A 57671-nucleotide genomic window follows, 5' to 3' on the forward strand; every position below is an offset into this window, starting at 1 on the left:
ATAAAGCAAAAGTAGCCTTCCTGCTGCCGGATCAGCAGGATGTACCTGACCCCTGGTTTGACGATGCCCTGTTTGCTCCTGTTTATAAAATGATCTATCAGGCCTGTGAAAACATCGCAGACCAGCAACCATAAAACTTTTAATATTTTTCAGAGATGATAAAGCCCGGTATTCCTAAAGGCACCCGTGATTTTGGCCCGGTGGTAGTGAGAAAACGTAATTATATTTTCCAGACCATCCGCGAAACCTTTGAGGTATTTGGTTTCCAGCCGTTGGAAACACCCGCGATGGAGAATTTATCCACCCTCACCGGCAAGTACGGAGAGGAAGGAGATAAACTGATTTTTAAAATTCTGGATAATGGGGAGATCTTTGAGCGCGCACAGCAAGCGAAAGACAGCCGTGAGCTGGCATCTCTAATAAGCGAAAAGGCACTTCGCTATGACTTGACCATTCCTTTTGCAAGATACGTTGTCATGAACCAACATGAACTTGCCTTGCCCTTTAAAAGATATCAAATGCAACCAGTATGGAGAGGCGATCGTCCTGCAAAAGGCCGCTATCGTGAATTCTATCAGTGTGATGCAGATGTGGTAGGTAGCAATTCCTTACTTAATGAAGTAGAATTATTACTGATCTACGACACTGTCTTTACTAAATTAGGTATGCAAGGATATGAACTTCGCATCAACAACCGGAAAATATTGGCAGCTTTAGCGGAGCTGGTAGGCAAACCTGCCTTGCTTACTGATATCACCATTTCCATCGATAAACTTGATAAAATTGGAATGGATGGTGTAAAAGGTGAACTGAGTGATCGGGGATTGTCTGAGGCGGATATTACAATCATTGAAAACTTTCTCGGTATCCAGGGAGATAATAAATCAGTTCTGGAACAGCTTCGAAGTCTTTTTGCCAATTCAGATACCGGTAAAAAAGGCATTGAAGAATTGGACTTTGTGCTACATTCCGGATACACGACATTTAATACCACACCCATATTAGATCTTACACTCGCACGTGGTTTAAATTACTACACCGGACTAATCGTGGAAGTAAAAGCCCCGGCTACCGTGAAAATGGGCAGCATTGGCGGTGGTGGCAGATATGATGACCTTACCGGCCTCTTTGGCCTGCCAGGTATTTCCGGCGTAGGGATCTCCTTTGGCGTTGACCGTATTTACGATGTGCTGGAAGAACTGAAACTATTCCCGCAAACGGCGCAGCAATCTACCAAAGTATTATTCCTCAACCTGGGAGAAGCCAGTTCCCGCGCAGCTTTCAGCTATATGATGCAATTACGTCAGCAGGGCGTTGCCGCGGAGTTATTCCATGAACCAGCGAAGATGGATAAACAAATGAAGTATGCAGATAAAAGAGCGATTCCTTATGTCATTATCCTCGGAGAATCTGAACTGCAGGAAAACCTGGTAAGCGTAAAAAACCTTACCACGGGCCAGCAGGAGAAGATCAGCGGGGCGGAATTGATCAGCTACGCATTTTGAATAAACTCATTTCAAAATAAACAAAGAGGGCTGCACAATTAATTGTGCAGCCCTCTTTGTTTATCAGAAGAAACTAACTATTTAGCACCTTTAAATGCATCCAAACCACATTTCAGCCAGTCTGCATATGCTTTTGGGTCCGGTGTGTAACCAACAGGATGTGTCAGCAACTTTTCATCAGGACTAATTAATACATAAAATGGCTGGGAGTTATTGGAGAAGTTTTCTGTTTGCATAGTGGCAAACTTGTCTCCTATTGTTTTAATCTCCTTTTTAAACCCATTGCTGGTAGTAAACAGGAATTGCTGATCTTCGGGCAATAACTTCCTGTCATCCACGTAAAGAGAAACCAAAATGTAATCTTTCTCTATCAACACTTTTACTTCGTCTTTAGGCCAAACGTTCTCCTCCATTTTACGACAGTTAACGCATGCCCAACCCGTGAAGTCAAGCAACAGGGGTTTGTTTTGCTCTTTAGCCAGTTTGAGTGCTTTCTCGTAATCGTTTACTACATTGGCTTCCACTCCTTTGGCCGCATCTTCTCCATAAATGCTGTAATTCAACGGTGGGGGAAATCCACTGATGAGTGAACGGTTCGCATATTTAGTATTGGTGACTCCTGGCAACAGGTATACTGTAAATGCCAGGAAAATCAAGGCAAGAACGATTCTGCCTTTGCTAAGTTTCTTAATCGGAGAATCGTGTGGGAAACGAATTTTCCCAAACAAATACAATACAATACAAAATCCGATAATGATCCAGATAGCAAAGAATACTTCGCGTTTCAGAAGCCCCCAATGCTTAACCAGATCCGCATTTGAAAGGAACTTAATGGCCATCGCCAATTCCAGAAAACCTAATACTACCTTTACAGAAGTAAGCCATCCCCCAGATTTGGGCAATGAATTAAGCCACCCTGGAAACAGTGCAAAGAGCGCAAAAGGTAACGCAAGTGCAAATCCAAACCCGGCCATACCTACCGACAACTGAATAGCTCCACCATCTGTCGATAAAGAGCCCGCCAGTAAAGATCCCAGAATAGGACCAGTACATGAGAAAGACACAAGGGCCAATGTTAATGCCATGAAGAAAATTCCAACAAGACCTCCCACACTGCTTTTGGCATCTACTTTATTAGCCAGGCTACTTGGCATCTGGATTTCAAAATAGCCGAAGAATGAGATAGCGAATACAATGAAAATGACGAAAAAAGTAAGATTTAGCCAAATGTTGGTGGAAATATTATTCAATATTTCCGGATTCAATGAATCCAGGAAGTGGAATGGCAAGCTGAGAAGTACATATATCAGGAAAATGAAAAAGCCGTATATGATAGCGTTCATCACCCCTTTTTTCCTGTCCTTTGATTGTTTTGTAAAGAATGATACTGTTAATGGAATCATTGGGAATACACATGGTGTAAACAACGCGATGAACCCTCCTAACATACCAAGAATAAATAACCCCCAGAGGCTCTTTTTGGCACTGCCTTCCTGGCCTGTGCCACCACAATCTTTTACAGGATGTTGTAAATCGATAGCTGTGCGCTTTAATGTTTGCGCATTATCCGCAGATTCCTGTAAGCCAGCGGCCACATTTATCAGGTTACCTGAAGCGTCTTTATTGAACTTAAAAGCCTCTTCTTCCGGCCCGGCTACCTCTTCTCCTTTCAGTGCCATATAGTTAACACTGCCTTTGATGCTGGCGGGAACTGGTCCATCGAATTTTACCGCTGCCACCAGTTCTACCTCATTTTCAAAATATTTGATTTCCAGATTATCGAATAATGGTTCTTTGCGGTTTTCCAGTTTACCATTTTCTGTGATACCTGTAATAGTGGCTTTTACGCTGCTATCCAGTACTACCCTGGTATTAGGATCATCGTTTCCCATTGTGGTGGAAAAAAGCAACCAGCCTTTTTCTACAGTGCCCTTCAGATGCAGCACATATTCCTGGTCAGTTTTCTTTTCTGCAGAAAACTGCCATTTAACAGGCTTCGGGCTTGCGTCCTGCGCGTTTGCACTAAGTGCGAACAGGGCAAAGACAGGTATTAGAAATGAAAGCAAATGCTTCATATAGTCAATAGGCTTTAAATAATATAAATCTGAGAAAACAAGAAACGAGTTCCGTTGAGGAACTCGTTTTGCAAGTATTGTTATCAGTTACCGGATTCAATTTATTTTCCTCCAACACTTACTGCAAATTCCACTTCTTTCGGTGGCAGGCACTGATGGTCATCACAAACCATGTACTCCACAGATCCTTTTACTTTGGTAGCGGCTTTGCCTTTTACCGTTACTTTTTGTACAAAGTCTACAGAGCTTTCGTAGAATTTCAGTTCTGAGTTAAAGTTTTTGTCGAATGACTTATGCAGTTTACCTACTTCTTCCACCTTACCTACAGCGGCAGTCAGTGGATTTTTGGTGAACTTAAACGAGGTAGCTACCGGACCTTCTCCCGCTTCCTGTGCGTACAGATGCCAGCCGGCATCGATCGTAGCAGTAGCGTGTACTTCGTAGGTAGTGGCATTCACCTTCTTCGCAGTAAAGCTCCATTTTACCGGGTTCTCTATCTGTGCACTTGCCAGGATGGGCAAGGCGAATAAAGCCAGTGCTGTTAATAATTTTTTCATGCTTTTCTTTTTAATTGGTTGGTTGATTTTAATCTATCTAGTTGTTATTGATCAGACTTTGTAAGATCAGCTGCCCGTCTGTATTACCCAGGGCCAGGCTGGTAGCCCTTTCCGGGTGAGGCATCATACCAAAAACATTTTTTGCTTTGTTACAGATGCCTGCTATGTTACGGATGGCGCCGTTATGGTTAGCAGTTTCAATAATGTTGCCAAACTCATCGCAGTAGCGGAATAACACCTGGTTGTTCTTAAACAGCTCATCCAGGGTAGCGTCGTCGGCATAGTAACGGCCTTCTCCGTGTGCGATCGGGATCATTAATGGTCTGCCGGCTACATCTTTGGTGAGGGATGCAGTGGTATTTTCGCTTTTCAGGTATACATTTTTGCAGATGAACTGCTGGTGCTGGTTCTGTAATAATACGCCCGGCAGAAGACCTGCTTCACATAATACCTGGAAACCGTTGCAAACACCAATGACACGGCCACCTTTGTTGGCAAATTCAATCACACTCTGCATCATAGGGCTAAATTTCGCAATAGCGCCGCAACGCAGGTAGTCGCCAAAGGAAAAGCCGCCCGGTAATACGATACAATCTTCTGTGCTGAATGCGCTCAGGTCTTTATCCTTATGCCACAGTTCTATAACTTCCTGTCCCAGGTCATTACGCAGGGAATCAATCATATCATGATCACAATTAGAACCGGGAAAGGTGACAACGCCAAATTTCATCTGAAAATGTTTTGTGTTTATGTGTAAATAATGCTTTTAAAAAACGTTTTTCCCCACATTTTTGCCACCATTTATACGAATGACAAAACTAATGGGAAAGGACAAAATTACTTCGCCGTTCGCAATTTTCCATTGCCGTTTGTCCTGATTTAACAAATTACTGGTAATCAGGCCCTTAAAATGAAGGAATCAGCTGAAATATTGCATAACAATCACATATGCCAGTGCAAAGAAGTGGATAATGTTGGCAAAAGTGTCGTTGGTAACCGACCAGAATACGTTACCGGCGAACATAGAAATCGGCAAAACTGCCAGTACCCAGTAGGCTGCTGAAAAGTGAACATTAAAGAACGGTACCATCATGGCTACCAGTACATATATGATGAGTGCCGCCCATATTTTACGGCCCTGTATCAACATTTTTTTAAGCGGGCGCTGCAACAGCAGCCATCCTATCACGAAAAAGAGCAAACAGGCGATCATGGCGCCCCAAACCTTATAATCGGTGATCATGGGCAACGAGGCGCCTATATTCGGGATTTTCCAGAGCAGGGTCATCTGACCGGTGAGGAACAGGTAGGTGCCCATCAGGTATAACGGACAAATCAGGCCCAGCAGGGCAATGATCCATTCCGCCAGCCGGAAAGCCCGCATAATCAGCATGCTGGACAGCAACAAAGAACAGAATATAACAGAAGGAAAGTAAAAGAGCCCGCTTATCCCCAGTGCAAACCCGATATTAAACACTACATCACGGGCGGAGGTACGTGTATACAACTTCGTTATACTGGTAAATACCCACAACATGATGAGGTTTACGATCAGTGCCGGAGAAAATACGTTCCAGCTTTGCAGCATGGACGTAAACAGCAGGTAACACATGGCTGGCAGGTAAGTAGGCCGCGGAAATAACCGGTGATGATTAATGATACGGGTGAAAAGCAGGGATTGCAGAAACAGCAGTAGCACGGCCATTGACGTAAACACCAGCGGGCTGCCGCCTGTAAACGTATGCATCCATTTCACCAGCAGGTGATACAAAAGCCCTTCTGATCCGTCTGCCATATAGGTAGATGGGTGGATCAGATAGTAAAACTTAACAACCAGCGTGTATATTAACAACAGCAATACCGTTAGCGGATTGCCTGAGCGGAAAAATCTTATCACAGTGCAAAGGTGTGATTAAAAGTCAATTTTAGCAAAGCAAATATAATTCCTGTAAATGCATGGTATCACTACCGTACGGCCACTGATTTGTTTGCCATACCGGGGCATCCAGGTGAAACCCTTATCCAGGTTACGCAGCGTAGGCATGCGGTTCACTTTACCTCCCGGGGCCAGACTTACATCTGTCAACATATAATTCCTTCTGTCCAGTTCATTATACAGAAAACGTAATTCGCTGCCCACGTTTACCATCAGGTAAGACAGGTACAGGTCGGCGTTATCGTCATACTGGCTCTTATGAACAAAGTTATTCCACTGCATATTGCCCTCATCGTCGAAAGACAATACCGCTACGTTATCATAATGATAACGCAATCCCTGTGAATTATTCCAGTAGTAGGGATTGTAGTACATGGAAGAGTAAGGCGAGTAGTAATAGGGGGCGTACATGCCGCCGTAAGGACTGCCGTACATATAATTCCACCGGTTCCAGGGCTGGTAGCGGGAAGAGGTGGAGAAAGATTCTGCCGTAAGGAGGAATCCACCGTTACTGGTATTGATGATCTTACGGATGAAGTAGTCGTTAAAGGCCGCGGCGGTGCTGGATTCGCCACGGGCATTCATTTTCAGGTCATCGGGGAATACCTGCGATTTCTCATACACCGTTTTATGATTGGCGTAGTCGTACTTATACAGATACAAGCCATCTACATTTCCCCTTTTCTGTTTATAATAAAAAGCGGTGACCAGGGCCGTTTGCTTATTATTATCAAGCTTCATTTTCACTTCATCCAGCAGCTGTGCTTTGAAGGCCATTACAGAGGTTTCAAAGCTGTCGACCAGCGAACGTTTCACGACCATACTGCCGCTCACCACATAGTCGCGGTTGGACGTGCGTTCCAGCTTATTAAAGAGCAGGTCGCCGGTATTGGTAAGATTAAAGTTGCTGAGGAACTGTTTCTTTTGCATGGGCATGGATAAACGGCTGTTGTTCACCAGGCTCATGGCACTGTCGTACAGGAAGGTATAGAATACGTTGTTGTTTTCGTTATCCTGGTTGATCTTATACACCATGATGCGATTCTTATCTTCCGATACTTCAACAGAATATACTTTGTTCTCTTTGGAGTAGATACCGATGCGGGTGGAGTCGATCAGGATGGGTGCATCTGCAAATTTAGCTTCCGGCGACATGGTGGCGCAGAAACTGTATACCGCATCCTTGCGCTGGAATTGGTAGATCATCAGCACTTTATCCGGATAGGCCACAAAATCCATACTGATCACCTTACGGGGCAGGAAGTCCAGTTTAACCCTTTCTTTCAGCTGCATCGCATTGTCATATACAGACACCACATAGTCGCCGCGGTCTGTTTTATACACCAGTATATTCCCTGCTACCTTGCCAATAATCTCAAACTCGGTGCTTTTATAGTCGTCCTTCTCCGGTTCAGAATAGGTTATTTTCTGTGCCGTTGCTGCTGTGCCGGCGAAAAGCAGCAACAATAATAACTGTAGGCGGTATAGCGTATGCATGCGGTTATATAGATTTCAGATATTTTTGTGATAATGCAGATGGCCCATTTGCATGTGCCATTTTCAAACTTACATTAAAATTCAGAAATTAACTTGTCAATTTAAAGCCGGTAAGTCCTGCTTTTACATAAATTCCAAAAGGCCCGATTTATTGTGTATTTTTAATAAATTATTTTAAAAAAGCAGCTATTATTGGATGGAAACCGTTATTATAACCGGTGGAACAGGACTTATAGGGACGGCATTAACCCGGCTGCTGCTGGAGCGCGGCTATAAGGTGATTATTCTCAGCAGGCGTCCTGATAAACGCAGCAACACGAATGTAACATATGCCCACTGGAACGTGGAATCCCAAACCATAGATAAAGAAGTTATTCAACAGGCGGATTATATCGTACACCTGGCGGGCGCCAACGTGGGAGAGAAACGTTGGACAGCAGCGCGTAAACAGGAAATCATTGACAGCCGTACCCAAAGCAGTGAATTAATTTTCACTGCGCTTAAAAACTTCCCCAACAAGGTAAAGAAGGTGATCAGCGCTTCGGCAACAGGTTATTATGGCGACTTTACAGACCACATCTTCACCGAAACAGACCCTCCTGCTACCGACTACCTGGCCACCACCACCCATGCCTGGGAACAAAGCATTTCCAAAGTAACTACACTTGATAAAAAGCTGGTGATTTTCCGGACCGGCATTGTGCTCAGCCCCGATGGCGGCGCTTTAAAGGAATTCTACAAACCATTGCGGTTTGGATTTGCCACCATACTTGGATCTGGCGAACAATTTGTTCCCTGGATACATATTCACGACATTGTACGGTTGTACTTCAATGCTATTGTGAACGACCGGCTGGAAGGCGTTTACAATGCAGTGGCGCCCAATCCTGTTACCAACCGTGAACTAATACTCAGTATGGCCCGGATGGCCAAAGGACGCAGCTTTATGACTACCTATGTACCTGCTTTTGCCCTGAAACTGGCATTGGGGGAAATGAGTGTGGAAGTATTGAAAAGCGTGAAAGCGTCTGCCGACAAAATACAACGAACCGGTTTCCAGTATTCTTATCCTACCATTAACGATGCAATGGAGCAGCTGTTTAGCCGATAACGGTTTTCTCCATAGCAGCAGCTTTCAGTAAGCACTCTTCCCATTCTTTTTCCGGATCACTGTAAAAAGTGATGGCAGATCCGGTCTGAAAAGAGAGGTAGCGGTTATCTGCGTTGTACAGTATGCTGCGGATCACCACATTAAAGTCGAAATCACCTGCCGGCGTAATATATCCTATGGCTCCGGAGTAAAGTCCCCGGCGGGTTTGCTCATATTGTTCAATCAGTTGCATCACCCTTAATTTTGGCGCGCCTGTCATGGATCCCATCGGGAAAGCATTCCGCAATACTTCCGTGAAGGGCGTTTCGGGAGATAATTGTGCGGAGACGGTAGAAATCATGTGATGCACATGGGCAAAGGAATAGATGCCAAACAGTTCTGTTACCTCCACGGTGCCCTGCAAGGCAGTATGGGATAAATCGTTGCGAACAAGATCTACTACCATTACATTTTCTGCACGTTCTTTCGCACTGTTCAGCAGGTCCTGTTGCAGCTGGCGGTCTGTTACCGGGTCTGCATCTTTCCGGCTGGTGCCTTTAATCGGCTGAGAGATAACGGTGTTGCCTTTCTTTTGCACAAACCGTTCCGGGCTGGAACAGGCAAGGTAACGGTGATCCAGGCGATAATATGCGGCAAAAGGCGATGGCGACAAGGCATTGAGCCGGGTAAATAAAGCCGGTGGATGTATGCTGATATTTTCCATGAAGTTTTCGCGGCAGAAATTAACTTCATAGCAATCGCCCTGCAGGATGTGTTGTTGCAGGCTTTTCACTGCGGCAATATAGCGTTGGTGATCCAGGCGGCTTTGCAGTGGCTGCACCGGGGAAGTAACTACGGGTGTAGGATCCGGCGGCAGGTGCAATACTGCTGTAAGGATCTCCTGCGCGTCTTCCCTGGTAAAGGCTTCTCCACCGATATGCACCTGGTCTTTTTGCAGTTGTATGATGATGCGGGGCACAAAAAAGTGCATATCCGGAAAACCGATACCATCGTAGTGGTGTGAATGCAGACCTGCCGTTTCGTTTTTGAGATCATAGGCAAGGTGCCCGAAGAGCCAGCCGGCGTGTGTTTGATGGAATTGCTGTAAAGCGGGGAATGCGTTGCCGGCGTTTACTTCGAGGGTATGCAGTGCATCTGCAGCGAGTATGGCTTCATATTGATGCCAGGGAGAATCGTAATTATTATTGTCTAAAAAACAACAAATGTTGAACTGGTTTCCCCAATCCAACATTTGTTGTTTAAATATTTTCTGATTATCAACCGGAAAAGTGTGAAATATCCTGATAACAATCGTGTTTAGTGCTTAAAAATCATCATCGTCATCATCAAAACGATCGTTGAACAGATCCATGTCTTTGAATTCATCATCGATACCCAGATCGTCGTCATCATCGGCTTTTTTGCTGCCAGTGCTGGGACGGCCGCGTTTACCTTTCGACTTAGGCATGTCAAATTCCTCAAAATCAGGATCATAATCATCATCTTCTCCTTTCTCCCACGCATCATCTACATCATCCTCTTCATCTGCGTCGTCTTCTTCCTCATCATCATCTTTACGTTTTGATTTGGATGCAGACTTATCTGATTTCTTTGAGGCAGATTTGGAAGGTTTCACATCTTCATCATCCTCCTCATCATCATCATCATCCACCTCTTTCTTAGGCTTGGCCGCAGCTTTGGGAGCTTCTTTTGCAGTCTTAGGAGAAGTAGTTTTTTTGGTCTCTTTCTCTTTATCAGATTTTGATTTCATAATAGGTTACCTTATTTCTTTGCCGTAAAGTTTTAATAGTTTTTTTTATTCGCCAAATTTTTTTTGCTGTTTTTTTTCCTTACTTTTTGGTTCTACTTTTCTAGGATCTGATCGCGCCCAGGTCCGTTGGAAACGTATTTCACGGGCACACCCAGATAGGTGTCTACTGCTGTAACAAATGCTTTCATCTCCGCTGGTAACTCGTTGAACTGCTGACAGGTAGAAGTTTTATCACTCCATCCTTTAAATGTTTCCCAGACTGGTTTAATGTCCAGACCGTTAATCTGGAAAGGCAGTTGCTTTGTTTGTTTTCCGTCAATTTCATAAGCGGTGCAGGCGAGTACTTCGTCGAATTCGTCGAGCACGTCGCTTTTTGTCATTACCAGTTGGGTAACGCCACTCAGCATACAGGTATAATTCAGCGCTACCAGGTCGATCCAGCCGCAACGGCGTGGACGGCCGGTTACCGCACCAAATTCATGGCCTGCAGAACGCAGTTTCTCGCCGGTTGCATCATGCAGTTCGGTAGGGAAAGGACCGCTACCAACGCGGGTGCAATAGGCTTTGGTAACACCAATCACTTCTCTGATCCACTGTGGAGCAATACCTAAACCGGTACATACGCCGGCAGAAATGGTATTGGAAGAAGTAACGAAAGGATAAGTACCAAAATCCACGTCCAGCATACTTCCCTGGGCGCCTTCAGCCAATACTTTTTTACCGGCTTTCAGTTTCTCATTCAGGAAATATTCGCCGCTTACCACATTCATTTGCTGCAGGAAAGGGATGGCTTCGAAGAATTCAGCTTCCCAGTTGGCAATATCTTCTGAAAATTCATTTATATCGTACTGACATAACAGCTGCAGGTGTTTCTGCTTCAGTTTTTCGTACAGTGTTTTAAAATCGGGGGATAAAACATCACCTACGCGTAAACCATTTCTGCCGGTTTTATCCATGTAAGCAGGGCCGATACCTTTTAAAGTAGAGCCTATTTTATCATTTCCTTTCGCTATTTCAGACGCTTTGTCCAGCGCGCGGTGTGTAGGAACAATGATATGGGTTTTTTCAGCAATAAACAGATTTTTTGTCAGATCTACTCCCAGGGCTGAAATATCTTCACTTTCTTTTTTGAAAGCTACCGGGTCCAGCACCACGCCGTTACCGATCAGGTTGATGGTCTTATCATGAAATACACCGGATGGAATGGTGCGCAATACTACTTTCTGACCGTTTACATACAAAGTGTGACCAGCATTTGGTCCACCCTGGAAACGGGCAATCACGTCGTACCTGCCGGCAAAATAGTCCACAATCTTACCCTTGCCTTCGTCGCCCCATTGCAGGCCTAACAAAACGTCTACCATAATGATTTAATTAAATATCGGAGGTTTGTTGCTTTAAAAGAAGTCGCAAAATTAAGGCGAATATTAAGAATTACAAACAAATTACTAATTACACACCGGAATTGCGGATAAAAGGGAAGATTTCATCAAGATCTTCTGAAATCTTCCCTTTTACCCGCCCTGCTTTATTTGCTGTTTGTATTTTTTACTTTAAGATTCTTCGAGGCGCTGGATAGATTGTATTCCATCGAGCGTTTTAAGCCTGTCCACGAGCTCGTCCAGTTCTTCCTTATCGTGAACATATACTTTGATCAAACCCTCAAATAAGCCTTCTTTTGACTCAATGCTGAGGGCGGAGATATTAATCTTCAGTTCACCGGAAATAATGTTGGTGATTTTGTGGATCACCCCTACATCATCCATCCCGATAATGCGCAAGCCTGTCAGGAAGGAAATTTCACGGTTCTTCACCCATTTGGTTTTTACCACGCGGTGGCCATAATTAGCCAGCAGCTGTGCGGCATTGGGGCAGTTGGTACGGTGTATCTTCAACCCTTCGCTGGCAGTGATAAAACCAAATACGTCATCTCCCGGGATCGGGCGGCAGCAGTTCGCCAGTTTGTAGGCGATTTTATCCGAGCTTTCACCGAAAATGATCAGTTCTGCATCCTTTTTGGAAGGCAGCTGGTGTTTTACATGTTCTTCCGGTACGTGTTCCGGTACTTTCACCGGTTTTGGAGGTTCCAGTTTATCGCCCAGTACAGAAAACTGTTTGAGTTCTTTCAGATCAATGTTGCGGACCGCCACCTGGTAATATAAATCCAGCGGGGACGGTTGTTTATAGAACTGTACCAGTTCATTGATATTATGCTGACTGAAAGAAATATTCATGTGCGACAGCTTACGCTCCAGTGCGGCCTTTCCGTCCATTGCCACTTTCCGCTTTTCTTCCTTCAGCGCATCCTTGATCTTGGATTTGGCTTTGGCGGTGAGCACAAAGTTCAGCCAGTCTTCCGAAGGCTTCTGTTTATTGGAGGTAATGATTTCCACCTGGTCTCCGCTGCGCAGTTTATGGCTCAGGGGCACCAGTTTGTAATTCACTTTGGCGCCGATACATTTGTTACCCACGGCACTATGGATAGAGTATGCAAAGTCAAGCGCAGTGGAGTTTACCGGCAATATTTTCAGATCCCCTTTGGGGGTATACACATAAATTTCTTCTGTGAACAGGTTACTCTTAAAATCCGCGAGGAAGTCGAGCGTATTGGAATCGGGGTTGTTCAGGATTTCCCGGATCTGGGTGAACCACTGATCAAATTTAGATTCCTGCTGGGCGGAGGCATTGCTGCCTTCCTTGTACCGCCAGTGTGCGGCCACCCCTTTTTCCGCATAGTCGTTCATGCGTTTGGAGCGGATCTGCACTTCCACCCATTTACCACTGGGACCCATTACGGTTACGTGCAACGCCTCGTACCCATTGGATTTGGGGTTGCTGAGCCAGTCGCGGGTTCTTTCCGGGCTTGGGTGGTAAAAGTCGGTAATAATGGAATACACCTTCCAGCAATCTGCCTTTTCCTTATCTATCGCGGAATCCAGGATGATACGGATGGCAAAAAGGTCATATACTTCTTCAAAGGCAACACCTTTTGTTTTGATCTTGTTATGGATGGAATGAATGGATTTCGGGCGGCCATAAATCTCGAATTCAAATCCTTCCTCCTGCAGCACCTCTTTGATTGGCTTGATAAACTCGTTGATATAACGGGTGCGTTCGCGTTTGGTTTCTTTGAGACGCTTGGCTATTTCACGGTAGGTTTGCTGCTCCGTGTATTTCATGGCCAGGTCTTCCATTTCGGATTTAATATTGTATAACCCAAGACGGTGGGCCAGCGGCGCATAAATGAACACGGTTTCAGAAGCTATTTTCAGCTGCTTTTCGCGGCTCATGCTGTCGAGCGTACGCATATTGTGCAGCCTGTCTGCCAGCTTGATCAGGATCACCCTGGGGTCATCTGCCAGCGTCAGTAATATTTTCTTGAAGTTTTCTGCCTGTGCGGTGCTGGTACTGGAGTCTATTACGGTAGATATTTTTGTGAGACCATCTACAATGTGAGCGATCTCATTCCCGAACTCGCGGGACACATCTTCCAGTGTTACTTCGGTATCTTCCACGGTATCGTGGAGCAGGGCACATATGGCGGAGCGTACGCCAAGGCCTATTTCTTCCACACAGATCTGCGCTACGGCCAGCGGATGCAAGATATAAGGCTCCCCGGATTTACGCCGCATTTCCTTGTGTGCATCTGCTGCCATTTCAAAAGCAGTACGTACCAGCTCCCTGTCGCCTTTTTTCAAACGGGGCTTCAACGCCCTCAATAAAGCACGGTAATGCCGAACGATTTCCTTCTTTTCCTGCTCTTCGTCTAAATTATATTTTTGTACAACCACTGTTTCCATTACAATAAAGTTACGATTTAATATAATCTGAAAGAAAAAACAGGGTGCTGCAAAAAAACACCCACCCTTTGCCGGGATAAACCGGAAAGGGCGGGCAGGTTGATTATCAGGCGGGAAAAAAATGCTATCAGTGAAGAGGCACGGTGATCTTTACCGGCAGGATGTCTTCCGGCACATTCAGGCGGAGCCCAACGTTGTAAACGGTTTCCAGCTCTATGCGCGGCACCAGCCGGAGCAGCCTGCGTACGCGGCCGATAAATACGTCCATACTGCGACTGGCATAAAAATCTTCTTTTCCCCAAACCCGCAGCAATACTTCATCCTTTTGGACGATGATATTGGGCCGGCTGAGGAAATAACGCAGCATTTTTGCCTCGATGGGAGAAATTTTGCCTTTGGCCAGTTTGCTGCTGGTTTCGAAGATCTTGAGTTTCCGGTAATGGAAGGTGTAATTCGCCACTGTGTGCCCTACCAGCAACTCTGTTCTGTTGGGACGGGTCCACTTCAGCATCACCTTCATTCTTTTTACCAGTTCCTCAAAGCTGAATGGCTTTACAAGGTAACCATCCCCTCCCAGCTGGAATCCGCTGATGCGGTCAGCTTCGTCCGTCTTTTCTCCTGTCAGGAAAAAGATCGGCGTCAGCATGGTCACATTCCGGATTTCCTTCGCCAGTTCAAATCCGCTCATTTTCGGAAGAACGATGTCGATAAGACAGATATCATATTTGGACCTTGAGTAAAGGTTCCAGGCATCTACGCCGTCGAAGCAATGTTCCACACTGTAGCCGGCCTGCTCCAGGTGCTGTTTGACGATACCGCCGAATGCCTTGTCATCGTCAACAAGCAAGACTTTTGGATTTCTGTTCATATAGCTACCATTTGTGATCAGTTCGACTATAAAACAAAAAAGAGATGTCCGCGGGTAAGCGTCCATCTCTTTTTTTTATTTATCAACACTAGTTCACATTAATTCACACTACAATCACAGTTTTTCCACAGCCGGTATTTTGATAGCTATAGCATGCTGAAATCCTTTATCACGGATAGATGCAGGGATCTGCACTTCCACTCCTGCTGCCGTAGTTTTCCACACCAGCTTATTATTGGTCCCCAGCACCTGTAAACGGCCGCCTTTAACCGGTGTTAATCCTTTAAATGAAATTACTGCGGGCAGTTTCTCATTTTGATCCAGGAGATAGATCGCATATACGCTGCCGTCTTTTTTACGGGTGAAACACACTTTCCCGTCCTTGTAAGGCGCTACCGCCCGGGTGCCGTAAATAGCGTCCCCGTTGATATGGATCCACTCGCCAATATGCTTCATGGTAGTATATGCATCGTTATGCAGCTCGCCATCAGGACCAGGCGCCACATTCAGCAGGTAGTTACCACCTTTGGCTACAATGTCCACCAGGTTGTGGATCAGTACATTCACGGACTTGTATTTATCGTCCGGCACATAAGACCAGGAGCTGCCCATTGTCATGCAGGTTTCCCACGGGTAGCTGAGCGGCTTGTCGGGGATCTGCTGTTCAGGAGTACGGTAATTTTCGTACGGGCCATGCACACTTCGATCCACTACAATCAGGCCGGGCTGATGGCTGCGGGCCATGGTGGCAATTTTGCCCATGTCTATATCCTGGTCCTGCGGAGCCGTTTGGCTCCAGGAAAGCGATTCCTTGGTTTGCTGCTTCAGCGGGCGCACCCAGCCGCCATCTAACCAGAGGATATCCAGTTTACCATAGCCGGTCATCAGTTCTTCAATCTGGTTATAGGTGTATTGCTTGAACTGGTTCCATCTTTCCGGGTATTTCTTCAGGTCATAATTCGGATTGCGGTCCTTTGGCGGGAAGTAGCTCCACCAGTAGTATTCAGTGTGCCAGTCGGGCTTGGAAAAGTAAGCCCCTGCGTGAATACCTTCCTCACGGAAAGCCTGGAATACTTCCTTCGCCAGGTTGGCGCGGGGGTTCTTGCTAAAAGCGCCGTCCGCAGCGGTTATTTTATAATCGGTTTGTTTGGTATCAAACATACAGAAGCCATCGTGGTGCTTAGTGGTAAACACCAGATACTTCATCCCTGCGTCCTTTGCGGCTTTTGCCCATTTTTCGGGGTTGAAGTGAACCGGGTTAAAGGTTTTCCCCAATGCCTCGTACTTTTTCAGGTAATCGTAATAAGGAATGCCTGCCGGCTTACGCTGTGTCCAGCCTTCATCTTCCGGGCAAATGCTCCAGGATTCCACCACACCCCATTGTGAATAAGGTCCCCAGTGCATGATCATCCCAAATTTCCAGTCCTGCCACTCATCCAGCTTCTTCACCACCGCCTGGTCTGTTTCAGGCACATAAGGCGGTTCTTCATTCTGTGCGTGCAGACTATTAAAGCCCAGCAACGCAAATCCCAATAAAACCAGGTATTTCTTTTTCATTGTCAGTTTTTATAAGACGATACTAAAGTAGTTACTTTCAAAGCCTGGTGAATAAGTTCGGGCAGTTGTCCTGTCCGCAACCGGATGGTCCGGGTTTCTCCCGGCAACAAATCAAAGTAATTATCTTCAAAATGATCGGTTGCAGTGGCATTGTCAAGCGACAGGTAAACATTTCTTGCCAGCTTATCCGTTTTCAGGCGGATATAAACAACGCCGTTATCTTTGGACACCTTGCTGGTTACCACATCCAGGTGCGGCACTTCCAGGTTCATATCTTTCGCTGGAGCAAAGTAAAAGATATTCCGCTCCATATCCTTACTGTCTATTCGCAGTTGCGCATAGAATATTACCCTTGCCGGGTTATTTCCCTGTAAAATAGCGGCGGTATCTATGCTGTGTAGTTTTTCGCTGGTATTTCCTTTTACAGCGATATCCGTTAATTCCTTTTGCCAGATCACCTTGCCATTCAGGTCCACGGCCTTCATCAATAAATCAGCTTTGCCTTCGTATTCGTCTGTTACGAGGTAGGTACACAGCTGTCCGTTTTCAATGACGCTGGATACCAGTCGCGGCTTGAACGCATCTTTTACATAATACTGCAATGCTTTCCAGCGGCCATCGTAATCCCTGCCCGACCAGGAAGCTCCCGGCCAGCAATCATTCAGCTGCCAGTACAGGGTGCCCATGCAATAAGGCATAGCCCTTCGATGGGCTTCTATGGCTACTTTCATGCCCTCTGCCTGTAAAACCTGGCTGAGGTAAACAAAGGAGGGAAAGTCTTTCGGCTCGCGGTAGTAATGCAGCATATACGTTTTGATAGCCGTATTTCCTTTCGCAGGACTTTTCTGGTGGGCCTGCATTACATTAGAGAAGATATCGTAATCCTCTTTCGCGGCAAATGTGCGGATCGTTTCCATAGATGGGAAGGACTGGAAACCATATTCACTCATGAAGCGTGGTATATGTGTATTGAATGCTTCAAACCATTCCATGCCATGCCATACGCCCCAGTAGTGATTGTCTCCTTTGGTAAAATCTTCCGGCTTGCCCCAGTTGCTGATGGGCGAAGAGTGGAAATAAAAAGCGCCCGGCTGATAAGCCGCTACCTGTTGTGGCAGCACTTCTTTAAACAGTTTATCATATCCCTGCTGCAAACTTTCCCACTGCGTATTCGTATAGGCGTAACCGCTTTGCCAGCCCCAGTTTTTGATAGCTACGGCCACTTCGTTATTGCCGCACCATAGCGCCAGCGAAGGATGATTGCGCAAACGTTTAATATTATCCACGGCTTCCTGCTTTACATTTTCCAGGAACGCCTGATCGGAAGGATAAAGGGTACAGGCAAACATAAAATCCTGCCAAACCAGTATCCCGTGCTGATCTGCCAGTTTGTAAAAATTATCATCTTCATAAATACCTCCGCCCCATACGCGCACCATATTGAAGTTGGAGCTTACCATATCCTGAAACAGTTTTTCCTGTTTTTCTTTCGACACACGCGGCAGAAAATTATCCTGGGGAATATAGTTGGCGCCTTTCATAAACACCGGGCGGCCGTTTACTTTTACATAAAACGACTCCCCGAGGCTGTCTGGTTTATTCACTACTTCGATGGTACGTAGCCCCACCCTGGCGCTTTGCGCAGCCAGTACTTTTTTATTGCTGAGCAGATTTGCCTGCAATTCATAAAGGAACGGCGTGCCAATACCGGCAGGCCACCACAGCACCGGTTTGGGTATGGAGAAAGGTACTTTTATTACGTTTATCCCCGCTTGCAGGCTTACCGGCAATTTTGCCAGTTCACGCATAGCTTTCCCTGGCAGCACCTGCAAGGTATAATCGCCTGCGGCAGCGGCTTCAATGGTTATTTCCGCCTGCATGTCTGCCTTCGCGGAATCCAGCTGCAGCTGTTGCCAGTACACATCGCGGATCACTGCTTTATTCCAGCTCCGCAATACAATTGGGCGGTAGATCCCGGAGGTAACCAGCCGTGGTCCCCAGTCCCAGCCATAGTGATACGGCGCTTTACGTGCATAAATACTTAACGGCATATCGCTGGCATCATTACCAGCGGGATAGATGATGCTGTCCTGCAAAAATTTGGGCATGTCTGTTTTGATGGGACTTTTAAACAGGATGCGCAATTCGTTGTCACCCGCTACCAGCCATTCTTTCACACTTACCGTATGCGAAACAAACATGTTGGCCGATTGCAAAATTAAATGGTTATTGAGATATACATCTGCATAGGTATCCAAACCTTTAAACTCCAGTTCTATCACCTCCGCATTCAGCTCCTGCTTTTTGATATGCCATCTTTTCCGGTATTGCCAGTCTTTCTTATCTACCCACTGCACGGCCTTTTCATTGGTTCCCACAAAAGGGTCGGGGATTAAATGCTGTGCCAGCAAATCGGTGTGAACCGTGCCGGGTACGGTAGCCGACCGCCAGATGCCTTCATCGGCGCGGGAAAATTCCCAACCGGTGAGCATAGGGTTATTTTGTGCTATTCCATTGGTAAACAGGGTAAAAAACAGTCCCACTGTTAACAGTAAATATTTCATGTCCTATTTTTTCAGAAGAACCAAAAATAGCACTGATTTACGATCTTTGGGAGATGAAAAGTATCTGGCAACAAATATTGAGGTATCTGTATATAGGCAAGAAGGATCCCAATGCACCAAAAACACGTTATGTGGCTATGATGCATGGGATGAACAGAATTTCACTGTTACTTTTTATCATCGCTATTATTATCATGGTGATCAAGCTGATCAGGCGGCACTAAGCGATAGCGTATTCGTAGATCACTTCTGCAGCGCGGCGGGAAGCATCCTTTTCTCCCAGCTTATGCCACAATTCTGCATAGTCTTTCATGACGCGGCTTCTGGCAGCTTCATCATTCAACAGCGCATTTAATTCCTTTAACAGGTTTTCTTCTGTGAGGTCGTGCTGAATTAATTCTTTTACCACCAGTTTGTCCATCACCAGGTTTACCAGGGAGATATATTTTACTTTGATGAGGTGTTTGGCGAAGAAGTACGAAATAGGATTTCCTTTATAGCATACTACTTCCGGCACGCCGAACAAAGCTGTTTCCAGCGTGGCAGTTCCGGAAGTTACCAGTGCGGCTTTTGCCTGGCGCAATAACTTATAGGTTTGTCCTTTTACCATGGACACGTTGGGATGCTGACCGGTGAGACTTTCCAGGAAATGGTCGTCCAGGCTGGGCGCCTGTGCCACTACAAACTGGTATTGCGGAAAGTGCTTTGCCATGGTGAGCATAATCGGCAGCTTTACGCTGACTTCCTGTTTACGGCTGCCCGGCAATACGGCGATCACGGGTTTATCTGATAACGGCGCATCTGCGGGCTGTTCCCTGGCAGCTTTGATTACTTCCACCAGCGGATGCCCTACGTATTCCGTTACATAATTCCATTTATTGTAAAAGTCAGGTTCAAACGGGAGGATGCACAGCATTTTATCTACATACTGCCTGAGTTTTTTTACCCTGTTCTCTTTCCAGGCCCATACCTGCGGGGAAATATAATACACTATTTTAAATCCCTGTTGTTTGCCCCATTCGGCGATGCGCATGTTAAACCCGGGATAATCCACCAGCACCAGCACATCTGGTTTAAAGGCAGCGATATCTTTTTTACAAAGTTCTATGTTCTTTAAAATGGTGCGCAGGTTCATCACCACTTCCACAAAACCCATGAAGGCCAGTTCTTTGTAATGCTTTACCACATGGGCGCCGGCAGCTTCCATCAGGTCGCCTCCCCAGCTACGTATATCCGCAGACGTATCTAATTGCCGTAATTGTTTTACAAGATTGCTGCCATGCAAATCACCTGACGCTTCTCCTGCAATAATGTAATATTTCAATATTCTTTGATTAAAAATTATCTGATCAGTTTGAGTAACAATATGCCGATAGCATACAGCATGGTCATCAGGAAAATACCTTTGGCTGTAATATCCAGCCGTTTTCTTGTATACAGGAAAAATACCAGTCCGTTTAATAACAGGCAGATGCTGGTGAGCTTCGGAATCATCTGTTTATTATCTTTCAGAATACCGAGAAACTGTCCCAGTCCCACGTTATTATGCGGTTTGATAACAAAAAAGTAATACAGGAAAAACGCAAGCAGGGGTGTTAAAAACCCCAGTAAAATCCCTAACGGAAGATTGTCTTTTTTTAACATACTGTAATTATGATGGCGATATAACGAATGTTTACAGGTCTTTCCAATCTTCTTCCAGCTTCTTTTTCAATGAATAGTTCGTCAGGTCAAACTGCACTGGTACCATAGAGGCGTAATTATTTTCCAGTGCCCACACATCTGTATCCTGTCCGGTATCGCGGTTTTTAAATTCTCCTGTCAGCCAGTAATATTTTTTACCGTGCGGGTCGCGGCGTTCATCAAATTCTTCCACCCATTTTGCGTCTGCCTGCCGGCTGATCTTCAGTCCTTTGAAATCCTTTTCACTCACTATCGGGATGTTCACATTGAACAGGGTGCCTGGTGGCAGATCGGATTCCAGCATTCTTTTGGTGACACTGTGCGCTACTTTTTTGGGCAGCGAAAAATCAGCATCATAGCTGTATTCCAGGAACGAGAAGCCAACGGAAGGAATGCCTTCAATGGCCGCTTCCATTGCGGCAGACATTGTACCGGAATAAATCACGTTGATAGAGTGATTGGCGCCGTGGTTAATGCCGCTCACGCAGATGTCCGGTTTGCCATGCAGGATTTTGTCGCGGGCCAGCTTTACACAGTCGACCGGCGTGCCGGAGCACTGCCATGCCTCTATTCCTTCAAAGATATCCACCTTTTCCAAACGCAAAGGAACGCCGATGGTAATGGCGTGTCCTTTACCCGACTGCGGACTATCCGGCGCTACCACCACCACTTTGCCCAAAGGTTTCACTGCTTCTATCAGCGCCCGGATGCCCGGCGCCGTGATGCCGTCATCGTTTGTTACCAGTATAACCCGCTCTTGTTTTGCCATAATTCACCTTTTTTCTTTGCTCAACAAATTTAAGCTCTCTGCCAAACATTTCGCTTTAAAAGAATGTGAAATATATGGATATTTCTACAGATCGGATTTTAATATTTTCCTGAAAACCAGGTAGATGCCCAATGCGATATAGGCTATCATGGCGGTTACATACACGTACGCTTCGTACTGATCGCCGGTGGATACCATTTTGCCCACCAGTGGAAACGGCAGCAGCTCGTCGCCGCTCTGGAGCGGCAGCAGGCCGCCAACGGGGCCGGCATTTCTTTTAACAATAAAAGACAACAGCTGATCCAGCATCATATTATACGCCACAAAAAGCACAATGGCCAGTCCCGCCCGTTTCACCAACACGCTGATCAGCAGGGCGATGGTCAGCATCACATTAAATTGCAGGAAGTAATACAGCATGTAATGGTATCCATCCAGGCTGAAGGGCTTGTTGCCATAAATGATTCCCACCAGGGCGCCGCTGATAGTAGCCACCACTAGTGTGAGCAGGGAAATAGCCACCAGCCAGAATAACTTTGCGTATACAAACTGGCTTCTTTCCCAGCCGTCGATTACGTTCTGGCGGTTGGTGCGATACGTATATTCATTGGTTACCAGGATGATCAGGAGCAGTCCGAATAATGCGGAGATATAACTGTTGAGCGAAGCCATGGTTAACCACACTTCCGGGAAGCTGAAGGGATTGCCAAGCATTTTGCTTATCTGTTCCAGGTTTCCGCTGAGTTTGTCGGCTACCATGAAATTGCCGGCGGGGATAATCACCAGTGCCAGCAGCAGCATTACCCAAAAGGTGCGGTAGTTCCTTACTTTCAGCCATTCGGTATAGATGATCTGTTTCATGATGCGGCGATGTTAGTGATTTCCAGGAATGCAGTTTCGAGACTTTTCTTGCGGAGTTGCAGGTAGCTGAGCCAGATGCCCTGTTGGGCGCAGTAGCTGTTGATGGCTGCGGCATCTGGGGATTCAGCGAAGGAAGCCCTGACAATGTTGCCCTGTATGATGGCGCCGGTGCAACCGGGGAACCTGAGCATGGTGGCCTGCAGCTGCGCGTTATCTGCTGCCGCCAGTTCCACGAAGTCGTTCCGGCTGATGACGGTGTTTACCGGTCCTGACAGCAATAACTTCCCGCTTCTCAAAATAGCCACGTGTGTGCATACTTTTTCCACTTCATCGAGCAGGTGGCTGGCGAGGATAATGGTTTTACCGCTATCTGCCAGTTTACGCACCAGTTCGCGCACTTCCGCGATACCGGAGGGATCGAGGCCGTTGGTGGGTTCATCCAGGATGAGTACATCGGGGTCACCGAGTAAAACAGCGGCAATGGCCAGCCGTTGTTTCATACCGAGTGAATACGTTTTAAAGGCCGAGTGCTGGCGGAGTGTAAGACCGCAGATCTCCAGTACCCTGGCAATATCGTCTTTCCCGCGCTGTTTGATAGCAGCGGAGATTTCCAGGTTTTTATACGCGCTGAGATAGTGATAGAAGTTGGGCGTTTCCAGCAACGTTCCTATTTGCCGGCGTTCTGCGGCGGAAGGCGCTTTATCAAAAAGGGTGAAGCTACCGGTATCTGCTTTGAGCACATCAGTAACAATGCCCAGCAGGGTTGTTTTGCCGCTGCCGTTTGGGCCCAGTACGCCGAACACGCTACCAGCCGGCACATCGAAGGATACACCGGACAATGCCTGCACCGTTCCGTATCGTTTGGAAATGTTTTGTAAGGATAGAATTGGCACGGGAGTAAATCTAAAAGATGAAAATAAAAAGGGAAATGCAGCGAATGATCTTATGGCTAATCTTCACTACATTTCCCATACATTAAAATAACAGTTTCTAATTTCGTACGGGTTTGCCCGTTTTAATCACGCTTTGTAAGCGTTCCAGCGTTTTGCGTTCACCGCATAAACTCAGGAAGGCTTCCCTTTCGAGATCCAGCAGGTATTGTTCGCTTACAAAAGAGGCTTCTGTAAGATCGCCGCCGCACATCACATAAGCGAGTTTATTTGCAACTTTCTGATCATGTTCTGAAATATAATTACCAAACTTCATGGCGTATACACCTGCCAGTAAGGCTCCCAGAGCGCCGCGGCCCATTACTTTGATGTCTGTTCTTTCCACGGGGCGGGTATAGCCTTCGTCGGCCAGTGCAATTACGCTGCGTTTGGCATCGGCAATAAGGCGGCTGAGGTTCATGGTAATTTCATCGTGTCCTTTCTTTAGCACGCCCATATCAAATCCTTCAAAACCGGAGGTGGCTACTTTAGCGGTGGCTACGGTCATGAAGTAATCCTTCAGGGGTTCTTCCTCGATGCGGCCTTCCTTGTATTCCAGGCTGGCGCGGAGCGCCATTTCTTTGGTACCTCCGCCGCCGGGGATGAGGCCTACGCCCAGTTCCACCAGGCCGATATACGTTTCGGCTGCCGCCTGTACTTTATCGGCGTGCAGGCACATTTCGCAGCCACCACCTAAGGTGAGGGCATGTGGGGCCACCACTACAGGTACCGATGAATAGCGCAGGCGCATGGTGCTGCGCTGGAAGAGGCGCACTGCCATGTCCAGCTCATCAAACTCCTGTTCTGCTGCGAGCATGAAGATCATGCCCACGTTGGCGCCGGCAGAGAAATTGGTGCCTTCGTTGCCTACTACCAATCCGCGGAAATCCTTTTCGGCGCGGTCTATGGCCTTATTCAATCCTTCCAGCACTTCCCCGCCAATGGTATTCATTTTTGTTTTCCAGTCGAAACAAACCACGCCATCGCCGATATCAATCAGGTTGCAGGCGCTGTTTTTCCAGACTACATTATTGGAGAAGTTTTCCAGGATAATGAATTGTCCTTCTCCCGGTAATGGTTTGTAGGTTTGGGTAGCTACGTCGTAATATAATTTCTTGCCGTTGTCTACTTTGTAGAAGCTGGTGATTCCTTTCGCCAGCATATCTTTTACCCATTGGGCAACGGTGAGTCCTTTTTCTTCGATGAGTTTTACGGATGCTTCCACGCCGAGCAGGTCCCAGGTTTCGAAGGGGCCGATTTCCCAGCCGAAGCCGGCTTTCATGGCGTCGTCTACTTTATACAGGTCGTCCGCTATTTCGGGAATGCGGTGCGACACGTAGGAGAACAGGAATGCGTGGAACTGTTTGTAGAAGTCGCCGGCCTTGTCGGAAGCTCCTGCCAGCACTTTGATGCGTTGTTTCAGGTCTTCGATGGGTTTGGCTGCGTCGATACTGGAAAACTTAGCTCTTTGCTTTGGTCCGTATTCCATTGACTGGAGGTTCAGCGTAAGGATTTCCTTACTGCCGCCGTCTCCTTTTGTTTTCTTGTAGAAACCCTGCCCTGTTTTATCGCCCAGCCAGTTGTTTTCCACTACTTTCTGGAGGAAGGGAGGTATTTTAAAGATGCCGATGGCTTCATCCTGTGGGCAGTTTTCCATAACGCCTTTGGCTACTTTCACCAGGGTATCTATCCCTACCACATCGGCGGTACGGAAGGTAGCTGATTTAGGGCGGCCGATGACAGGGCCGGTGAGTGCATCAATTTCGTCGATGCCGAGGCCCATTTCCTGCATGATGTGAAAGATGGCCATGATAGAGAACACGCCTACCCTGTTGGCAATAAATGCCGGGGTATCTTTACACAGTACGGTTGTTTTACCGAGGAAAAGATCGCCGTAGTGCATGAGAAAATCTATGACAGCGGGATCGGTATGTGGTGTTGGAATTATTTCGAGTAAACGGAGATAGCGGGGCGGGTTAAAGAAGTGGGTACCGCAGAAGTGTTTCTGAAAATCTTCGCTGCGGCCTTCTGTCATGAGGTGGATCGGGATGCCGGAGGTGTTGGAGGTGATGAGGGTACCAGGTTTCCGGAACTGCTCCACCTGGGTAAACACGCTTTTCTTCACATCCAGGTTTTCCACAACTACTTCAATGATCCAGTCAACATCCGCGAGGCGTTTCATATCATCGGTGAAGTTGCCTGTTTTAATGCGTTTGATCACATCTTTGGTAAAAACGGGCGACGGGTTGGATTTTATGGCGGCCTGCAGGGCATCATTCACAATCCGGTTCTTCACAGCGGGACTATCCAGTGGCAGATTCTTTTTCTTTTCTGCCTCGTTCAGTTCCTTTGGCGCTATGTCCAGCAGTAAAACCTGTACGCCTATTCCTGCAAAATGGCAGGCAATCCTTGATCCCATTACCCCAGAGCCTAAAACGGCTACTTTGTTGATGTGTCTCATTGCTTTGGCTTTTGGCTGTCAGCTTTTTATTCATTACGCGGAGCTTCCAGCATTTGTAACTTAAATTTACCGATCCTTGAATTTAGCATTTTTTGGAGTTCCATCATCAGGGGGCACCCGATTTCTGTAAAATTTGCGGATCGGAGCGTAGTTTGTCTTTCTCAGGATTAAACTTATTACACTGATTACGCTGATTTGATCACTTTTGATTTTAAAAGATTCAGGGAGATATAAGCGAAAGTATCCGGTTAGGGGATTTGACCTCCTTTGATTTTAAAAGATTCAGGGAGACATAAGCGGATATTTTCGCTTATATCTCCCTGAATCTTTTAAAATCAAAAGTGATCAAATCAGCGTAATCAGTGTAATAAGTTTAATCCTGAGAAAGACAAACTACGCTCCGATCCGCAAATTATACCGGCTTTATGAAGGCTTCGCCATTACTTCGTATTCGCTTTGCACCTGCTTTACACCCGGAGTATCCGTGCAGTGTACACGGAGGTGACGTGGACTTGATCTGGAAACCAGCTACCCTGCCGGGTTTCAGCTTACTCCGCTGCCCGGCTTTACACCTTCGGCGGGGTTTACGAAAATCAGCTTGCCATTGTCTTCCGCCATCAGGATCATGCCCTGGCTTTCAATTCCGCGCATTTTGCGGGGGGCCAGGTTGGCTACCAGGGTTACCTGTTTGCCTACAATGTCTTCCGGGTTGAAGTGCATAGCGATACCGGAAACGACGGTACGTTGTTCGGTACCTATGTCTACCAGCAATTTCAGTAATTTATCGGCTTTGGCTACTTTTTCTGCCTGCAAAATGGTTCCTACGCGCAAGTCCAGTTTAGCGAAATCGTCGTATTGAATTTCGGGCTTTACCGGGGCGGGAGGCGCTTCTTCCACGGCGGGCGCAGCTGCAGCGGCGGCATCCATCGCCTGTTTTAAACCTGCATGGAGTTTTTCCACCTGAGCGGTTACCTGGTCGTTTTCCACCTGCTTGAATAACAGTTCCGGCGGACGCAGGGTATAGCCCACACTCAGCAGTTTGTCGCTGCCGGCGTTGTCCCATTCCAGCATACGGTCCACCACTTTCAGCATGTGGCAGATCTTTTTCGCGGTAAACGGCAGGAACGGATGCGAGAAGATCGCCAGGTTGGCCGTCATCTGCAATGCGATGTGCAGGCAAATGTCGATGCGACCCTGTAAAAATGCGATGTCCTTTTCTTCGTACTGTGGGTATTTGGCGTGTTGTTCTCCATTCTTCAACTTTTCAAGTACGCTTGCCAGTATCCAGGGTTCATTTTTCTGGAGGTATTGATTGCCTTTCCGGGCAAATTCAATCACCTCAGACAGTGCTTCCCGGAAGCGGTATGTTTCGATGCTGGTTTCAATCTTCTCTTTTGCCAGGCCGAACTCTTTCAGCATTTCGGTATCGCCGTCGTTCATGAACTCAGGATGCAGTGAAGGTACTTTTCCACCACACAGTTTATGCATCAGCACCATTGCGCGGTTGACGAAGTTGCCGAAAACGGCCACCAGCTCACTGTTATTACGATCCTGGAAATCCTTCCAGGTGAAGTCGTTGTCTTTTGTTTCCGGCGCGGTAGCACAAAGTACATAACGGAGTACATCCTGCTGATCGGGGAAGTCTTCGATATAGTCGTTTACCCACACGGCCCAGTTACGGGAGGTGGATACTTTTTCCCCTTCAATATTCAGGAACTCGTTGGCAGGTACATTGTCCGGCAGTACAAATCCGCCGTGCGCCTTCAGCATGGCCGGGAAGATGATACAGTGGAAAACGATGTTGTCCTTACCGATGAAGTGCACCAGTTTGGTATCGTCTTTACACCAGTATTCCGCCCAGTTTTCGGTCAGCTCCTTTGTAGCGGAGATATAACCGATGGGGGCGTCGAACCATACGTACAATACCTTGCCTTCCGCATCCGGCAGGGGTACTTTGATGCCCCAGTTGCTGTCGCGGGTCATGGCGCGGCTTTGCAGGCCACTATCCAACCAGCTTTTACACTGACCGTATACGTTGTTCTTCCACTCTTTATGACCATCAATGATATATTCTTTCAGCCACGGTTCGTAGTTCTGCAAAGGCATATACCAGTGCTTGGTTTTCTTTTTCACCAGCGGTGCATTGCTCAGCGCAGAATGTGGGTTGATCAGTTCATCCGGGCTCAGGGTTCTGCCACAGCGCTCGCATTGGTCGCCATAGGCTTTATCGTTACCACAATTAGGACAGGTTCCGATAATGTACCTGTCTGCCAGGAACATTTCTTTCTCCGGATCAAAAAACTGTTCGCTTTCTTTTTCTTCAAACAAACCGTCGTTGTACATCTTCAGGAAAAAATCCTGGGAGGTCTGGTGATGTATGGGAGCACTGGTGCGGGCAAAAATATCGAAAGAGATTCCCATTGCAGCAAAGCTGTCGCCTATAATTTTATGGTATTTATCTACCACATCCTGCGGACTCACGCCTTCCTTCATTGCTTTGATGGTGATGGGAACACCGTGTTCATCTGTGCCGCAAACAAACTTTACATCTGCCTTTTTTGCACGTAAATAACGCACATAAATATCTGCAGGCAGGTAGCAGCCGGCGAGGTGTCCGATGTGCACCGGGCCATTGGCATACGGTAATGCCGCAGTTATTAAATATCTATTAAATTTTGCCATATTCTCTTAAAGAATGCTTAAATAAACTTTAAATCAATGATTGTTTTTGGAATCACCATAACAATTTATCACCTTAGTCAGCGAATAAAGAATGAATTTACGCTAACTAATCTGCAAAGGTAAACAAAAGGAACAATGGTAAAAATTCCGCCATATTTGAAAAAAGGTGATCTGATCGGAATTACCTGCCCCAGTAGCAAAATGGATCTGCAGGCAGCGGAGTATGCACGTGGCGTACTCATTTCCTGGGGTTACCGTGTACACCTCGGTATCACGGTAGGAACCAGCTTCCATAACTTCTCCGCGCCGGATGAACTACGGCTGGAAGAGTTACAGGATATGCTGAACGATCCGGAAATAAAAGCGATTATATTTGGCCGTGGTGGCTATGGAATGGTATGTATCATAGATAAACTGGATTTCACCCGTTTCCGGAAGCAGCCCAAATGGCTTTGCGGTTACAGTGATATTACTACGCTGCATGCGCATGTGCAGCGGCACTTTGGAATTGCCACGCTGCATTCCGTAATGTGCAGCGGTATTACCCCCGATACATTTGATAATGAATATACAGAAAGCCTGGCAACAGCGCTAAGAGGGAAAGCCTACCGCTACTCCGCACCAGCGCATCCAATGAACAGGGAAGGCAAAACCACCGGGATACTGGTAGGCGGCAATTTATCTATCCTGGCCAACCTTTCCGGCACTTCGTCACAAATCAACACCAAAGGAAAGATCCTGCTGCTGGAAGATATCGGTGAATACCGGTATAACATCGACCGTATGATGTATAACCTTAAACGCGCCGGTTGGCTCGACAACCTCGCCGGACTGGTAGTAGGCGCCTTTACGGATGGCAAAGAAACAGATACTCCTTTTGGCCAGTCGGAGTATGAAATTATCAGTAACCTGGTTAAAGACTACGACTTCCCCGTTTGCTTTGGTTTCCCGAGCGGACACCAGACAGCCAACTACTCGCTCAAACTTGGTGTGAAGCACGAGTTGAAGATAGGCGCCACAACCGTGCTTGCGGAGGTGTAGCGGATGGATCGGCGCGGATTTTGTCTTTCTCGCTGATTACGCTGATTATACTGATTAGCTGGATTTTTACTTTTGGATTTTTTGGATTTTTAGATTAATAATATTTAAGGGAGATAAAAGCGAATATATCCGCTTCTGTCTCCCTTAATCCTTTATAAAATCCAAAAGTAAAAATCCAGCTAATCAGTATAATCAGCGTAATCAGCGAGAAAGACAAAATCCGCGCCGGAGGCAGGCAGCTTCCGCACTAGTCCTCTACGTCAGGAACGATCTCCAGGCCGTATTCTTCCGCGGTGAGGACACCAGCGGCGCGGGTGCTTTCTATCAGTGCGGTATCGGGTTGCAGGTCGTGAACCTGGGTTTGATTGTGGAGGTAGTCGATACCATAGAATTTGCCGGCGATGCCCAGGGGAACACCGATCAGGTATTTCACCACTTCGCAAACGATTTGGGTACCGAGGGCGCCGTGGGTAGCGCCAAGGGCGCCAGCATCGAAATTGCGGTAGCCTTCCGTGAGCGGTAATGCGCAGCGATAGGATGCTGAAGTGGTGCCATCCGGCATGGGCATATTAAACCCGGCGAACCAGCCCATCCAGTTATGTACTTCCCCGGTGATATAAGGTTTGTTGTGTACCAGGCAGGCATCGTTGATCACCAGGTGGGTGGGCAGATGCTGGGTGCAATCTATCACGAGGTCGAATCCTACCAGCATCAGGTTGATGCTGTCGGGTTTTACCTGCATGAGGATGGGGTAATGTTTTGTATATGGGTTGACTGCCCACAGGCGGCTGGCAGCCATTTTTGCTTTGTGTTTGCGGATGTCCTGCATCTGGTAGATGGGCTGACGGTGCATGTCTTCATCATTGATCACGCCATAGTCGGCAATGCCGATTACGCCCACTCCGCTGGCGCTGAGGTATTGTACCACCGGGCTTCCGAGGCCGCCGGCGCCTACTACCAGTACGCGGGCTTCCTTGAGCTTCTCCTGCATGGTGATGCCCATGCCCGGCACGGCAATAGGATTTTTGAAATGTTGTATTTCTTTTTCGCTGAGTATCATATGCTTTATCCTTTATCCAGTTCCTGCGGAAATTCGAGGGTAAACTTGCTGCCTTTACCTACTACGCTTTCCACTTTAATTTTTCCTTTATGTGCGTCTACAATGGCCTTTACATATGTGAGTCCTAGGCCGAAGCCTTTTACGTTATGTACGTTGCCGGTATGTGCGCGGTAGAACTTTTCAAAGATACGTGAAATAGTGTCGCGGCTCATACCGATACCGTTGTCTGCAATCACGATGAACAGGCTTTTGCGGGTATTGTAAGTTTGTATTCTTATCTCCAGCTGATCATTGGAATATTTGATGGCATTATCCATCAGGTTGAAGATGAGGTTGGAGAAGTGAACATCATCTGCCATGATGATGGGGTTGATGGCATCCAGCTGAAGATCCACCACACCATTTTTGGTGGCCAGCTGCAACTGGAGGTTATCGGCGGTACTTTGAATAACGTTGTGCACATCAGTCGGCTGGAGTTTCAGCGTTATTTCATCTTTCTCAAGGAGGGCGGATTGCAGGATGCTTTCCACCTGTTTGTTCATACGTTTATTTTCTTCTTTGATGATGCCGGAGAAATACTGGATTTTTTCCGGTTTTGACATTACTTTCTCATTCCTGATAGCATCGATGGCCAGCGAAATAGTAGCCAGTGGTGTTTTCAGTTCATGGGTCATGTTATTGATGAAATCCGATTTTATTTCCGAGAGTTTTTTCTGATTGAGCAGGGTGCGGATGGTAAGTGCAAATGCGGTGATGATGATCATGGTAAACAGGACGCCTCCTGATATCATGATACCTAATTGTTTGGCCACCGAATCATCGTTGGGCATGATGATGTAAAGCTTTTCTGCCCGTGGATTAAAATCATTGGATTCCGACAGGAGGATCACCTGTACGCGGTAGTCTTTCTTCTCTTTAATGCTGTCGGCTTCATTTTGCTGGAACATCTTTTCAAACCCGGCCGACTGCATCCGGATGGTACCGAATTCGGAGCCGGGAACAGTGCCGATGATGGCAAATTCGAAGCTGGAACTATCGAGGTGATTTTTCCTCATATTGTTCTGGATGCAACGTTTCACTTCCTGCACAGTAAAGAAGTCGCTCACGGAGGGAACGCTGTATTGGGGTACCCGGTTAATGTCGAGATTAAATCCTTTGGTAGCGGCTCCTTCTTTGTTATCGAGCTTAAACATAATGGCAGCCTGGCGGCGGTACATCATATCGTTATATACGTCCCTGGACATACTGACAGCGCGCTGAAAGAGCTGGTCCTGTTTGATATGCACGGCACTGATGATCCAGCTGACCTGGATATAAATGATTCCAAGCAGGGACAAAGTGATCAGGATAACGATGACGGGGAAAATCTTCTTCAGTGGTATCATGTAAGTTTTTGTCAGGCTTTAATTATCTCAAAGATAAGTGCGAAGAAATACTAAAATATGTTAAAAAAGATGTTTGCTATAGCAACTATGATACAAAATTCCAGACGGGATATTGCCTCTGTACTTATTCTCCGCAATACAACATCACTTTAACGTAATTTTAACTGGGTACTGCTGTTTTTATTAATGCTTCTTTCCTTACCTTTGCTTCAGAATCTTGGTACTAAATTTGATTAGTTCAGGATCATAACAAAGTAATTAAACTTTCTACATACATCGATGTGGATTCGTTCCATAAGCGATTTAGATTTTGGTTGATAAAATGGTAAGGAGGTTTTCTAGCCTCCTTTTTTTATTTTTCCTACTTTCCTCTCATTTTTCTTTTTACTTTACTATTCAATGATTTAGTTAAATTTGAACAGGCTATAAAATTGTTTGTCTATGGTAACTTTGTCGCCCGGCATTTTGCTGATAGCTGATCCATTTTTAAAAAGATCCAAATTTTGCGCGCACGGTAGTACTTCTTTGTGAATACCAGGAAAAAGGCAGTTTTGGCTTTGTAATCAATAAGTTGTTTGACCAAACGCTTAGTGATCTTGTGCCCGAGGTATTGATAGGCAATGTCCCGGTGTACTATGGTGGTCCGGTACAGATGGATACCATTCACTTTGTGCACCGGCATCCGGAGCTGATCAGCGGGGGGCAGGAGATATTGCCTGGTGTTTTCTGGGGTGGCAGGTTTGACCAGGTAGTGGCTGCCATCAATAAGGGTTTGCTGGAGCCGGACAAGGTTAAATTCTTTATTGGCTATTCCGGCTGGACAGAGGGTCAGCTGGACGAAGAGGTAAAGGAGAAATCCTGGATCTTATCTGACACCGACACTTCACTGATATTTGAGCGCAGGGAGCAGCAAATATGGCAGCAATCCCTTAAAAATCTTGGCAGTACCTTTGCCATGATGGCAAATTATCCAATTGATCCTTCCTTAAATTAATGGTAATATTCTGAGACAGAAGGAGATGGGCTGTGCCCGGTATTTAAAGTGAAAAATGAACAGGATGAATGCTGTTTATTTAAAACAAATTAAATATCTTGCTAAAGTAATTGGGGATTCAAACCAGCTACATAGCCCGTTTTCAGGTAATTTAATAACCGATAAGATACACCTATGAAGGCAAAACCTATGAACATTTTGCTCCTTCTATAGACCGATACCAGCATTTACCTGATCACTAACTGATTATTGTCAAAGGCATTCATTAGGTAATATAAACAGCCTTGATGAGGCTGTCTATTGATGTACATGTAGTTACTGCGGATATCTCGTATAGCCGTGCAGGTAATGTATTGTACATAATGAATAGGAGGAAATCCCGGTGGACAGTCCTGTCCTTAACCGGGTCATCTAAGATTGGAATAGTTAGGACAAAACGAAGGCCGGGTATTCTTACCCGGCCTGGTTATTATATTTTAGCTGGTATGCTTTATTTTTCCACTGCTACAGCGCCTTCTACGAGTACGGTAGCCTTATTGCGCAACACTTCCACAAATCCGCCGCTGATGGTATAGAACTCTGCATGAGCTTTATCTTTCAGCACTTTCATTTTACCATTTCCGAGGGCTGCAATTAATGGCGCATGTTTATCCAGTATTTCAAAAGAACCGTCAATGCCCGGCAGTTGTACTCCGTACACTTCTCCGGCATATATTTTTCTTTCAGGTGTTAATACTTCTAATAGCATGTTATGATCGTAAATGGTGAAGGGTAATGATCCCGGCGGAACCGGGATCATTGACTTAATTAGTTATTCGCTGCTTCCAGTAATTTCTTACCTTTTTCAATAGCTGCTTCGATGTTACCTACCAGGTTGAAGGCTGCTTCAGGATACTCATCTACTTCACCGTCCATGATCATGTTAAAGCCACGGATAGTTTCTTCGATTGGTACCAGTACGCCTTTCAGACCGGTGAACTGTTCTGCTACGTGGAATGGCTGGGACAGGAAACGTTGTACACGGCGTGCACGGGATACTGTCAGCTTATCTTCGTCGCTCAATTCATCCAGACCGAGGATGGCGATGATATCCTGGAGTTCTTTATAGCGTTGCAGGATCATTTTCACGCGCTGTGCACAGTTATAGTGGGCTTCACCCACGATAGACGGAGACAGGATACGGGAAGTAGAGTCCAGCGGGCTCACAGCCGGATAGATACCGAGATCGGAGATCTTACGATCCAATACGGTGGTAGCATCCAGGTGGGAGAAGGTTGTTGCCGGAGCCGGATCCGTTAAGTCATCCGCAGGTACGTAAACGGCCTGTACGGAAGTGATGGAACCATTTTTAGTGGAGGTGATACGTTCCTGCATCAGACCCATTTCAGTAGCCAGTGTTGGCTGGTAACCCACGGCAGAAGGCATACGGCCTAACAGCGCGGATACTTCAGAACCTGCCTGGGTGAAACGGAAGATGTTATCTACGAAGAACAGGATGTCTTTACCACCACCTGCAGTGCCATCTCCATCACGGAAATATTCTGCCAGTGTTAAACCAGACAAGGCCACACGCGCACGTGCTCCGGGAGGTTCGTTCATCTGACCAAACACAAACGTAGCCTGTGATTGTTTCAGTAATTCTTTATCTACAGCGGTAACATCCCAGTCACCGTGTTCCATTGATTCTTTAAACTTGTCACCGTATTTAACGATGTTTGCTTCGATCATTTCACGCATCAGATCGTTCCCTTCACGGGTACGTTCACCAACACCGGCGAATACGGATAAACCTTCGTAACCTTTTGCGATATTATTGATCAGTTCCTGGATCAATACAGTTTTACCCACACCGGCACCACCGAACAAACCGATTTTACCACCTTTTGCATAGGGTTCGATCAGGTCAATTACTTTAATACCAGTGAACAGTACTTCTGTTTCGGTAGCCAGATCTTCAAATTTAGGCGGCTCGCGGTGAATAGGGTAACCGTTTGAAGCATCGATATCACCTAAACCGTCAATCGCCTCACCTACCACATTGAACAAACGTCCTTTCACCTGGTCGCCAACCGGCATTTTAATAGGCGCGCCTTTATCAACTACAGCCATGCCACGAACCATACCGTCGGTGGAGTCCATTGCCACTGTACGAACACTGTCTTCACCCAGGTGCTGCTGTACTTCCAATACTACCTTCTGACCATTTTCGCGGGTAATTTCCAATGCGCTGTAGATTTCGGGCAATTTGTCATCAAAGTGCACGTCCACCACGGGACCGATAATTTGTTTGATCTTACCTGTGTTAGGCATATTTTTAAAGAGGTTTATAAAAATACTAAAATGTTACTGTTCCAAAAACCGCACACAATTGCATGTATACAGTTTCCAAAATTTGCCGCAAAGGTAAGAGTTAATGGGTGAAAATCAAAACGCTAACGATGAAAAAAAACCTTTTCCCACCGCATTTTTCGCCGATTTTATCATTAATAAAGTTTTATACCCCGGCAATGCAAAGCGGAGCCTGTCAAATTATATATTTTCATTATTCATAAATAACGTGAAGCTACAGGCGCCATTCATATAAAAATAGCTTCCTTTTCTTAATTCCTTTACTATTTTTAAATCGCTATCCTGATATATACAATATATAAATATGATAAAGTCAAACAGTGAACAATCCCGCAGGTCATTCCTCGGCAACCTTTCCAAAGCAGGATTACTGGGCATCACCGGCATTGTACCGGCCGCCGCCAAAGCTGGCATCTTGTCAGCAACATCCACCACGACAGCTGCTGAACACGCTTTTCTCTGCAAACCGTACCTCCAGTATCCTGGTCCGCATACCATTTCAGTGATGTGGCTCACCAGCCGCCCCTGCTACAGCTGGGTGGAATACGGAACAGACGGGCAGCTTAGCAAAAAAGCCCACCGCGTTACAAACGGACTGGTAGACGCCAATAACCGCCTCCACCGCATAGAACTGGACCAGCTGGAGCCTGGAAAAAAGTATAGCTATAAGGTATGCTCAAAAGACATTGTTTCCTTTGAACCGTATAAGCTAACCTATGGCGAAACCATAGAAAGCGCCACCTACACCTTCACCGCTCCTGATCCGAAGGCGAAAGAAGTGTCCTGGGTGATCATTAACGATATCCACGACCGGCCGGCTTCCATCCCACACCTGATGAAATTGAACGGCGATGATCCTTATGATTTCGTGTTTTTTAACGGAGATGTATTTGACTACCAGGCCGATGAGCAACAGATCATTGATCATATGCTCACTCCCTGCGGTGATACCTTTTCCACACAAACCCCGTTTATGTATGTAAGGGGAAACCACGAAACCCGCGGCAAATATGCCAGGGAATGGCACCAGTATTTTGACAACCCGGGCCATAACAATTATTTCACCTTTAATATAGGGCCGGTGGCGGCTATTGTGCTGGATACAGGAGAAGATAAAGAAGATGAGCATCCTGTATACGCGGGCATCGTTGACTTCGACGCCTACCGGGAACAGCAGGCCCGCTGGTTGGAGCAGCAACTGCAAAGTCCGGCCTTCCGGAAAGCGAAACATAAAGTAGTGATGATGCACATTCCGCACTACCACTCCGGCGAGTGGCATGGCGTAAAACATTGCCGCGAAATGTTTGGCGGCCTCTTTAACAAACACAAAATTGATATCCTCATTTGCGGCCATACCCATAAATACGGCGTGTATGCCCCGGCAAAAGGACAGCATGAATACCCGCTCATCATTGGCGGCGGGCCCAAAGAAGGTAATCGTACCCTGATAAAGATAAAAGCCGATCAGCAGCAACTGGTATTAACCATGCTGAGAGACGACGGCACCAAAGTGGGTGAGTACACCGTGTAAGTACAAAATGGCGGAGTGGGGACTCCGCCATTTTATTTTAACCCTTTTTGCCGGATAATATCCAGCCATTCAGCAGTTCCCACAGCTTTAGTAAAAACCAGGCGCTCCCTGCGGCAAAGAAAATGGCCGCTACCAGCAATGCATAGTACTTGATAGTCCATTCCAGCGCTACTTTTACACGGGTAATAAAAGCAATACCTTTAACGGCGGCGCCTTCATACATGGAGAACTGCACGGTACAAAATTCATTTTCTTCTGCGAAATTGCCAAGCTCCACGCCCAGGCCCTGCAGTTCCTTTTCTACTTCATAGATCTGGTTATGCAGCTGGATAAAGTCCTCTATTTTGCCTTCTTTCTTTTTCAGTTCATTAAAATAAGCCAGTGAATTTTCAAGGGAAGCCTTTTGGGCATTTAGTTTACGGTATTCGCTTGTTTTATCTGTTTTGGTTATTTCGGTAGATTTTATTTCTCCGATCCCTTGTGTTGCCTGGTAAAACGAATCGAACTTTTGAGGCGAAACGCCTATCAGCAGTTGTATCTGGCGGTTCCCGCTGTTGCCGGATTGCTGCTCGTACTGTACAATGGCATCAAATTTTTTAATGGTGCCATGCAGCAGTTTTTCATCTTCCGAAAACTGTGATGATTTCGCCCGTACATTGGCTACTTTTTCATACTTCTGATTGCCGGAAACCATATCCGGTGCATTGTTCTGTGGGTTAAAGGCTTTTATTTTTTCAGATGCATAATTTTTCTGTTGCCTCATTACGCCGGATAAAAAATCATTTTCACCGGATGCTTCCTGCTGGCGGCCTTTATAGAGGTAACCATACCCGATCCTGCAGAGGAACATCAATACAAAAATGGCTATAAATGTAAGGGCTATACGACGGAATTTCTGTTTAAAAGTAAGCATAGGGTTATTTATTGGTAAGTTGTTGTTTATATGTTTTCAACCATTTTGCCAGTCCCATGGCGGCAATGATGAGCAAAATAAAGTATTCTATTCCAAGAAACTTTACATCTTTCTGAAAATAAATAAAGGTAGCTATTGCATCTACCGTTACCCATAGCAGCCAGTTTTCCCAGATCCTTTTCGCCAGCAGGATATTGGCGATCACGCTTAAAACCGCCACCAGTGAATCGGTATAGGGCCATGCTGCGGGATGTTCAAATACGTGGGGCCACCACAGGTGCAGCTGGCTGATAACATAGCCGGTAGCTGCCGACAGCAGCAGGGCTGCAATTCCCAGCCACCAGCGATGACGGGGCTGCAATGCATACACAGGTTCATTTTCCGGTTGCTTCCTGTACCAGAAGAGCCATCCATAAACCCCGGTGGCAAAGAAGTATACCTGCAGGAACATATCGGCATACAATTGCAATTGCCAGAACAATACAAAGAAGCAACTCACGTTAACCAACCCCACCGGCCAGGTAAGGATATGATCCCTTGCGGCCAGCCATACGCATAACAAGCCGGTGACCGTGCCGATAAACTCCACATAACTGACCGGATATCCCAGCGTGGTAAAGAAAATATGATGAATACTGAAAAAGGAAGCCATCTTTGATTTAAGTGAGCTGCTGCAATATTACAGGAATGTTTTATTATTCCGCATATGCTTCTGTTACCGGCTGTAATGCAAGCTCTTACAGCGGTTGCGAAATTGGAACCATTTTTGTCTAATGATATATATGACGCTGTAACTGCAGCAAAGCGTTATAAAAATTTTAACATAATCCTTTAACAATTTAAAATGATTCCGCCTTCTATACTTTATTCACAGACCATTAAAAAATGCTTGTCGATATAAACACAATTTTACGCAGCATTCATTACATCTCCAGAGTCTTACAAACAACAATACCTATCAGGACTAAAAAACAGGAGTTATGAACAGTTTATTAAAACACACAGGAATATTACTTTTATTTATAGGTTCATTCATCAGCAGTTGTGCATCAACGTATGCACCCGGATATGATGATCAATATGGCTCATCCTACTCCGGCGGACCGCAGGTGCAGGTGAGCGGATCGATTTCTTTTTATGATGAATTGAGTCCTTACGGCCGCTGGGTAAGTTACCCCGGATACGACAGGGTGTGGATCCCTAATGCGGGCCGTGATTTCAGACCTTACTATACAAACGGGCACTGGGTATACACCGACTATGGCTGGACCTGGGTATCTGATTACGCGTGGGGTTGGGCAGCCTTCCACTACGGTCGCTGGTTATATGACGATTTCCAGGGCTGGATGTGGGTACCGGGTTACGACTGGGGTCCGGCCTGGGTTAGCTGGAGAACCGGTGGTGACTATTATGGATGGGCGCCAATGAGTCCGCAATATTCTTATAATGCACCAGCTGATTACTGGGCATTTGTACCAAGACAGTACATTAACAGTCCGCGGATCAACAACTACTACGTTAATAACAGCAGGAACGTTACGATCATTAACAACACCACTGTTATCAACAACACTAATAATTACGGAGGAAGAAGAGTATATACCGGTCCGAGTGCCAACGAAGTACAACGTTATTCCGGCCAGGCAGTACGACCAGTGAGAGTGGAAAATACCAACAGACCGGGAACCGGGGGAAGACTAGAGAATAACCAGTTGCGTATATACCGCCCGGATGCCGCAGCTATCCAGAGAGGACGTGAGGTAGACCGTACAAGACCGGTGCAGGCAGTAGATAATAACAACAACAATCGTCCGGGCCGTGTTACACCGGGCAATACTACCCAACCGGGTAATAATAATAACAATGGTGGTAACCGGGTACGTCCCGGAGAAGCGAATCAGCCTGGAAATAACAATACCGGAAATATACCTCCATATAACAACGGAGGAAGAGTAAGGCAGGGAACTACTACCCAGCCGGCAAATCCGGCTAATAATGCGAATCCGGGTAATAACAATACCCCGGGTAACTTTAACAGGCCATCGAGAGTAACACCAGACAGAACTGCTGAACAACAGCAACAGCAAAGGATCCAGCAACAACAACAGCAACAGCAGTTACAGCAACAACAGAGAGTTCAACAGCAGCAACAACAACAGAGAGTACAGCGGGACCAACAGCAACAACAACAGAGGATTCAGCAACAACAACAGCAGCAGCAACAGCAACAACAGCAAAGGGTACAAAGGGAGCAACAACAGCAGAGGGCTCAGCAGCAACAACAACAGCAACAGCAGCAACAGCAACAAAGGGTTCAAAGGGAGCAACAGCAACAACAGCAGAGGGTACAGCAACAACAACAACAGCAACAGAGACAACAGCAACAGCAACAACAGCAAAGGATACAAAGAGAACAGCAACAGCAGCAACAACAACAGCAACGGCAGCAGGAGCAACCCAGACAACAGGGGGAACGTCCTTCACGTGTAGGATAAACTTCCTTTGACATAACGAAAGTACGAATGATAACAGCGGCAAAGATGTTTGTGAGATTACATCATTAATGCCTTGTATCTCATTCGTACTTTTTTTATTTGTTATAAACGTATTTATACAACTGTTCCTTTATATTTGGAAACATAGCAGCAGCGGGCGCTAGTCCTTTCTGCATCAGGCGCAGTTCCAGCGGCGGATAGTGGGGATGATACGGAGGCTGGTGATAGGATTCAGCAAACGCCTGGTAGCCCAGTCGTTCATAAAATTTAATTCTACGTATAGCCTGTTCCGTTACAGGCGGTTCCACTTCCAGTACAATTCCGTTCAGTTGCGCCTCCATCAGCTGCATTACCTGTGTTCCGGCTCCTCCTCCCCTTGTGCCGGGATGAATAGCAAAATGTTCTATAAAACTAAATTCAGGAAGGTTCCAGTAGAAAATAAATCCGGCAAAAGCGTCTTCGCGGTGAATATGCAATAGCTGCAGTTTCCCGGATGCGACCAGCTGCACCTGCTGGTTCCAGGGTCTTCTTTCCTCTTCGGGAAATGCTTCTTCATACAAATCCCTGGTCGCTTCATTGGCGATGGTGGTGGGTATTAGCCGGATCATGCGGCGAAGTTACTGATTATCCTGTGCTGGTGGCGCCGGTATATTTTTAACGGAGGGTACACACTCGAACGGATCGGGATTGCCGGCGGGGGCAGGTTTATCGGCAGCCCAGCAGAAATTCATTGGCTGGCTGGTAATGCTGATCAGTTTTACGGCCACCTTGCTGCCTTTACGGCTGTTGGAGGCTGCAATGCTGCGGGTACCTTTCTCCGGAATATTACTGATGGTATACCGTTCTGTTTTAAAAACTTCGTTGTTGTTGCGCATGTAGGAAACGCTGACTACTACATTATCCAGCGGGTATTCTGTTTGATTTCTTACGATAATATCCAGGTCTTTGATCCCTCCCAGCAGCCCTGTGCGGTAATCGCCGGCGGTAACGGCAATGAACTGTTGCCAGTTTCGCCGGTAATAAGCCCTGCGTTCAATAAACTGGCCGGCCACCCTTTGGCGGAGTTCCTGGTGATCGGTTATTTGCCGGGAAACTGCCCCGGATTGATCCAGACTTTTACGCAGATCACGGTTTTCGTTCCACAGGCGCTGATTTTCGGACAGCACTTTGCGCACTTGCCGTTGTTGCTGACAATAGCCCAGGGTAAATACCACGATGAGCAACAGGAGTATGGCGGGATAAACATAAGTTCTTTTCATATCAGGGGAAAGAGAAAAAATAATGCCAATGCATTTTTATTACATTTGTACAAATGGTTTCAATGCAGCTGATTATTGTAAATAATGAACAAACCGCCCGGCAATTTATCGACGTGCATGTGAATTTAAATAAAAATGTACCTGGTTGGATAAGGCCGCTGGATAAAGATATTAATACTGTTTTCGATCCTGAAAAGAACAAGGCATTCCGTCATGGGGAGTGTATCAGATGGATTTTAAAAGATGACAAAGGCCGGTTAGCCGGCAGGATTGCGGCTTTTACTAACAAGAAATATAAGACAAAAGGAGATGAGTGCCTGGTAGGCGGTGTAGGTTTCTTTGATTGTATAGATCAACAGGAAGCAGCCAACCTGCTTTTTGATACGGCCAAACAATGGCTGCAGGAAAAAGGCATGGGAGCGATGGATGGTCCTATTAATTTCGGGGAGCGCAATAACTGGTGGGGATTGCTTACAGAAGGGTTTCATGAGCCATTATACTGCATGAATTTCAACCCTCCCTATTACATCCGTTTATTTGAGCAGTATGGTTTTCAACTTTTCTTCCACCAACTTTGTTATGGAATGAGGGTTAGTGACCAGCTGCTGCCAAAATTCTTTATCCGGCATGCAGCTATTGAAGCTGATCCGGCTTTCAGGGCGGTGCATATCCGGAAGAATGATCTGCCGCGGTTTGCCGAGGCATTCAGCATTGTGTATAACAAGGCATGGGCGCAGCACATGGGTGGAAAGGAAATGGGGAAAGCGCAGGTGCTAGCGCTGTTTAAGCAGATGAAGCCGTTGATGGACGAAAAGATAGCGTGGTTCGTTTATCACAACGACGATCCTATTGCCATCTGGCTGAATTTACCGGATCTGAACCAGTATATAAAACATATGAACGGGAAATTTGGCTTGTTACAAAAGCTGAAGTTCCTGTGGTTAAAGCAAACCGGTTACTGCAAAAAGATGGTGGGAATTATATTTGGTATAGTTCCTGAATTCCAGGGGAAGGGCGTGGATGCTTATATGATTGTAGAAGGGGCGAAATTAATTCAGAGCAGCATGTCTCATTATGAAGATTATGAAATGCAGTGGATTGGTGATTTTAATCCGAGAATGCAGAATGTGGCCGAGGGGCTTGGTGCTACGCCAACCCGCAGGCTCGCCACCTATCGTTATTTATTTGACCGCTCGGCTCCATATAAAAGGCATCCGATCCTGGCATAAAAAATAATCCGCCGGAGCGGGGTATATACATCTCTCATATGAATATATGGGAGCATTGGGGGAGTATATAAGTTTATGAATATTATGTAACATTTAAATCTCTTTTGCTGTTACAATCGTATCTAACCTGATGTTTTGTTATGACCAACTTATACCCTGAGTGCCCTGATAACGCGGATCTGGCACTTATTCAGCCCACGTTACTATTCAGGCAACAGATAACGAAAGCCGTCAGCTGCGTGGTGTTGTTCTTTATTCTCTACGTGGTACTGCTATTGGCAACCGTTGCGCTGGCTGTGGCCTGTGTGTCGGGGGGGATTATGTTATTCCGCGCTTATCCGGCCTGGAGCACCGGCATCATCGGACTCAGTTTCATTTTACTGGGTGGGATGGTATTGTTTTTTCTCATTAAATTTCTTTTCAACAAACGTTCTGCGGGTAACCCTTACCGTATGCAGATCTTCCGGGATCATCATCCCCGTTTATTTGATTTTATTACGCAGCTGGTGAAGGACACGCGCATCAGTTTTCCGAAGAAAGTATTTATTGTACCGGATATGCATACTACGGTATTCTATCATTCCAGTTTTCTGAGTTTATTCTGGCCGGTGGGGAAAAACCTCGAAATAGGTTTAGGGTTAATTAATAGTGTAAACGTGAGTGAATTTAAGATGTTGCTGGCGTATGAGTTTGCACATTTCTCGCAGCGTAGTATGAAACTGGGCAGCTACATCTATGCATTGAATAAGATGTTGTATAATATGCTGTATGAAAATGAACGGTGGGATGAAATAGAGGCCCGCTGGAGCAGTGGCAGCAGCCTGTTAAGTTTCTTTGCGCATATTACTACGAGGATACTGAACGGAATGCAGTATGTATTGCGGAAGATATATGCGATCATTAACCGGCAGTACCTGGAATTAAGCAGGGAGATGGAATATCATGCAGATACAGTAGCTGTGAGTCTTACCAGTACAGAAACAGCTATCAGCGGTTTACGGCGGCTGGAAATGGGCGGATACTGTCTGGATCATTGTTTTCATAAAGTACCGGATCTTGCAGAAAGAACGCTGCGGTTTGCCAATATTTTTACGGCGCAGCGGGCCATGATCCGTTACTATGCTTCACAGAACCATCTCGCAGTGGATGCTGCCGGATTACCGGTTATCACCGACAATTATTTCCATACTTTTCTGAAGAGCCGGGTGCAGCTGCGGGAGCAGTGGACTTCGCATCTTTCCAGGGAGGCGCGGGAGGCGCATTATTTAGCGGCGAATGTTTCCTGTAAGCCGGTCAGCCTTAGTGCCTGGAACCTGTTTAATGAGCCGGAAAATGTGCAGCAGCACATGACTTCGCTGATATATAATTTCACGGTACATAACAGTGACGAAACATTTACGGAGATCACTCCTGCCGCCTACATTGAAGAGCTTTCGCAACGGCACCGGTTATACGAATATCCGAAAGCATTTAATGATTACTATGATAACCGGCCATTCTGCGGCATTAGTGAGGAGTTTACCCGGCTGTTGCCACCGGAGGAAATAACCGCCGGCAGTTTACAGGCGCTTTATCATCCTGATATTATTATGAGGATGCGGGCTTTTTACCGTGACCGTCAGGATGAGGAAACGTTGCAGGCTATCAGCAGCGGGCAGTTTCAGACCAGTTATTTTGAATTTGACGGACAGAAATACAGTGCCGCGCGGGCAAAGCAGCTGGCCCGGATGTTATCTGCGCAGGTTACGTCCGAAGAGGCGTGGCTGCAGTGTCATGATCAGCACGCCTTCCGGTATCATTATACCGTTGCCATGCAGCAAAGTCCGGCTAAGGCGGCCCTGCTTAAGGAGAAATACACCCAGATCCTGCAGTATCAGCAAACCGGCCAACAGCTGAATGAGCAGGTGATCCGGATCATTCATTGTATCAGCCTGTTGTTTAATTCCGGCGAACAGGATATCGAATCGCTGCCGGCGCTTTTTGATGAGCTGTCGGCCGAGTGCTGGGGTTTCCGGATGATGACGGAAAACATTCAGCAGGGTGCGTTGTTCGGCAGTTTTCCCGAAGGTATGGAGGAAAAGCTGAAAAGATTCAGGGAGCATGATTGCACTTTTATACAGGATATGATCCCCGACTATGTGGCTATCCAGGAGTTACATGAAATCAGTTCAGCGATGATGGAACATTTCAACAACGGAATCATATTACTAAAAAAATCATATCTGGAATTTATTTTAACCTTAGAACCGGGAGCGTACCCCGTTTGAAGCGCTGTTCCTGTTGTGCATTTTTCTCTTACTGAATTTGTGCGTATTTTCGGCGCTCGCGAAAGCGTAGCAGTCATATGGAGAATTTTATCGTATCAGCCCGTAAATACCGTCCACAGAACTTTTCAACTGTAGTAGGACAGGCACATATTACCACCACTCTCAAAAATGCCATCCGCAATAACCAGCTGGCGCATGCCTTCCTGTTTTGCGGGCCTCGCGGAGTAGGGAAAACCACCTGTGCGCGTATCCTGGCCAAAACCATTAACTGCGAAAATCTGCAGCCGGATGGGGAAGCCTGTAATGAGTGTCATTCCTGCAAGTCGTTTAATGAGGGCAGCTCCTTCAACATTCATGAGCTGGATGCTGCTTCCAACAACTCGGTAGATGATATCCGTACCCTGGTGGAGCAGGTGCGTTTTGCGCCACAGGCGGGAAAATACAAGATCTACATAATAGATGAGGTACACATGCTTAGTTCCTCAGCTTTCAATGCTTTCCTGAAAACCCTGGAGGAGCCGCCATCCTATGCGATTTTTATCCTGGCCACTACGGAGAAGCATAAAATATTGCCAACGATCCTGAGCCGTTGCCAGATCTTCGACTTCAAACGTATTACCATACAGGACACGGTAGACCACTTGCAGGAGATATGTACCAAAGAGCATATCCAGGCTGAAACAGATGCCCTGCACCTGGTAGCACAGAAAACAGATGGCTGTATGCGTGATTCCCTGAGTACGCTGGATAAGATTGTGAGCTTTACGAGCGGGCATCTTACTTACCAGAATACGCTGGAGCACCTGAATATTCTTGATTACGATTATTTTTTCCGGGTAATGGCTTCTGTGCTTCAACAGGACGTAGCCAATGCCCTGCTGATATTCGATGAAATTTTACAGAAAGGTTTTGAAGGGGATAATTTCCTGAACGGGTGGGCGGAATTTTTGCGTAACCTGCTGTTATGTAAAGAAGACAAGGCTCTTCACCTGGTGGAGGTTTCCGGTAACCTGAAAGAACGATATAAGCAGTTGTCGGGCCAGGTGAGTCCTGCTTACCTGATCACTGCCCTTCACCTGCTGAATGAAACGGAGATCAACTACCGCATGGCGCGTAACAAGCGGTTGCATGTGGAGATGGCGCTGATTAAGCTGTGTTTTCTGCAACAGGCAGTAACCCTGGTCAGTGATGACAGTAACGGGGAGGTGTCAAAAAAAAAGCTGGTAGCTGATGGTTCTCCCCCGCAGAAATTGCGGGCCCCTGTGGCCCAGCCGGTAACTGCTAAAACCATTACCGGGAATCCGGCTACTACGGAGAGTATCGGCACGGTGCCGGGACCACGTTTAACGGTAGACACGCCGGTTCAGCCTGCTCCGCAGCAAACGGCGCCCGTAGCGGCTCCTGTGACAACAGCGGCTCCTGTAACAACAGCGGCCCCTGTGGCAGCACCTGCGCCACCGCCCACACCTGCATTCGTTGCTCCTGCGCAGCCAATACCTTCCAATGGGCATTCAACTGCTACCCACGAACCGGCAACGGCGCCTGTGGCCAGTCAGCCGGCAACCAGCCCTGTATCTGCAACGCCCGCACCTGCCACCGGAGCACCTGCGGCCGGCGGCACCTCCGCAGCTGCTCCGGCCAGCAAACTAACAGGGCTGGCTGCCATGAAAGAAGCGATGGCTGCCAAACAGCAGGGAACCACCCATGTGCAGTCGACGCCGCTTACGATGGGAGCGATCCATGTGTACTGGGACGAATTTATTGATCTGTACCGGCAGGCCAACAAAATGACGGTGGTAAGCAATTTGCAGCTGGCGCAACTGAAACTGCTGGGCACTACGGAGGTGGGAATTGTGAGCCGGAACATTGTGCAATTCCGGTTTATGGAAGAAGAAAAGCTCGTGATTGCTGAGTTTCTGAAGAAGAAATTTAACAATCCGGCCATTGTGCTCACCCTGCAGCTGGATGAGAGTCAGCAGACTCAGGATATAGGTCCGGCGCCGCTTTCCAGCCGGGAGCAATTCCAGCAGATGGCGGAAAAATACCCGCTGGTGAAAGAGTTGAAAGACCGGCTGAACATGGAGTTAGACTTCTAGCGTGATTGCGCTGATTAAATATTAACGATAGACAGACATTTTTAAACAGTTTACAATTCCTTCTTTGCGTTTTTGCGCAAAAACATGTAGGTTTGAACAAAATTTTGAATAAAGCACTATGGCAGAAGTTATCAGAATGCCCCTTTTGAGTGATACGATGACGGAAGGGGTGATTGCGGAATGGCATAAAAAGGTGGGCGATACAGTAAAGGCAGACGATGTAATTGCTGAAGTGGAAACGGATAAAGCCACTATGGAAGTGATGGGTTACGTAGAAGGAACCCTCCTTTATATAGGTGTTGAAAAAGGAAAGGCAGCAAAGGTAAACGGGATCATTGCCATTGTAGGTAAACCCGGAGAAGATTACACTTCCCTGCTGGAAGGTGAAGGTAAAACAGCTGCTGCTGCCCCGGCGCCTGCTGCTAATGCTGCACCTGCTGCTGCTGCACCTGCACCACAGGCTGCTCCGGCTGCTGCTGCACCGGCTGATGACGCTGCATTAAAAGAAGCGCTGAAAAATGCTACTGTTATCCGTATGCCGCTCCTGAGCGATACCATGACAGAAGGTAAAATAGTTGCCTGGAACAAAAAGGTAGGCGACGTTGTGAAGAATGACGATGTACTGGCTGAAGTGGAAACGGATAAAGCGACCATGGAAGTAATGGGTTATGCCGACGGTACCTTATTATATATAGGTGTGAAGGAAGGCGAAGCGGCCAAAATAAACGGCATTATAGCCATTGTGGGCAAACAGGGTACTAATGTAGATGCGATCCTGGCTGCTGAAGGCGCTGCCCCGGCAGCATCAGCTCCATCCGCACCTGCTGCCCCATCACAGAATGGCACGACTGCTGCTCCGGCGGCAACTCCGGCTCCTGCTGCTGCAACCACCAGCGCCGATGGCCGTGTGAAAGCATCTCCGCTGGCTAAGAAGCTGGCAGAGGAAAAGGGCATCGATATCAGCCAGGTTCCTGGTTCAGGTGACGGTGGCCGTATTATCAAAAAAGACGTAGATAGCTATGTTCCTGCAGCCAAGGCGGCTCCGGCAGCACAAAGCGGCGCAGCGCCTGCTGCTCCGGCGTTTGTACCTGCCGGCCAGGAAGGCTTCACAGATATTCCGCTGACCAAAATGCGCCAGGTAATTGCTAAACGCCTCAGCGAAAGCAAATTTAGCGCTCCTCACTTCTACCTGAAAATAGATGTGAATATGGATAAGGCGATAGAAGCGCGCAAATCCATCAACGAAATTTCCCCTGTTAAGATTTCCTTCAACGATATGGTGATCAAGGCTTCTGCCATGGCACTGCGTCAGCATCCGGCAGTGAACAGCAGCTGGATGGGCGATTTTATCCGTCAGAACCAACATATACACATCGGTTCTGCTGTGGCTATTGAAGAAGGTTTGATTGTTCCGGTAATCCGCTTTGCAGATCAGAAAACACTCAGCCAGATTGCCACTGATGCGAAAGGCCTGTACGACAAAGCCAAAAACAAAAAGCTGCAGCCACAGGAATTCAGCGGCAATACCTTCAGTATCTCCAACCTGGGTATGCTGGGTATCGACGAATTCACGGCGATCATCAATCCACCGGATTCAGCGATCCTGGCGGTAGGTAATATCACTGAAACTGCAGTGGTGGAGAAAGGCCAGATAAAAACAGCCAACATCATGAAACTGACCCTGAGCTGCGATCACAGAAGTGTGGACGGAGCGGTAGGCGCGCGTTTCCTGGCTACCCTGAAAGGGTTCCTGGAAAACCCGGTAACCATGCTGGTATAAACTAATTGTAATAGCAATACGAAAAGGCGGAGTGTATACTTCGCCTTTTTTGTGCCCGGAAGACGGCTGTATGCCCCGTCATTCACCGGTAAAATGTTTCATTAGCTTTTGAAAGTTCAAAAACTTGATATACATTTGACCTTGTAAATTGTCAAACGCTATAAAATAATAACCTACATGAATTTAGTGGAAGCAAAGGCGCAGTTTATTCAAACCTGGGGCTCATTAGGTGCCCAGTGGGGTATTAACCGTACGATGGCCCAGATTCACGCTTTACTGCTGGTAATGCCCGACCCGTTGAGTGCCGATGATATCATGGAGGAACTGAACATTTCCCGTGGAAACACCAATATGAATGTGCGGGAACTCATTAACTGGGGGCTGGTAGAACGTATCCTCATCCCGGGAGAAAGAAAAGAATTTTTTGTAGCAGAGAAAGATATCTGGAAGGTGGCTACTTATATTGCCCGCGAAAGAAAGAAGCGCGAACTGGATCCTATCATGAAAGTGCTGTTACAGCTGCAACAGGCGGAAGGTGATCCGAAAGATAAGGAAATGAAAGCTTTTAAGGATTCTATTTCCAATATCACCAAGTTTGCCCAGCAAACGGATAAGACGATCAGTGCATTTATTAAATCGGAAGAAAACTGGTTCTACAGCAGCCTGATAAAACTCATTAAGTAATTTTTTTTGGGCCTTACTTTCATTTATTTCTGAAAGTTCCAAACAAATAAAAAAGAAAGATGAAGCTATATTATATAGTAGACGGCATTGTTCAAGGGCTCCTGACTGTTATTTGCGCGATTGATCTGACTCATCTTGTTGTTTTTTCCAAATTCTCCCTGCCGCCGTATCTTACTTTCATCCTCCTGGCCTGGCAATTCTCTGCAGGCGTTATCAATTTTATACTAAGGAAAACAGCTCCTGATGACAGGATGCTACGAAGACTCCAGTGCGTACTGTTCTCTATTATAGGAACCTTATTTCTCCTCGTACAGGCAAACAAATTACGGGTATTCAGATCTATCGATTTTTTCAATATTTACGGATGGCTGGTTTACGCCAGTTTTTATATTGTGCTGCCGGCGCTGATATTGTCTGTAACGGTATTAACTATACGGAGATGTATTGTTACCCTCCGTAGCAGGGCTACTTCCACCCCGGTTTAACTTCATTTTATGCAAAATAAACGTATTGTTATTGCTGCGGGCACCGGCTGTACTCGCGCATCTGCCCCGGAGCGCTTATCACTTGTGGTGAATTCCGTAAATTAGCTATATGGAAACCAATAACGATAAAAAGCTCACCGTGGTACTGGGCGCATCGCCCAACCCGGAAAGATACAGCAACCTGGCCGTGAACCGGCTCAAAGCCAAAGGGCACCCGGTAGTGGCGATCGGCAAACGGGCCGCCGCCATTGGTGATACGCCGGTGATTACCGCGCATCCGCCGCTCGAAAAAGTAGATACGGTTACCATGTACCTGAACCCGGCGGCACAGAAAGAATATTATGATTATATTTTGCAGTTGCAACCCCGCCGTATCATCTTTAACCCGGGAGCAGAAAATCCCGAACTGGAAGATATTGCCAGGGAGCATAATATTCAGCCGGTGGAAGCATGTACCCTTGTAATGCTTAGTACGGGGCAGTTCTAGCCGTTTTATTTTCTGAATCTTCTTATTTTTTTAATGTACAGCTGTTGGCTATTGCTAACAGCTTTTTCGTATATTCGTAAATATTGCTGTTATTCCCCAATGAACGCATCCCATATTGTTGACCCAATTAGCGCATGGAATTACTTCAGCAGGCAGGCATTATAGCATAACCCAAATACGCATGTTCACCCTTAATTATACATGTATGCAATGGAGAAGATTTAATGGAGAGGTTATCCACCTTCCGGTAAAGGAAGAAGTAAGACAAGCCATCGTTCGTGAAACCGCAAAGGGGTTTCGCCTGAAAGTGTGCATTGGTACTGATTCCCAGGTAAAAGGAGTAGATACGGAATTCGCTACGGTGATAGTATTCCTGCGGGAAGGCCACGGCGGATTTATGTTTATTCACAATGAAAAAACAAAAGACCGCTATTCTATCAAAGAGCGCATGCTGGTAGAAGTAGCGAAGAGTATTGAAATTGCGTATGAATTGTGCGACCTGTTTACAGAATATGATGTAGACATGGAAGTGCATGCAGACATCAATACGAACCCTCAGTTCAAAAGCAACCTGGCCTTGCGGGAAGCAATGGGCTATATCCTGGGTATGGGCTTTGCCTTTAAAGCCAAACCGGAAGCCTTTGCCAGCAGCAGTTGCGCTAACAAAATAGTGAACTAAGGCGCCTCTTTTTTTTGTACCTCTCTCAGATTTTTTATGACGTGTTGCCACGTCAGGTGGCATTTTCTCCCCTTATCGAGCTATACAATCCCTCCTTCTGTTGTAACTTTTTCCTGGTTTCTACGCTATACTTTCAATAAAACAGCCTCCTATATGACACTACCAAAATCATTGGCAGCCATACTGTTGCTGGCGTGCCTCTGCGTTCTTTCCTGTAAAAAAGACAAAGTGGAAGCTCCCGATACTACGTCGTTGTTTGTGTATGACGCAGGCTCGAGCATTCCCAACGCCGAATTCAAAACGCTACAGATCACTGCAGATGGCAGCTATACTATTACTCAAAAAAATAGTGAAAAAAGTACAAGGAAATTACCAAATAACGTGCAAGATAGCCTGAAACCTTATCTCACCAACTTTCCCCGGGCAGCTATAAAAGCCGATCCTAATACTTACTCATCACGTGGGGCAGCAGATGGCATCTTCCGGGCATTTATATATGTACAAAAAAATCCAACAGACACTACCGCCATTTATTTAGATATACCCGGTGGTCCCGCTCCCGCCTACTTCGTGGAATTCGAGAACAAGATCAATCAAACGATCATCAACAATAAAATATTTAACTGATCATACCATCTATAAATTATTAAATTAATCCCCCGTTATGAAAATTTATTATTCCCTCATTGTCCTGTTTTTAATACCTGCTTTTTCTGCCTGTAAAAAGAAAGATGCTCCCCTGCTTACTTCTATAGAAGGGAAATGGCGGCTGGCAAAGGTGGAAGGATGTTTCAGTGGGCAAGGCGCATCTGTTACCAATAAGCAGGAAATAATTTTCAAGGGCAAACAATACGAATTATTTGTTGATGGCGTAAGAGAAACCGCCGATACGTTCCACCTTAAACAGGTTAACAATCAAAATGTACTGACAATAGGGAAAAGCAATGAATTCTTTGTCACTTTTACGAGCAATGCAATAATTCTGACCGGTAACATTTCTGATGCCTGCACAATGACTTACGGCAAGGTAGCCTATTAATGCAGCAATTATTATTAAGCAGGGGGATGAAAACGAATATCGCTTTCATCCCCGCTTTATACTTTAATCTTTCAATAACCACATCACGCTATTCACATTATCACTGCCGCTAAACTGCCGCTGTATGGCCTCGTTGAGGTTCGCATTGTTATAACTCAGTTCATTATCAGGATAAAGCCATCTTACCGGAAACTGTGTAGCAGGTGTATTCAGGTTGGTGGTAGCATTCAACTTGAATACGGGATATCCTGTTCTCCGTTGCTCATACCACGCGTTATAATTAGAGCCCTGCAGGAACCCCGCGAGATACTTTTGTGTAATAATCTGCGATAACTGTTGCTGCATGCTGCCAGTGAGTACTACCGATGCTACATACGACTGAATATAACTATCATCCATTTTCATGTTGTGGTGATAATCTTCTATGTCCGGTGTATAGGCGGCGGTGAATTTCATGGAATTGGTAATACCTGCCGCATAATAACTTTGCGCCGGCGTACCGGTGATCCATCCCCGCAGGGCTGCTTCTGCCAATACAAACTGTAATTCCGAGTAGCTGAAAACGCTTACCGGTTCTGCATTCACCATGTTTACGTAACGGCTGTTCAGGTCGGAATAATCTTTTGACAGGCGTATAGATTGCAGTGCGGGGAATGCATCAGAAGGCTCCGCACCTACATAAGCGTCATAATCATCCGCTGTTTTACCGGCTGCAATTTTTACCGGTGAGGGCTTTGCATAGTAAAACAAACGACGATCGTGCAATGTTTTCAGCGGATCTATCAGCGTGGCTGACAACATGGTGTAATTTGACTTTACAAAAGAGTTGCCGGAGCCCGCCGGCACATCGGACCAAGGGTAATTCTGGCCTGCTGCTGCCGTATAGGTAAGAGCAAAATTATCAGCATAAGAACGCATTAAAGGCCTGTTGGCAACTATCTCTTTAAACCGCTCCACTACTTTCAGATCCGCATCACCTGTTTTCCTGTACAGGTTCATCAGCACATGCAGTTCAAAACTGTTGGTCAGCCGGCGCCAGTTATCCACTTTGCCGTTATACACCGGATCACCGCTAAAATCTTTCCCTGCTGCAAAAAGAAGATTGGCGCTATCCAATTCATTGAGTATGCCGAGAAATACTGCCTTCTGCGTATCGTAGCCAGGTTGGATAACGTTTTCTGATTCTCCTTTCACCGCCTGTGAGTAGGGAATATCGCCTACCTGTATAGTGCTTTGAAAAAATTGCCAGGCTCTTATAAAATGTCCCAGTGCATTGTATGATTTCCGGAGTTCTTCATCAGGTGCATAGCCTATCATGGGCGGCACATTACGCAATAATGCGATCCTGTTAAAACTGGCTCTTCCGAATTTATTATACTGGAAATTTTCCTGTCCTTCTCCCCAGGTAAGATATTTACCCAGCAGATAAGGCTGCATAAAACTTTTGGCGGTACTGATATCCGACCTGGTAATACTCAGGATCATATTGGTGGCCAGCATGGCGGAACTCACCTGTGTAGTTTTATTTGGGTTGGTATTGATTTTATCAAATTTTGAGCAGCCTGTTACCATTGCGGCAGTAAGAGATACGGATAATATATATTTCAGTGATTTGTGTTTCATGAGATTTTCTTTGATGGTGAAAGATATCAGAACCCTACTTTGAAATTAACTCCCAGCATCCGTTGAGATGGTGAATTCAGGTTTTCATCATCCACATCGGGATCTGAAAATTTGAAGTTTGTAAACAGGAACAGGTTCTGTGCAGTTAAAGAAACAGATGCATTTTTTATACCGCTCTTTGCCAGCATGGTGGCAGGAAACCGGTATCCGACAGATATTTCACGCACCTTTACAAATGTTTTCTTTTGTATGCCGTAATCGCCTCCCCTGAAATTTTGCGCGTAGTTTTGGTAAGATACTTCTGTATCATTCACCGCATACTTGCGGGTATCGCTGGTGATGTTGCCAAAGTTGTCGTAGGAAACACTTCCGGAGAGTACTTTTACGCCTTGTCCTACATAATTGGTGAGGCCGTTCACTACTTCATCGTAGCGGTATTGGTTATCAGATTCGGGATTGGTACCGGAATCCCACATCTTATCGTAGATATAGTTATACATCACCCCGCCAACGCGGCCATCGATATTAAGTGATGCCGTAAAATTTTTATAGGAGAAGGTATTGATAAAACCAAAACTGAAACTGGGATCACTGTAACCATATTTTTTTTGGTAATCGCTTTCCACGGGATAGCCGTTGTTGTGGATTACATTGCCATCGGGGTCTCTCAGCCAATAGTAATCTGTATAGGTATCGAGTCTTTCTTTTTTCTTCACCCAGGGATTTTGCGCAGAGTACACCGGATCGAGGTTTACATAGTAGCGGTGCTGGTTAGACCAGTTGATGGTGGATCCCCATTGGAAATTCTTTTTCTTTAATACCGTTCCGCCGAGCGTAATTTCCAGTCCTTTTCTTACATAGGTTTCGGCAGTATTTACCAGGGTGTTCAGGAATCCGGAGGAGCCGGGAATAGATACAGAAGTTTGCTGGTTGTAATAGTATTTATTGAAGTAAGCAACGTCGATATTCAAACGTTTTTTGAACAGGTAAGCGGCAGTACCAATTTCCCAGGTACGCTGTGAACTTGGCAGCAGGTTAACTCCCAGCAGGTTACTGGGGTAGCTCGCGGAGTTGGCGCCGTTCCACGCGCCGGTAGTGGTAGTATAGAGACGGTTGATATCATATACGCCTGCGGGTGTTTTAAAGGTAGCCCAGGAGCCCCGGATTTTCCACATATCTGTAAATGCAGGCATTTTGAATAACTCGGACAATACTACACTGGAACCGATGGAAGGATAAAAATACGCCCTGTTTTCTTCCGGTTGTGCGGAGTTCCAGTCGTTACGGCCGGTAGCATCAATAAACACGGTATTTCTCCAGCTTACAGCAGCCCTTCCATACAAACTGTTTACCTGTCTGCTGCTATAGGCAGGTGTGAATGTAGGCGGTTCTACGGAGCCATTAAGCGAAAAGAAAGTCGGGCTTGTTAACCCGTTTTTGGTGGAAGCTTTCAGTCCTTCGTCTACCCAATAATAAATTGTTCCGCCCACCATTGCTTCGAAGTTCCAATCGCCTGCTTTTTTACTGTAGCTGAGCATGGCGTCGTCATTGGTACTCCAGCCCCAGGTGTTGTTGATGCTGTACAGGCCCCTGGCATTCCATCCGCCGCGGGTGGAGTAGATATTAGCCGTTGGATTGGTAAAGGTTTCTTTATTATGATACACATCATAGCCGATACGCACCAACAGGCTAAGGTCAGGGGAAAATTTATAGTTAGCGGTGAGACTTGCGTTAGTGGTATTTTGCTGGATCGCATTTAATTTCTCGTAGGCAATCAAGTAAGGATTATCATACCAGTTGGTGTACATCCAGTTTTGTGTTTGATTGGGTGTCTTCCAGTAATCACGGTACTGGCGGATATCATATTCGGGGCCTGTCCACATGGTTAGCTGGTAAATGTATCCCTGGTTACCATAGCCGGTGCCCCATACCTGTGGCGCCATTCTTTTGCTTACGCCCATGTGCCCTTCGAGGCTGAATTTCTCTGTCGCCTTGAGCTCACCGCCGAGAGTGAAGTTATACATATTCAGTTTCGCATTAGGAAACTGTCCTTTGTTATAAATATGGTTCAGGGAAGCGCGGAAACTGCCGTATTTCCCACTTTGTGATACGTTGATATTATTATTGGTGATTACGCCTAGTTCCATAAAATTCTTCAGGTTATTTTTTCCTACCGAATTCAGTGGCCGGTTATCCTCAAACTGTTTGGTGACCGGGTTCCAGTCCCTTGCAGTGTTGCCTGCATCCAGCCGGGGGCCCCATACATAATCGTTGTCAATTTTTCCGTTTTGTCCACGGCCGTACGAAGTTTGTGTTTTTGGAATGGCCAGGAAACCGCTCTGGATCATGGTGTTGCTGTTCACGTTTACAGACAGGGCTTCGCCGGTTCCTTTTTTAGTGGTGATGAGGATCACGCCGCCGGCAGCCCTGGAGCCGTACAATGCGGATGCAGTAGGACCTTTCAGGATATCCAGGCTTTCGATATCATCGGTAGGGATATCGCGTAACGACATGTTGCCATACGGCACCCCATCTACCACCAGCAAGGTACCTTCCCCTCTTAACTCAATAGCGGGTTTAGCAAAAAACTCGGTGGAGTTTTTAATAACCAGACCGGATACCTGGCCGGTGAGGGAAGTGGCCAGGTCCACTCCTTTTACCGTTTGTACGGCCTCGCCTTTTACTCGTTGTACGGCGTATCCCAGGGCTTTTTCCTGGCGTTTGATACCGAGGGCGGTTACTACCACCTGGTCGATGCTGATGGCCTGATCGATGAGAACGATGTTAATGGTTTGTTCCCCTTTAATGGTGTATTCTTTTGGTGTGTAGCCGATGAAGCTGAATAAAAGAACATCGCCATCTTTTACGTTATCGAGGGTGAAGTTCCCGTCTTTGTCCGTCATCGTAGCCTTGGAGGAGCCTTTCACCTGGATAATCACGCCTGGTAAGGCATTACCGGTGGAGTCCTTTACAGATCCCCTGATGTTTTGTTGTGGTGCAATGTTGCCGGCGGCAGCCATTACAGACCTGGTATTGGCAGCATCTTCTGCTTTTACCACATAAAGCTTTCCATTGATTCTGCGGCATACTAATCCTAATGGTGCGATGCATTTATTGAGATTGTTCTCAATGTTATCTGCCTGAAAAATGTCCGTATTCTGCAGTAGAATATTTTTCCCTTTCAGCAGGTTGGTGTTGTAACTGAAGCGGACATCGAACTTTGCTTCCAGTTCATTGATCACCGAAATAAGCGGCACAGTGGTTACCTTGTTTTCGCGGGTTGCTGCTTTTAGTATCTGTGCTTTTGACCATTGCAAACAGCATAGCAAAGCGGTAACCATTACCAGTTGGAAACTGATTGATTTAAATTTTTTCATAACTGAATTTTGGTTGTCTCTAAAGGATTTTTTTGTTGTTCACCCGAATAGTCTTGTGTTGTAAAGTAAATTGTAAATTAAAGGATTCTTCTATCGTAATAATGGCCTGCTGCAGGTTATCGGACGGGAGATAGCCTGTAAACAGCAGTTCCCCGGTTCTTTCCTGGTCAAATACTATTTCATAATCATATTGTTCCCCAAGTTTTTGCATCACTATTTTCAGTGGTTCACTTTTGAATGCGAGCAGGTTGTATTTCCAGGATGTCTGGAACAAGGTATCTACCTTTTGCCTG

The 57671-nt window shown here is 46.3% G+C and carries 47 protein-coding genes and 1 pseudogene (2 of these 48 cut by a window edge); 18 read left to right on the forward strand and 30 right to left on the reverse strand.

Annotated features, from left to right (window positions below; genetic code table 11):
- Together QFZ48_RS06920 and hisS are read left to right on the forward strand one after the other, a co-directional pair.
- Positions 1-134, forward strand: the final stretch of a protein-coding gene (locus QFZ48_RS06920; protein WP_429044711.1) for a low molecular weight protein-tyrosine-phosphatase. 304 nt of this gene lie to the left of the window's left edge; only the last 134 of its 438 coding nucleotides appear in the window; the start codon falls outside the window, past its left edge; its stop codon occupies positions 132-134.
- Positions 135-155: 21 nt separating this feature from the next.
- Positions 156-1505, forward strand: coding sequence for a histidine--tRNA ligase (hisS, locus tag QFZ48_RS06925; protein WP_429061702.1), 1350 nt, complete (start codon positions 156-158; stop codon positions 1503-1505).
- A gap of 77 nt (positions 1506-1582) precedes the next feature.
- On the opposite strand, the gene QFZ48_RS06930 is transcribed toward hisS, so the two are convergent.
- The 5 genes from QFZ48_RS06930 to QFZ48_RS06950 form a co-directional block, all read right to left on the reverse strand.
- Positions 1583-3580 (reverse strand): protein-disulfide reductase DsbD family protein, encoded by a 1998-nt coding sequence (locus QFZ48_RS06930; RefSeq protein ID WP_429061704.1) that lies wholly within the window; start codon positions 3578-3580, stop codon positions 1583-1585.
- 101 nt (positions 3581-3681) lie between these two features.
- Positions 3682-4137 carry a protein-disulfide reductase DsbD domain-containing protein gene (locus QFZ48_RS06935; RefSeq protein WP_370909266.1) on the reverse strand — a complete coding sequence of 152 codons (456 nt, stop codon included), beginning with the start codon at positions 4135-4137 and terminating at the stop codon, positions 3682-3684.
- Between the two features lie 37 nt (positions 4138-4174).
- A complete protein-coding gene (gene purQ, locus QFZ48_RS06940) occupies positions 4175-4867 on the reverse strand; it encodes a phosphoribosylformylglycinamidine synthase subunit PurQ (protein WP_429044705.1) in 693 nt (230 codons plus the stop codon).
- Positions 4868-5056: 189 nt separating this feature from the next.
- Positions 5057-6034, reverse strand: coding sequence for a hypothetical protein (locus QFZ48_RS06945; protein ID WP_429061705.1), 978 nt, complete (start codon positions 6032-6034; stop codon positions 5057-5059).
- A gap of 15 nt (positions 6035-6049) precedes the next feature.
- Entirely contained in the window at positions 6050-7570 is a 1521-nt protein-coding gene (locus tag QFZ48_RS06950; protein WP_370909264.1) for a hypothetical protein, read from the reverse strand.
- A 196-nt stretch (positions 7571-7766) separates the two neighbouring features.
- Here QFZ48_RS06950 and QFZ48_RS06955 point away from each other — a divergent pair, with 196 nt between their 5' ends.
- Positions 7767-8681, forward strand: coding sequence for a TIGR01777 family oxidoreductase (locus QFZ48_RS06955; protein WP_429061707.1), 915 nt, complete (start codon positions 7767-7769; stop codon positions 8679-8681).
- Here the strand turns inward: QFZ48_RS06955 and QFZ48_RS06960 are convergent.
- The 7 genes from QFZ48_RS06960 to QFZ48_RS06990 form a co-directional block, all read right to left on the reverse strand.
- A complete protein-coding gene (locus QFZ48_RS06960; RefSeq protein WP_429044699.1) occupies positions 8671-9912 on the reverse strand; it encodes an anthranilate synthase component I family protein in 1242 nt (413 codons plus the stop codon). The genes QFZ48_RS06955 and QFZ48_RS06960 overlap by 11 nt on opposite strands.
- Before the next feature lie 72 nt (positions 9913-9984).
- The gene (locus QFZ48_RS06965; protein ID WP_429044697.1) at positions 9985-10431 is read right to left on the reverse strand and encodes a hypothetical protein; all 447 of its coding nucleotides are present in this window, start codon (positions 10429-10431) and stop codon (positions 9985-9987) included.
- Positions 10432-10523: 92 nt separating this feature from the next.
- Complete coding sequence (locus tag QFZ48_RS06970; RefSeq protein WP_370909260.1) at positions 10524-11795, reverse strand: adenylosuccinate synthase; 1272 nt, start codon at positions 11793-11795, stop codon at positions 10524-10526.
- 189 nt (positions 11796-11984) lie between these two features.
- Positions 11985-14231: a RelA/SpoT family protein gene (locus QFZ48_RS06975; RefSeq protein WP_370909259.1), complete on the reverse strand. Its 2247-nt coding sequence runs from the start codon at positions 14229-14231 to the stop codon at positions 11985-11987.
- Between the two features lie 127 nt (positions 14232-14358).
- A complete protein-coding gene (locus tag QFZ48_RS06980; protein WP_370909258.1) occupies positions 14359-15099 on the reverse strand; it encodes a response regulator transcription factor in 741 nt (246 codons plus the stop codon).
- A gap of 114 nt (positions 15100-15213) precedes the next feature.
- Positions 15214-16656 (reverse strand): alpha-L-fucosidase, encoded by a 1443-nt coding sequence (locus QFZ48_RS06985; protein ID WP_429061709.1) that lies wholly within the window; start codon positions 16654-16656, stop codon positions 15214-15216.
- 2 nt (positions 16657-16658) lie between these two features.
- The gene (locus tag QFZ48_RS06990) at positions 16659-19220 is read right to left on the reverse strand and encodes a beta-mannosidase (protein ID WP_429061711.1); all 2562 of its coding nucleotides are present in this window, start codon (positions 19218-19220) and stop codon (positions 16659-16661) included.
- A gap of 53 nt (positions 19221-19273) precedes the next feature.
- Between QFZ48_RS06990 and QFZ48_RS06995 the strand changes: the two genes are divergently transcribed.
- Complete coding sequence (locus tag QFZ48_RS06995; RefSeq protein WP_370909255.1) at positions 19274-19444, forward strand: DUF6728 family protein; 171 nt, start codon at positions 19274-19276, stop codon at positions 19442-19444.
- Here the strand turns inward: QFZ48_RS06995 and lpxB are convergent.
- The 7 genes from lpxB to metG form a co-directional block, all read right to left on the reverse strand.
- Entirely contained in the window at positions 19441-20544 is a 1104-nt protein-coding gene (lpxB, locus tag QFZ48_RS07000) for a lipid-A-disaccharide synthase (RefSeq protein ID WP_370909254.1), read from the reverse strand. The genes QFZ48_RS06995 and lpxB overlap by 4 nt on opposite strands.
- 17 nt (positions 20545-20561) lie before the next feature.
- The gene (locus QFZ48_RS07005; protein WP_370909253.1) at positions 20562-20864 is read right to left on the reverse strand and encodes a hypothetical protein; all 303 of its coding nucleotides are present in this window, start codon (positions 20862-20864) and stop codon (positions 20562-20564) included.
- A 31-nt stretch (positions 20865-20895) separates the two neighbouring features.
- On the reverse strand, positions 20896-21672 hold the full coding sequence (surE, locus tag QFZ48_RS07010) for a 5'/3'-nucleotidase SurE (protein WP_370909252.1): 777 nt from the start codon (positions 21670-21672) through the stop codon (positions 20896-20898).
- An 84-nt stretch (positions 21673-21756) separates the two neighbouring features.
- Positions 21757-22533: an ABC transporter permease gene (locus QFZ48_RS07015; protein WP_429044691.1), complete on the reverse strand. Its 777-nt coding sequence runs from the start codon at positions 22531-22533 to the stop codon at positions 21757-21759.
- Positions 22530-23426 carry an ABC transporter ATP-binding protein gene (locus QFZ48_RS07020; protein ID WP_370909250.1) on the reverse strand — a complete coding sequence of 299 codons (897 nt, stop codon included), beginning with the start codon at positions 23424-23426 and terminating at the stop codon, positions 22530-22532. The genes QFZ48_RS07015 and QFZ48_RS07020 overlap by 4 nt, the downstream gene beginning before the upstream one ends.
- A gap of 97 nt (positions 23427-23523) precedes the next feature.
- A complete protein-coding gene (locus QFZ48_RS07025; protein ID WP_429061713.1) occupies positions 23524-25923 on the reverse strand; it encodes a 3-hydroxyacyl-CoA dehydrogenase/enoyl-CoA hydratase family protein in 2400 nt (799 codons plus the stop codon).
- Between the two features lie 543 nt (positions 25924-26466).
- Positions 26467-28605: a methionine--tRNA ligase gene (metG, locus tag QFZ48_RS07030; RefSeq protein ID WP_429061714.1), complete on the reverse strand. Its 2139-nt coding sequence runs from the start codon at positions 28603-28605 to the stop codon at positions 26467-26469.
- Between the two features lie 156 nt (positions 28606-28761).
- Here metG and QFZ48_RS07035 point away from each other — a divergent pair, with 156 nt between their 5' ends.
- Positions 28762-29646 carry a S66 peptidase family protein gene (locus QFZ48_RS07035; protein ID WP_429061716.1) on the forward strand — a complete coding sequence of 295 codons (885 nt, stop codon included), beginning with the start codon at positions 28762-28764 and terminating at the stop codon, positions 29644-29646.
- A 247-nt stretch (positions 29647-29893) separates the two neighbouring features.
- On the opposite strand, the gene QFZ48_RS07040 is transcribed toward QFZ48_RS07035, so the two are convergent.
- The gene (locus tag QFZ48_RS07040) at positions 29894-30706 is read right to left on the reverse strand and encodes a HesA/MoeB/ThiF family protein (protein ID WP_429044683.1); all 813 of its coding nucleotides are present in this window, start codon (positions 30704-30706) and stop codon (positions 29894-29896) included.
- Positions 30707-30711: 5 nt separating this feature from the next.
- On the reverse strand, positions 30712-32091 hold the full coding sequence (locus QFZ48_RS07045) for a sensor histidine kinase (protein WP_429044679.1): 1380 nt from the start codon (positions 32089-32091) through the stop codon (positions 30712-30714).
- Between the two features lie 550 nt (positions 32092-32641).
- On the opposite strand from QFZ48_RS07045, the pseudogene QFZ48_RS07050 reads away from it, so the two are divergent.
- Positions 32642-33085: pseudogene (locus tag QFZ48_RS07050) on the forward strand (YqgE/AlgH family protein); the annotation flags it as partial.
- Between the two features lie 490 nt (positions 33086-33575).
- Here the strand turns inward: QFZ48_RS07050 and atpC are convergent.
- Together atpC and atpD are read right to left on the reverse strand one after the other, a co-directional pair.
- Entirely contained in the window at positions 33576-33833 is a 258-nt protein-coding gene (atpC, locus tag QFZ48_RS07055) for an ATP synthase F1 subunit epsilon (RefSeq protein WP_079469459.1), read from the reverse strand.
- A 59-nt stretch (positions 33834-33892) separates the two neighbouring features.
- The gene (atpD, locus tag QFZ48_RS07060) at positions 33893-35395 is read right to left on the reverse strand and encodes a F0F1 ATP synthase subunit beta (protein WP_370910911.1); all 1503 of its coding nucleotides are present in this window, start codon (positions 35393-35395) and stop codon (positions 33893-33895) included.
- A gap of 343 nt (positions 35396-35738) precedes the next feature.
- Here atpD and QFZ48_RS07065 point away from each other — a divergent pair, with 343 nt between their 5' ends.
- Positions 35739-36965 carry a metallophosphoesterase gene (locus QFZ48_RS07065; RefSeq protein ID WP_429044675.1) on the forward strand — a complete coding sequence of 409 codons (1227 nt, stop codon included), beginning with the start codon at positions 35739-35741 and terminating at the stop codon, positions 36963-36965.
- 37 nt (positions 36966-37002) lie between these two features.
- Here QFZ48_RS07065 and QFZ48_RS07070 read toward each other — a convergent pair whose 3' ends face one another.
- Both QFZ48_RS07070 and pnuC read right to left on the reverse strand, forming a co-directional pair.
- Positions 37003-37878 carry a DUF4349 domain-containing protein gene (locus QFZ48_RS07070; protein ID WP_429061718.1) on the reverse strand — a complete coding sequence of 292 codons (876 nt, stop codon included), beginning with the start codon at positions 37876-37878 and terminating at the stop codon, positions 37003-37005.
- A 4-nt stretch (positions 37879-37882) separates the two neighbouring features.
- Positions 37883-38530, reverse strand: a complete 648-nt coding sequence (gene pnuC / locus QFZ48_RS07075) for a nicotinamide riboside transporter PnuC (protein WP_429044669.1) — start codon at positions 38528-38530, stop codon at positions 37883-37885.
- Between the two features lie 328 nt (positions 38531-38858).
- On the opposite strand from pnuC, the gene QFZ48_RS07080 reads away from it, so the two are divergent.
- Positions 38859-40373 (forward strand): DUF6600 domain-containing protein, encoded by a 1515-nt coding sequence (locus QFZ48_RS07080; RefSeq protein WP_429061719.1) that lies wholly within the window; start codon positions 38859-38861, stop codon positions 40371-40373.
- A 95-nt stretch (positions 40374-40468) separates the two neighbouring features.
- Here the strand turns inward: QFZ48_RS07080 and QFZ48_RS07085 are convergent, their stop codons facing one another.
- Complete coding sequence (locus QFZ48_RS07085; protein ID WP_429061721.1) at positions 40469-40981, reverse strand: GNAT family N-acetyltransferase; 513 nt, start codon at positions 40979-40981, stop codon at positions 40469-40471.
- Positions 40982-40990: 9 nt separating this feature from the next.
- Positions 40991-41632, reverse strand: a complete 642-nt coding sequence (locus QFZ48_RS07090) for a hypothetical protein (RefSeq protein ID WP_429044661.1) — start codon at positions 41630-41632, stop codon at positions 40991-40993.
- 62 nt (positions 41633-41694) lie between these two features.
- On the opposite strand from QFZ48_RS07090, the gene QFZ48_RS07095 reads away from it, so the two are divergent.
- The 10 genes from QFZ48_RS07095 (at position 41695) to QFZ48_RS07140 (ending at position 52378) form a co-directional block, all read left to right on the forward strand.
- Positions 41695-42861 carry a hypothetical protein gene (locus tag QFZ48_RS07095; RefSeq protein ID WP_429061723.1) on the forward strand — a complete coding sequence of 389 codons (1167 nt, stop codon included), beginning with the start codon at positions 41695-41697 and terminating at the stop codon, positions 42859-42861.
- A 140-nt stretch (positions 42862-43001) separates the two neighbouring features.
- Positions 43002-45128 (forward strand): M48 family metallopeptidase, encoded by a 2127-nt coding sequence (locus QFZ48_RS07100; RefSeq protein WP_429061724.1) that lies wholly within the window; start codon positions 43002-43004, stop codon positions 45126-45128.
- A gap of 77 nt (positions 45129-45205) precedes the next feature.
- Positions 45206-47224, forward strand: coding sequence for a DNA polymerase III subunit gamma/tau (locus tag QFZ48_RS07105; RefSeq protein WP_429061726.1), 2019 nt, complete (start codon positions 45206-45208; stop codon positions 47222-47224).
- A gap of 118 nt (positions 47225-47342) precedes the next feature.
- The gene (locus QFZ48_RS07110; protein ID WP_429044650.1) at positions 47343-49004 is read left to right on the forward strand and encodes a pyruvate dehydrogenase complex dihydrolipoamide acetyltransferase; all 1662 of its coding nucleotides are present in this window, start codon (positions 47343-47345) and stop codon (positions 49002-49004) included.
- Between the two features lie 177 nt (positions 49005-49181).
- Positions 49182-49688 carry a GbsR/MarR family transcriptional regulator gene (locus tag QFZ48_RS07115; protein ID WP_079469472.1) on the forward strand — a complete coding sequence of 169 codons (507 nt, stop codon included), beginning with the start codon at positions 49182-49184 and terminating at the stop codon, positions 49686-49688.
- 59 nt (positions 49689-49747) lie between these two features.
- A complete protein-coding gene (locus tag QFZ48_RS07120) occupies positions 49748-50173 on the forward strand; it encodes a hypothetical protein (RefSeq protein ID WP_429061728.1) in 426 nt (141 codons plus the stop codon).
- A gap of 109 nt (positions 50174-50282) precedes the next feature.
- Positions 50283-50660 (forward strand): CoA-binding protein, encoded by a 378-nt coding sequence (locus QFZ48_RS07125; RefSeq protein ID WP_370910923.1) that lies wholly within the window; start codon positions 50283-50285, stop codon positions 50658-50660.
- A 205-nt stretch (positions 50661-50865) separates the two neighbouring features.
- Complete coding sequence (locus QFZ48_RS07130) at positions 50866-51339, forward strand: ribonuclease H-like YkuK family protein (RefSeq protein ID WP_079470056.1); 474 nt, start codon at positions 50866-50868, stop codon at positions 51337-51339.
- Positions 51340-51492: 153 nt separating this feature from the next.
- Positions 51493-51966: a hypothetical protein gene (locus QFZ48_RS07135; protein ID WP_429061730.1), complete on the forward strand. Its 474-nt coding sequence runs from the start codon at positions 51493-51495 to the stop codon at positions 51964-51966.
- A 37-nt stretch (positions 51967-52003) separates the two neighbouring features.
- Positions 52004-52378, forward strand: a complete 375-nt coding sequence (locus QFZ48_RS07140) for a hypothetical protein (protein ID WP_429061732.1) — start codon at positions 52004-52006, stop codon at positions 52376-52378.
- A 63-nt stretch (positions 52379-52441) separates the two neighbouring features.
- Here QFZ48_RS07140 and QFZ48_RS07145 read toward each other — a convergent pair whose 3' ends face one another.
- The 3 genes in view from QFZ48_RS07145 to QFZ48_RS07155 are tightly spaced (at most 26 nt apart) and all read right to left on the reverse strand, a layout consistent with a single transcriptional unit that may run on beyond the window.
- The gene (locus QFZ48_RS07145) at positions 52442-54001 is read right to left on the reverse strand and encodes a SusD/RagB family nutrient-binding outer membrane lipoprotein (RefSeq protein WP_429061734.1); all 1560 of its coding nucleotides are present in this window, start codon (positions 53999-54001) and stop codon (positions 52442-52444) included.
- Positions 54002-54027: 26 nt separating this feature from the next.
- Positions 54028-57378, reverse strand: coding sequence for a SusC/RagA family TonB-linked outer membrane protein (locus tag QFZ48_RS07150; protein WP_429061736.1), 3351 nt, complete (start codon positions 57376-57378; stop codon positions 54028-54030).
- Between the two features lie 19 nt (positions 57379-57397).
- On the reverse strand, positions 57398-57671 hold the 3' portion of the coding sequence (locus QFZ48_RS07155) for a FecR family protein (protein WP_429044623.1). The gene runs 704 nt beyond the window's last position; the window shows 274 of its 978 coding nt (coding positions 705-978); its start codon lies off the right edge, out of view; its stop codon occupies positions 57398-57400.

Source organism: Chitinophaga sp. W2I13 (assembly GCF_050434005.1).
GTDB lineage: Bacteria > Bacteroidota > Bacteroidia > Chitinophagales > Chitinophagaceae > Chitinophaga.

Coding starts and splice junctions, on each gene's coding strand:
- hisS (WP_429061702.1), top strand. CDS start 156: ATGATAAAGCCCGGTATTCCTAAAGGCACCCGTGATTTTGGCCCGGTG.
- QFZ48_RS06930 (WP_429061704.1), bottom strand. CDS start 3,580: ATGAAGCATTTGCTTTCATTTCTAATACCTGTCTTTGCCCTGTTCGCA.
- QFZ48_RS06935 (WP_370909266.1), bottom strand. CDS start 4,137: ATGAAAAAATTATTAACAGCACTGGCTTTATTCGCCTTGCCCATCCTG.
- purQ (WP_429044705.1), bottom strand. CDS start 4,867: ATGAAATTTGGCGTTGTCACCTTTCCCGGTTCTAATTGTGATCATGAT.
- QFZ48_RS06950 (WP_370909264.1), bottom strand. CDS start 7,570: ATGCATACGCTATACCGCCTACAGTTATTATTGTTGCTGCTTTTCGCC.
- QFZ48_RS06955 (WP_429061707.1), top strand. CDS start 7,767: ATGGAAACCGTTATTATAACCGGTGGAACAGGACTTATAGGGACGGCA.
- QFZ48_RS06960 (WP_429044699.1), bottom strand. CDS start 9,912: ATGTTGGATTGGGGAAACCAGTTCAACATTTGTTGTTTTTTAGACAAT.
- QFZ48_RS06965 (WP_429044697.1), bottom strand. CDS start 10,431: ATGAAATCAAAATCTGATAAAGAGAAAGAGACCAAAAAAACTACTTCT.
- QFZ48_RS06970 (WP_370909260.1), bottom strand. CDS start 11,795: ATGGTAGACGTTTTGTTAGGCCTGCAATGGGGCGACGAAGGCAAGGGT.
- QFZ48_RS06975 (WP_370909259.1), bottom strand. CDS start 14,231: ATGGAAACAGTGGTTGTACAAAAATATAATTTAGACGAAGAGCAGGAA.
- QFZ48_RS06980 (WP_370909258.1), bottom strand. CDS start 15,099: ATGAACAGAAATCCAAAAGTCTTGCTTGTTGACGATGACAAGGCATTC.
- QFZ48_RS06985 (WP_429061709.1), bottom strand. CDS start 16,656: ATGAAAAAGAAATACCTGGTTTTATTGGGATTTGCGTTGCTGGGCTTT.
- QFZ48_RS06990 (WP_429061711.1), bottom strand. CDS start 19,220: ATGAAATATTTACTGTTAACAGTGGGACTGTTTTTTACCCTGTTTACC.
- QFZ48_RS06995 (WP_370909255.1), top strand. CDS start 19,274: ATGAAAAGTATCTGGCAACAAATATTGAGGTATCTGTATATAGGCAAG.
- QFZ48_RS07005 (WP_370909253.1), bottom strand. CDS start 20,864: ATGTTAAAAAAAGACAATCTTCCGTTAGGGATTTTACTGGGGTTTTTA.
- surE (WP_370909252.1), bottom strand. CDS start 21,672: ATGGCAAAACAAGAGCGGGTTATACTGGTAACAAACGATGACGGCATC.
- QFZ48_RS07015 (WP_429044691.1), bottom strand. CDS start 22,533: ATGAAACAGATCATCTATACCGAATGGCTGAAAGTAAGGAACTACCGC.
- QFZ48_RS07025 (WP_429061713.1), bottom strand. CDS start 25,923: ATGAGACACATCAACAAAGTAGCCGTTTTAGGCTCTGGGGTAATGGGA.
- metG (WP_429061714.1), bottom strand. CDS start 28,605: ATGGCAAAATTTAATAGATATTTAATAACTGCGGCATTACCGTATGCC.
- QFZ48_RS07040 (WP_429044683.1), bottom strand. CDS start 30,706: ATGATACTCAGCGAAAAAGAAATACAACATTTCAAAAATCCTATTGCC.
- QFZ48_RS07045 (WP_429044679.1), bottom strand. CDS start 32,091: ATGATACCACTGAAGAAGATTTTCCCCGTCATCGTTATCCTGATCACT.
- atpC (WP_079469459.1), bottom strand. CDS start 33,833: ATGCTATTAGAAGTATTAACACCTGAAAGAAAAATATATGCCGGAGAA.
- atpD (WP_370910911.1), bottom strand. CDS start 35,395: ATGCCTAACACAGGTAAGATCAAACAAATTATCGGTCCCGTGGTGGAC.
- QFZ48_RS07065 (WP_429044675.1), top strand. CDS start 35,739: ATGATAAAGTCAAACAGTGAACAATCCCGCAGGTCATTCCTCGGCAAC.
- QFZ48_RS07070 (WP_429061718.1), bottom strand. CDS start 37,878: ATGCTTACTTTTAAACAGAAATTCCGTCGTATAGCCCTTACATTTATA.
- pnuC (WP_429044669.1), bottom strand. CDS start 38,530: ATGGCTTCCTTTTTCAGTATTCATCATATTTTCTTTACCACGCTGGGA.
- QFZ48_RS07080 (WP_429061719.1), top strand. CDS start 38,859: ATGAACAGTTTATTAAAACACACAGGAATATTACTTTTATTTATAGGT.
- QFZ48_RS07085 (WP_429061721.1), bottom strand. CDS start 40,981: ATGATCCGGCTAATACCCACCACCATCGCCAATGAAGCGACCAGGGAT.
- QFZ48_RS07090 (WP_429044661.1), bottom strand. CDS start 41,632: ATGAAAAGAACTTATGTTTATCCCGCCATACTCCTGTTGCTCATCGTG.
- QFZ48_RS07095 (WP_429061723.1), top strand. CDS start 41,695: ATGCAGCTGATTATTGTAAATAATGAACAAACCGCCCGGCAATTTATC.
- QFZ48_RS07100 (WP_429061724.1), top strand. CDS start 43,002: ATGACCAACTTATACCCTGAGTGCCCTGATAACGCGGATCTGGCACTT.
- QFZ48_RS07105 (WP_429061726.1), top strand. CDS start 45,206: ATGGAGAATTTTATCGTATCAGCCCGTAAATACCGTCCACAGAACTTT.
- QFZ48_RS07110 (WP_429044650.1), top strand. CDS start 47,343: ATGGCAGAAGTTATCAGAATGCCCCTTTTGAGTGATACGATGACGGAA.
- QFZ48_RS07115 (WP_079469472.1), top strand. CDS start 49,182: ATGAATTTAGTGGAAGCAAAGGCGCAGTTTATTCAAACCTGGGGCTCA.
- QFZ48_RS07120 (WP_429061728.1), top strand. CDS start 49,748: ATGAAGCTATATTATATAGTAGACGGCATTGTTCAAGGGCTCCTGACT.
- QFZ48_RS07125 (WP_370910923.1), top strand. CDS start 50,283: ATGGAAACCAATAACGATAAAAAGCTCACCGTGGTACTGGGCGCATCG.
- QFZ48_RS07130 (WP_079470056.1), top strand. CDS start 50,866: ATGCAATGGAGAAGATTTAATGGAGAGGTTATCCACCTTCCGGTAAAG.
- QFZ48_RS07135 (WP_429061730.1), top strand. CDS start 51,493: ATGACACTACCAAAATCATTGGCAGCCATACTGTTGCTGGCGTGCCTC.
- QFZ48_RS07140 (WP_429061732.1), top strand. CDS start 52,004: ATGAAAATTTATTATTCCCTCATTGTCCTGTTTTTAATACCTGCTTTT.
- QFZ48_RS07145 (WP_429061734.1), bottom strand. CDS start 54,001: ATGAAACACAAATCACTGAAATATATATTATCCGTATCTCTTACTGCC.
- QFZ48_RS07150 (WP_429061736.1), bottom strand. CDS start 57,378: ATGAAAAAATTTAAATCAATCAGTTTCCAACTGGTAATGGTTACCGCT.